Origin of the sequence: Streptomyces sp. PA03-1a (assembly GCF_033792805.1) — a bacterium.
GTDB lineage: Bacteria > Actinomycetota > Actinomycetes > Streptomycetales > Streptomycetaceae > Actinacidiphila.
This window is the reverse complement of record NZ_JARAVO010000025.1, coordinates 1-55,964: the sequence shown is the minus strand read 5'-3', so window position 1 is coordinate 55,964 and position 55,964 is coordinate 1. Positions and strand designations below refer to the sequence as shown.

Here is a 55,964-nt window from a genome sequence, read left to right as displayed (position 1 = left end):
TACGACCACCCCGCCCCCGGCAGCGGACTGGGCCTGAGCATCGTGGCCGCGATCGCCGCGGCGCACGCGGGGTCGGTGCGGGTGGAGGCCTCGGAGTCGGGTGCGTGGTTCCGGGTGCGGTTGCCGACGCTCACTGGCGCATGATCGCGGCGACCGCGACGGCCGTCCTGAGGACCTGGAGGTCGCGCGGGCCGTCGAGGCGCCGGCCGGTCAGCTCCTCGACCCGGTGCAGTCGGCGGTCGAAGAACTTGCGGCGCAGCGTGAGCAGCTCGCACGCCAGGTCCGGGTCGCCGTCGGCGGAGATCACCGCGCTCAGCGTCTCCCGCAGCACCTGGTCGTCCAGCACCGGCTGCACCATGCCGACCAGCCGCTGGGCGATGTCGGGCGTCTGCGCTGCCGCGTACTCCACCAGGACGTCGTCCAGCTCGTAGACGCCGGGTCCAAAGCCCAGCGCGTCCACCACCGCGCAGATGTCGTCCACCAGCAGCTGACCCGCCGTCACCTCGTTGTAGGGCTTCCAGTGCACCGCGAGCCGGGCCGTCCCGGCGAGGTCGCGGTGGATGCGGTCCGCCAGGTCGACGGACTCCTGGTGGCGTGGCGCGGGGGTGAGCACGTACAGCCCGCGCGCCGAGGGCAGCACGGCCGTCTCGGGGCCGCCGTGGCCGCGGGCCACCGCCTCGACGTCGCCGAGGGGGAGGCCGGGCGCGCGCAGCGCCATCACGGCGTAGGCGGGCGGGGCGTAGGACGGCCCGGGCCGCGGTGGCTCCGGGACCGAGGCGGGGGCCTCCCGCCCGGACTGGGCGAAGTAGCCCCGGTTCAGCTCCCGGGCCACACGGCGCCCCGCGTCCGTCAGGCGCCGGGCGAACTCGCCGCGCGAGCCGTCGGCCCCGGCCGCAGCGTGCCCGCCGGAGACCAGGATGTACTCCGTCGTCTCCTGGACGGCGACCCGCAGCGCGCTCACCGGCTCGCCCCGAGCGGCCCAGGCGACCCCCTCGCCGCGGATCCGCGCGGCGGTCTGCTCGCTCCACTCTCCCGAGCCGGAGACGACTTCTATCAGGGCGGCGAACAGCTCCCGCCGCAGCGAGGGCTCGCCTCCGCCGGAGTCGGTGAATCCCAGGTCAAGACAGGAATCCAGGCCCGTGGACACCGGTGCGTGGGTGGTCATGCGCGCAAGCCAAGCACCGGAGCATCAAAGTCACATCAAAGCGGGATCAGAGTCCGCGCTGGGGATCGCCCGCTCTCACGACGGTCAGGGGATCGCCTGCTCGGTCCAGATGCACTTGCCGCCGGGGACGTAGCGGGTGCCCCAGCGCTGACACAGCGCGGCGACCAGCTGCAGCCCGCGGCCGCCCTCGTCGGTGTCGCCGGCGTGCCGGATCCGGGGGGTGCTGAGACTGCCGTCCGAGACCTCGCAGACGAGGGTGCGGCTGCGGATCAGCCGCAGGCCGATGGGGCCCCGGGCGTGCCGGACCACGTTGCCGACCAGTTCGCTGGCGATCAGCTCGGTCGTCATGACCAGTTCGCCCAGTCCCCAGGCGTCCAGCCGGCGGCGGATGTGCTCGCGTGCCTGGCCCGCGGCGAGCGGGTCCTCGGGCAGGGACCAGGAGGCGACGTCGCCGGGCGACAGGGCGTGCGTGCGGGCGATGAGGAGGGCCGCGTCGTCCCCGGCGTGCTCCTGGTGGGGGTCGAGGGCGGCGGCGACCTCGTCGCAGAGCCTTCCCAGGCGTTCCACCTCGCCCCGGCGGCCGTCCGCCGGCCGCACGGGCGCCGCGGCCGGTGCGCCGGTGAGGGCCTTCGCCAGCCCGGCCATGCCCGTGTCGATGTCCCGGCGGGAGGATTCGACGAGGCCGTCGCTGTAGAGCACCAGCAGACTGCCCTCGGGGATCTCGAGCTCCACGGTCGCGAACGGCGGCGTGGCGGCGCCCAGTGGTGGGTCCGGCGAGTGCCCGGCGAAGTGGACGGTGCCGTCGGGCAGCACCAGCGCGGGCGGCGGGTGCCCGGCCCGGGAGAACGCGCAGGTGCGGTTCGTGGGGTCGTACACGGCGTACAGGCAGGTCGCGTAGAAGTCGTCCCCGAGGTCGCTGACCAGCTCGTTGAGGTGCGCGAGCAGCTCGTCGGGGGGCAGTTCGAGACCGGCGAGGGTGTGCACCGCGGTTCGCAGCCGCCCCATGGTCACGGCCTCGGAGATGCCGTGCCCCATCACGTCCCCGATGACCAGTGCGACCCGGTCGGCGGAGAGCGGGATGACGTCGTACCAGTCCCCGCCGACCGTCGTCCCCTCGACGGCGGGCAGGTAGCGTGCCGCGGCGCTGACCGCCGGCAGTTCGGGCAGGACGCGCGGCAGCAGGCCGCGCTGCAGCTCCTGGGCCCGTCCGTGCTCGGCGTCGTACAGCCGGGCCCGCTCCAGGGCCTGGGCGACCAGCCCGCTGAGCGCGGTCAGCAGGGTGCGCTCCTCCTCGCTGAACGGGCGCGGCTCGGAGAAGGAGACGACGCAGGAGCCGACGGCCTTCCCGGAGACGATCAGCGGCAGGAAGGCCCAGGCGTGCTTCTGGGACCACTCCTGGAGGTGGACCCGGGCCGGGTACGCCTCGTGGAACTCCTTGGCGGAGGTGATGTAGCGGGGCACGCGCTCGCGGATGGCGTCGGTGCTGGGGCTGCCCTCGGCGAGCCGGGTCCGGCTGAGCCGCTCCATCAGGCCCGGGGGGTAGCCGACGAAGCCGGCCACGCGCAGCAGGTCGCCCTCCAGCGTCTTGATGATCAGCCCGGTGGCGTCGAACAGCGGCAGCACGCGGTCGGCGACCGCGGCGACGACGTCCTTGACGGTGACGGCCTCGGCGAGCGCGGTGGTCAGCCGGCCGATGTGCGCCGCGCGGTCGGCGGCGGTGCGGGCGGCGTCGGCGCGGGCCTCCTCCGCGAGCCGGTGCTCGGTGACGTCGGTGAGGTAGAGGGTCAGGCCGTCGGGTACGGGCATGACGCGCAGGTGGTAGCGGCGCGTGCCGCCGCCCCACTCGATGTCCGCGCTGACGGTCGCGTCGCCCTCGGCCGCCCGGCGGCAGTGGGCCTCGAGCTCCGAGTCGTGGACGCCGGGCAGGTGCCACAGCACCGCGCCGACCAGGGGCCGCCGCGCCCCCAGCAGCCGCTCGGCCTGGGGGTTGGCGAAGGCGATGCGGCCGTCGTCGTCGACCGCCAGGAAGCCGTCGCTCATGTGACGCAGGGCCCGGCCGGCGGCGTCCATCGCGATCCGGGTCTCCGTGCTGTCCCACAGCACACCGGCGAGCCGGACGGCCTTGCCGTCCGCACCGAGCACGCTGCGGCCGCGGGCCTGCACCCAGCGGAAGGTCCCGTCGGGCCGGCGGACCCGGTACTCCCAGGCGAAGCCGCCGCGGGCCCGGGCGGCCTCCTCGGCGTCGGCGATCACCCAGGGCAGGTCCTCGGGGTGGACCAGCTCCACCCAGGTCTCCAGGCGACCGTCGTACATCTGCGGGGACATCCCGAAGACGGAGCGCGCGGTCTCGTCGAGGTAGGCCTCGCCGGTGCGGACGTTCCACTCCCAGGTGCCGATGCCCACGTCGGACGGGGTCTCCCGGGGCCGGGAACCCGAGCCGCCCTCCGCCAGGCGCCAGCGTTCGCGCGACCCGACGGCCGCCGTACGGCCCAGCCGCTCCGACACCCACGCGGCGATCCCCCGCAGCAGCTCCCACGCGCCGGGAGCCGGCGGTACGGCGTCCGCGGTCACCACCGAGAGCGCGCCGAGCGGGCCCTCGGGGCCGGGGAGCGGTACGGCGGCGAGCCCGGACCCGCCGGGCAGCGGGCCGGGGGTCGTCTCCGTCGTGGGCAGCCACACCGGTTCGCCCCCGGTCGTCGCGCGGCCCGGCGCGGTGGCGTCCTGCGGGGGGAGGAAGAGCCAGGCACGGGTCAGGTTCCTGGGCAGACCGGTGCTGGCGGCCAGGCGCAGGGGCACTCCGCCCCGGGCCGCCTGCCCGCGCAGGTGGACCAGTCCGCCCAAGCCGTTCAGCGCCGCCACGGCCTGCTGCAGTCCCAGTCGCAGCGCCTCGCGCTCGCCCTGGTCGTCGCCCGAGGACCGGAGCAGGCGCAGCCGCTCCGCTCCCGGCTGGTCGAGCGGCGCTTCAGGCTCCTGGGCGGCGGCTTCGTTCGGGATCGTGCCCTCTTCTCGTCGGCTTTCCTCCGAAGGCCAACATAGCGCCGCGCGCGGGCACCGTCAGCGCGAAGCCGTATCGCCGGCCGGCGCCGCCCTCACCAGGTAGCCCGCCCCCCGCACGGTGCGGATGAGCGACTGGTCGGTGTCGCCGAGCTTCCGGCGCAGGTAGTAGATGTAGGTCTCCACGATCCCGGACTCGCCCTGGAAGTCGCAGCTCCACACGGCGTCGAGGATCTGCCCCTTGGACACCACCCGGTCCGGGTTCTCCAGCAGGAAGCGGAGCAGCGCGAACTCGGTCGCCGAGACCTGGACCGGCCGGCCGTGCCGCCACACCTCGTGGGTGTCCGCGTCCAGTTCGACCCAGCCCGCGCGCAGCCGGCGCCCGGCAGGCTCGGGGGCCCGGCCCCGGCGCAGCAGGGCGTTCACGCGGGCCGCGACCTCGTTGATGTCGAAGGGCTTGGTGACGTAGTCGTCGCCGCCCAGGGCCAGGCCCCTGATCTTGTCCTCCACGGCGTCCCGGGCCGTGAGGAAGAGGACGGGCGCGTCGACCCGGGCGGCGCGGAGCCTGCGGCACACCTCGAAGCCGTCGAGGTCGGGCAGTCCGACGTCGAGCAGGATCACGTCGGCGGCGCGATCGGCGGCCGTGCTCACCGCCTCCTCGCCGGTCCCGGCCGTGACCACGTCGAAGCCCAGGAACTGCAGCGCCATCGCGAGCATCGAGGCGATGCTCGCCTCGTCCTCCACGACCAGCACGCGGGGCTGCTGGGCCGAGACGGTCACGTTCATGCCGCGGGTCACTTCCTCCGGGCCGTATTCCGGCCGTTGTCACACAGAAGAGGAACGGATTATGTCATTCAGCTGAACCCGGACAACCCCCGTGACCGAATCGCGACGATCCGCCGCCGGCCTCCCCCGCGGAGCTGCGGATGAGCCCCCGTCAGATGCGGATTCCGGGTGTCCGGACGATGCCTTGACAGGGGTGGGGGGCACCCCCACACTGATGTTGCGTCAACCGCAATCAGTTCCGCCATACGCACCGAGGTGTCATGATGATTCCCGTGTGCCGGCTCGCGGACCTCCCGCGTGGCGAGGCTTTCCGGCTCGAGACCGACCCGCCCGTCGCGGTGTTCCACACCGAGGAGGGCGAGCTCTACGCCGTCGACGACACCTGCACCCACCAGGACGCGTCGCTCGCGGACGGCTGGCTGGAGGGGTGCGAGGTCGAGTGCCCGCTGCACGCCTCGAAGTTCGACCTGCGCACGGGTGCGGTGGACGCGCCCCCGGCCCGGCGGCCCGTGCGGACGCACGAGGTCGTGGTCGAGGACGGCGTGATCCACGTACGGCTGTCGGCGGCCGCCCCCGGCCCGCCCTCGTGCGCGGCCGGCCGGCTCGCCGGGGGAGCCGGATGAGAGCGGTCCTCGTGGTCGGCGCCTCGCTGGCGGGGCTGTCGGCGGCGCGGGCACTGCGCGCCCAGGGGTACGACGGCCGGCTGGTGGTCGTGGGCGACGAACCGCACCGGCCGTACGACCGGCCGCCGCTGTCCAAGGAGTTCCTCGTCGGACAGGCCGACGAGGCGGCCCTGGTCCTGGAGGCGGACGGCGAGGACCTCGGGGCCGAATGGCTGCTGGGCGCCCGGGCCGTGACGCTCGACCCGGGCACGCGGGTCGTCGGGCTCGCGGACGGCAGCGCCGTCACCGCCGACGGAGTCGTCATCGCCACCGGGGCCGCTGCCCGTACCCTGCCCGGCGCGGCGGGCCGGTCCGGTGTGCACACCCTGCGCACCCTGGACGACGCCCGCGCACTGCGGGCCGATCTGGCGCGCGGCGGGCGGCTCGTCGTCATCGGCGGCGGCTTCATCGGGGCCGAGGTCGCCTCGACCGCGTACGCCCTCGGCCTGGACGTCACCGTCGTCGAGGCGGCGCCCACCCCGCTGTCGGGTCCGCTCGGCGAGACGATGGGCGGCGTCGTGTCGGGCCTCCACGCCGACCACGGTGTACGGCTGTTGTGCGGCACGGGGGTGCGCGGGACCGAGGCGGACGGCGAGGGGCGGGTGGTGGCCGTGGTCCTGGCCGACGGCCGCAGGCTGCCCGCGGACACCGTGGTCGTCGGCATCGGGGCGCGCCCGTGCACGGACTGGCTCGCCGGGTGCGGGATCGAGCTCGGCGACGGTGTCCTGTGTGGCGCCGACGGCCGCACGGGCCTGCCGGGCGTCGTCGCCGTCGGCGACTGCGCCGCCTGGTACGACCCGGCCGCCGGCGCGCACCACCGCGTGGAGCACTGGACGGGTGCCCTGGAGCGTCCGGCCACCGCCGTCGCCGCGCTGCTGTCCGGCGGCGCGGGCGGGCAACGGGCCCCCCGCCCGCCGTACTTCTGGTCCGACCAGTACGGCGTGCGCATCCAGTTCGCGGGCCGCGCCGCGGGGGCCGACACCGTCACGGTCGAGGAGGGCGTCGCGGAGGAACGGGACGTCCTCGCGGTCTACCGCAGGGGCGGGGTTCCGGTCGCCGTACTGGGCATGAACCGGCCCCGGTCGTTCACCCGTTGGCGCAAGCAGCTGGCCGTCGTCGCGTCTTGACAGCGCCGGAGCGGCACCACATGCTGCAGTTGCGCAGTGCACACTCCGTTGCTCATTACACAACGTCCCGCAAGGAGTGCCCGTGACCCCGACCGGTCTGCCGGACAGCCTGATCGCCACCCTCCCCGGCTCCTACTACACGGACCCCGGGATCTTCGCCCAGGAGCAGGAGCGCATCTTCGAGACGATGTGGTTCTGCGTGGCTCGCTCCTCCGAGCTCGGCAGGCCGGGCGCCTTCAGGACCGTGGACGTCGGCCGCGAGAGCATCCTGGTCACCCGGTCCCGGGACCACGCGGTGCGCGCCTTCTACAACGTGTGCCGGCACCGCGGCGCCCGGCTGCTCACCGAGGAGGGCGGCGAGGTCAGGCGGGCGTTCCAATGCCCGTACCACGCCTGGACGTACGACCTGGACGGCAGGCTCGTGGCGGCCCCCAACCTCACCAAGATGCCCGACGTCGGCCGTACCGAGTACGGGCTCGTCCCCGTCCACGTCCGCGAATGGCTGGGGTACGTCTGGGTCTGCCTGGCCGAGGACCCGCCCTCCTTCGAGGAGCAGGTGGTCGGCGAGGTGGTCACCCGGCTCGGGGACGTGGAGTCCCTGGAGCGCTACGGCATCGAGGACCTGAGGGTCGGCCGGCGGATCGTGTACGACGTCAGGGCCAACTGGAAGCTCATCGTCGAGAACTTCATGGAGTGCTACCACTGCGCCACGATCCACCCCGAACTGACCGAGGTGCTGCCGGAGTTCGCCGGCGGTTACGCCGCGCAGTACTACGTCGGCCACGGCGCCGAGTTCGGCGCGGACATCGAGGGCTTCACGGTGGACGGCTCGCCGGGACTGGACCGTATACCGGGGGTCTCCGCGGCCCAGGACCGGCGCTACTACGCGATCACCATCAAGCCGCAGGTCTTCGTCAACCTGGTGCCGGACCACGTGATCTTCCACCGCATGTACCCGGTCGCGGCCGACCGCACGGTCGTCGAGTGCGACTGGCTCTACCTGGAGGAGGTCGTCACCGCGGGCAGGGACGTCGGCCGCTCGGTGGAGCTCTTCGACCGGGTCAACCGCCAGGACTTCGAGGCCTGCGAGCGCTGCCAGCCCGCGATGGGATCCCGGCTCTACGCCAAGGGCGGGGTGCTGGTCCCCAGCGAGCACCACATCGCCGGCTTCCACGACTGGGTCCACGAGCGCCTCGGCACGGCTCAGCCCAGGTAGCCCATGCGGTGGCTGATCTCGGCCGCCCCGGCGACCAGCAGCGGCGCGAGCTCGTGCATGCGCTCCTGGGTGAAGCGGTACGAGGGGCCGGAGGCGCTGACGGCGGCGATGACCTCGCCGTCGCGCGAGCGGACGGGGGCGGCCATCGCGTGCAGGCCGATCTCCAGTTCCTCCAGCGTCCAGGCGTACCCGCGCTCCCTGGCCTCGGCGAGGTTCTTCTCCAGCTTCGTCCGCGAGGTGAGGGTGTGCGGGGTCAGTTTCTCCAGGCCCGCGTCCGTGAGGAGTTCCGCGCGCTGCGCGGCGGAGAGGTGGGCGAGCAGGATCTTGCCGCTGGAGGTCGCGTGCAACGGCGTGAGCTGGCCGACCCAGTTGTGCGCGGTCACGGCCGCCGGTCCGCGCACCTGGTACAGGTTGATCGCGAAGTGCTTCTCCATCACGGCGATGTTGACGGTCTCGCCGATCTCCTCGGCGAGCCGTTCGCAGACCGGCCGGCCCTGCTGGGTGATGTCGATGCGGCCGGTCACCGCGCCGGCCAGCCGCACGATGCCGAAGCCGAGCCGGTACTTGCCGCGCTCGCCCGCCTGCTCCACCAGCCCGCGTGCCTCCAGCGCGCCGAGCAGCCGGAACGCCGTCGACTTGTGGACCTCGATCTCGGCGGCGACCTCGCTCACGCCGGCCTCGCCGCGCTGCGCCAGGATCTCCAGCACGCTGATGGCCCGGTCCACGGACTGGACGCCGCCCGGCTGCGCAGCGGTCGTTTCGGTATCTGCACTGAAGTTGCCCACAGCGAAACTATACGCGCGGTAAACAACAGCGTCGGGGTTCCCCGGCGGAGTCCGGACGGGAAACGCGACCGAAACTCCGGTGTCAAGTTGCGCGGCTCGCAACCTGGTGCGCATAGCGGCACCGTACTAGCATGCTGCGCCAGTCGACCTGTCGACCGCGCGATCGAGACGAGCGATTCAAGCGAGACGAGTGAGACGAGGCTGACATGGCTCCCGTGCAGTACGACTTCGTCATCGTCGGTGGGGGCTCCGCCGGTTGCGCCCTCGCGAACCGGCTGTCCGCCGATCCGGCCAACCGTGTCCTGGTGCTGGAGGCCGGCCGCCCCGACTACCCGTGGGACGTCTTCATCCACATGCCGGCGGCGCTCACCTTCCCCATCGGCAGCCGCTTCTACGACTGGGGCTACGAGTCCGAGCCCGAGCCCCACATGGGCGGACGGCGGATCTACCACGCCCGGGGCAAGGTGCTCGGCGGCTCCAGCAGCATCAACGGCATGATCTTCCAGCGCGGCAACCCCATGGACTACGAACGCTGGGCCGAGGGCCCCGGCATGGAGCACTGGGACTACGCCCACTGCCTGCCGTACTTCCAGCGCATGGAGAACTGCCTCGCGGCCGGCCCCGACGACGAGTTCCGCGGCCACGACGGTCCGCTCGTCCTGGAGCGCGGGCCCGCCTCCAGCCCGCTGTTCCCCGCCTTCCTCGAGGCGGTCCAGGAGGCGGGGCATCCGCTCACCGACGACGTCAACGGCTACCGCCAGGAGGGCTTCGCGCCCTTCGACCGCAACGTCCACCGCGGCCGCCGGCTCTCCGCCGCCCGGGCCTACCTCGACCCGGTGCGCAGGCGCCCCAACCTGACGGTGCGGACCCGGACCCTGGTCACCCGGGTGCTCTTCGAGGGCAAGCGCGCCGTGGGCGTGGAGTACGAACGCCGCAGGGGCAGCCGCGAACAGGTGCGCGCCCGCGAGGTCGTCCTCTGCGGCGGGGCCGTCAACTCGCCCCAGCTGCTGCAGCTGTCGGGCGTCGGCAACGCCGGGGAACTGGCCGCGCTCGGCATCGACGTCGTGCACGACCTGCCCGGCGTCGGCGAGAACCTCCAGGACCACCTGGAGGTCTACGTCCAGTACGCCTGCACGCAGCCGGTCTCCATGCAGCCTTACCTGGCCAAGTGGCGCTACCCCTTCATCGGTCTGCAGTGGCTCTTCCGCAAGGGTCCCGCCGCCACCAACCACTTCGAGGCCGGCGGCTTCGCGCGCAGCAACGAGGACGTGGACTACCCCAACCTGATGTTCCACTTCCTGCCCATCGCGGTGCGCTACGACGGCTCGGCCCCGGCCGGCGGCCACGGCTACCAGGTGCACGTGGGGCCGATGTACTCCGACGCCCGCGGCTCGGTGAAGATCAGGAGCAGGGACCCGCGCGAGAAGCCCGCGCTGCGCTTCAACTACCTGTCCACCGAACAGGACCGTCGCGAGTGGGTCGAGGCGGTGCGCGTCGCCCGCGACATCCTCGGCCGGCCCGCGCTCGCCCCCTTCAACGGCGGCGAGGTCTCGCCCGGCCCCGGGGTCGAGACCGACGAGGAGATCCTGGCGTGGGTCGCCAAGGAGGGCGAGACCGCCCTCCACCCGTCCTGCACGTGCCGGCTGGGCACCGACGCGATGGCCGTGGTCGACCCGGCGAGCATGCGGGTGCACGGCGTGGAGGGACTCCGCGTGGTCGACGCCTCCGTGATGCCCTACGTGACCAACGGCAACATCTACGCCCCCGTGATGATGATCGCCGAGAAGGCCGCGGATCTGATCCTCGGCCGTGAACCGCTGCCGCCCTCGAAGGCGCAGTTCTACCGGCACCGCGAGGCCACCGCCAACTGATCGTGTCCGGTGCCGCGTTCACCGGATCAAGATGTGCCGTACACCCCGTGCCACCCCTTGACGGCCGGTGGCCGTTCGGACAGGGTGTTCCACCACAAGCAATTCGATGCGCTATGTGCAACGAAGCGAGGACTCCGCGCGTGGCAGACCTGTACCTGGACGGAGAGTGGCGCGAGGCGGTGGCCGGAGGCCGCCGGGAGATCCGCTGCCCCGCCGACGGAGTGCTCGTCGCGACGGTCTCCGAGGCGACCGGCGCCGACGCGGAGGCCGCGGTCGCCGCCGCCCGCGCCGCCTTCGACCACGGCCCCTGGCCGCGCACCCCGGAGCGCGAACGCGGCGCCCTCCTGCTCCGCACCGCGGGCATCGTCGAACGGGACGCCAAGGAATTCGCCCGCGCCGAATCCCTCGACACCGGCAAGCGGCTCGTGGAGAGCGAGTACGACGTCGCCGACGTCGTCGCCTGCCTGCGCCACTACGGCGGCATCGCGGGGACCTCCGCCGGACGGGTCGTCGACACCGGCCGCGACGACGCCGTCAGCCGTGTCGAGTACGAGCCGGTCGGCGTCTGCGCCCTGATCACCCCCTGGAACTACCCGCTGCTGCAGGCCTCCTGGAAGGTCGCGCCCGCGCTCGTCGCGGGCAACACGTTCGTCCTCAAGCCCAGCGAACTGACCCCCTCCACCTCCGTGCTCCTCATGCGGGCCCTGGAGGAGGCCGGACTCCCGCCCGGAGCCGGAAACCTGGTCCTCGGCGCCGGGCCCGGGGCCGGCGCCCCGCTCGCCGAGCACCCCGGCGTCGACATGGTCTCCTTCACCGGCGGTCTCGAGACCGGCAAGCGGGTCATGGCCGCGGCCGCCGCCACGGTGAAGAGGGTCGCCCTCGAGCTCGGCGGCAAGAACCCCAATGTGGTCTTCGCCGACGCCGACTTCGAGACGGCCGTGGACTTCGCGCTCACGGCCGTCTTCCTGCACTCCGGCCAGGTCTGCTCCGCCGGGGCCCGGCTGATCGTGCAGGACACGGTCCACGACGCCTTCGTCGACGAGGTCGTACGGCGCGCCGGCGCGATCCGCCTGGGCGGCCCCTTCGACCCCGCGGCCGAGACCGGCCCGCTGATCTCCGCCGCCCACCGCGACAAGGTCGAGGCGTACGTCGCCGCCGGGATCGCCGAGGGCGCCGTGCTGCGCCTCGGCGGCGCCCGCCCCACGGACCCGGCGCTCCAGGACGGCTTCTACTACCCGCCGACCGTCCTCGACGACTGCGACCAGGGCATGCGCGTCGTCCACGAGGAGTCCTTCGGACCCGTGCTGACCGTCGAGCGCTTCACCGACGAGGACGACGCCGTCCGCATCGCCAACGACACCGAGTACGGCCTCGCCGGCGCCGTCTGGACGGGGGACGCCGGCCGCGCCCAGCGGGTCGCCCGCCGGCTGCGCCACGGCACCGTGTGGATCAACGACTACCACCCCTACGTACCGCAGGCGGAATGGGGCGGCTTCGGCCACTCGGGCGTGGGCCGGGAGCTGGGACCGACCGGCCTGGACGAGTACCGCGAGCCCAAGCACATCTGGCAGAACATCCGACCCAGGCCGCAGCACTGGTTCCGCGGCTGAACGCCCAGGAGAGGCCGACCGTGACCCCAGCACCGACCGATGTGCCGCAGCGGCGCGGCGCGTCCCACGACGAGGACCAGGACCAGGACCGGAACGCGGTCATCTCCGTGCGGGGGCTGTGGAAGGTGTTCGGGCCGAAGGCCGACAGGGTGCCGGAATCGCAGGAGCTGCGCGGGCTCGGCCGCCGTGAGCTGATGGAGCGCACGGGTTGCACCGCGGCCGTGCGCGACGTCCACTTCGACGTCGCGCCCGGCGAGGTCTTCGTCGTGATGGGCCTGTCCGGCTCCGGCAAGTCGACCCTGGTGCGCTGTCTGACCCGGCTCGTCGAACCCACCGCCGGCCAGGTCGTCCTGGAGGGCGAGGACATCCGCGCCGCCGACGCCAAACGGCTGCGCGAACTGCGCCGCAACAGGTTCTCCATGGTCTTCCAGCACTTCGGCCTGCTGCCGCACCGCAGGGTCGTCGACAACGTCGCGTACGGCCTGGAGATCCGCGGCATGGGCCGGACCGAGCGCGTCAAGCGGGCCCTGGAGGTCGTCGAACTGGTGGGCCTGGCGGGCTACGAGAACTCCTACCCCGACCAGCTCTCCGGCGGCATGCAGCAGCGCGTCGGCCTGGCCCGGGCACTGGCGGGGGACCCCGGCATCCTCTTCTTCGACGAGCCCTTCTCCGCGCTCGACCCGCTGATCCGCCGCGACATGCAGAACGAGGTCATCCGCCTCCACCACGAGGTCGGCAAGACGATGGTGTTCATCACCCACGACCTGTCCGAGGCCCTCAAGCTCGGCGACCGCATCCTGATCATGCGCGACGGCCGGACGGTGCAGTGCGGCACGGGCGACGAACTGGTCGGCGCCCCCGCCGACGACTACGTGCGCGAGTTCGTCAAGGACGTGCCGCGGGCCGACGTGCTGACGCTCCGCTGGATCATGCGCGACCCGCGGCCCGACGACGCCCTCGACGGCCCCGAACTCGGCCCCGGCACGGTCGTCCGCGAGGCGACACGGGCCGTGCTCGCCGCCGAGAAGCCGGTCAGGGTCGTCGAGGACGGACGGCTGCTCGGCGTCGTCGGCGACGAGGAGATCCTCGCCGTCGTCGCGGGCCGGGAAGGCGGGGCGTGATGGCGGTCGCCGCCTCCGGGGCACGCGAACGGCTCGCGCCCGTCCGGCTGCGCCGCCGGGCCGTCGTGGCGGGCATCGTCGTGCTGTGGCTGGTGCTCTTCGCGCTCCTGCGCGGCCGGCAGACGCTCGCCCTCGCGGCGGCCGACCTGACCTCGCTGCACCGCTGGTTCAACGACGTCAACGACACCATCGGCGCGGACCGCAACAGCAACCCGCTCTTCCTCTACTTCTTCAACGAGATCCGGCTGGTCATCGACACCCTGGTGACCTTCGTCCAGACGCTGATCTCGCAGCCGCCCGACGGCCGCCCGGTGCCGCAGATCGGCTGGCTCGGCGTGGTCACGATCGCCGGCTACGTCTCCTGGGCGCTGGGCAACTGGCGCGTGGCGCTGCTGGCCGTCGCGGGCTTCACCTTCTTCGGGCTGCAGGGCCTGTGGCAGGAGAGCATGGACACCCTGGCGCTCACCGTGTCGGCGGTGCTGGTGGCGCTGCTGTTCGGCATCCCGCTGGGCGTGTGGGCCGGGCTGTCGCCGCGGGTGAACCGCGTCCTGACCCCCGTGCTGGACTTCATGCAGACGATGCCGACCTTCGTCTACCTGGCGCCGCTCACCCTCTTCTTCCTCATCGGGCCGGCCTCCGCCACCATCGCCACCCTGATCTACGCGGCGCCGCCCGCCGTCCGCATCACCGCGCACGCCATCCGCTCGGTGCCCGCGACCACGGTGGAGGCGGCGGAGTCGCTCGGTTCGACCAGGGTGCAGACCCTCACCAAGGTGCTGCTGCCGATGTCGCGCCGCACCGTGGTGATGGGCGTCAACCAGAGCATCATGGCGGCCCTGTCCATGGTGACCATCGCGGCCCTCATCGACGCCCCCGGCCTCGGCAAGACCGTCGTCCAGGCCCTGCAGTCGCTCGACGTCGGCACCGCCTTCAACGCCGGCCTCGCCATCGTCGTCATGGCCATCGTCCTGGACCGGGTCACCACCGCGGCCGCCGTCAGGACGGAGCGCGGGCAGGGCTCCGGCGGCCGCCTGCGGCGCTGGCGCGGGCCGCTGCTCGCCGCGGGCGCCGTCGCCGCGGCGGTCGCCGCCTGGCTGTCCCACACCTACGTCTGGGCCGCGGAGTTCCCCGGCGAGGGCGGAGCGGGGCGCTCCCTGGCGAGTGCCGCCGACACCGTGACCACCTGGGCGCAGGAGCACCTGTCCGGGGTCACGGGCGCCGTCCGCGACGTGCTCACCAACGCGCTCCTCAACCCCTTCCAGACCTTGCTCACCGACTCGCCGTGGTGGCTCACCGGCCTCGTGCTGGTGGCCCTGGGAACGGTCCTCGGCGGCCTCGGCGCCGGCGGCACCGCCGCGGTGTGCGTGGGGCTGCTGGTGGGCACCGGGGTGTGGCAGGACGCGATGACCACGCTCGCCTCGACCGTCGTGGCGACGCTGCTGGTGATGCTGCTCGGGGTCACGGTGGGCGTGTGGATGGGCCGCAGCGCGCTCGCCGACCGGATCGTCCGGCCCGGCCTGGACGCGGCGCAGACCATGCCGCCCTTCGTCTACCTCGTTCCGTTCCTCGCGCTGTTCGGCGCGAGCCGCTTCACCGCGATCGTCGCCGCCGTCGTGTACGCCGCGCCCGTGACGGTGAAGATCGTCGCCGACGGCGTCCGGGGCGTACCGGGGACGACCGTGGAGGCCGCGGCGGCGGCCGGGTCCAGTACCTGGCAGCTCGTCACCAAGGTCCAGCTGCCGATGTCGCGCGGCGCCCTGGTGCTCGCGACCAACCAGGGCCTGATCTACGTGCTGTCGATGGTCGTGGTGGGCGGCCTGGTCGGTGCGGGCGCCCTCGGCTACGACGTCGTGGCCGGCTTCTCGCAGGGCGAGCTGTACGGCAAGGGGCTGGCGGCGGGACTCGCCATCGTCTTGCTCGGCGTGATGTTCGACCGGATCACTCAGGCCGCGGCCGGGCGCACCACGAGGGTGCCCGGCGGGCGCTAGGGCAGGAGGCGGTAGACACATGGCAACACACCTGACGGCGGCCGGCCGGTCGGCGCGATGGCGTGCCGGGGCGGCCGGGGCCGCGGCACTGGGGCTCGTCCTCACCGGCTGCGGCGGCGCCAAGGTCGGCGGGTCGGAGGCCGGTTCCGGGGGATCCTCCGGCAAGTGCGGCACCTTCAACCTGGCGGTCAACCCGTGGGTCGGCTACGAGGCGGACGCGGCGGTCGTGGCGTACGTCGCCGAGGAGAAGCTGGGCTGCACGGTCAAGAAGAAGGACCTCAAGGAGGAGATCGCCTGGCAGGGCTTCGGCACCGGCGAGGTCGACGCGATCCTGGAGAACTGGGGCCACGACGACCTGAAGAAGAAGTACGTCGAGCAGCAGAAGACCGCCGTCGAGGCGGGCCCGACCGGGAACAAGGGCGTGATCGGCTGGTACGTGCCGCCGTGGCTGGCGAAGGAGCACCCGGACATCACGGACTGGAAGAACCTCGACAAGTACGCCGACAAGTTCCGCACCTCCGAGTCCGGCGGCAAGGGCCAGCTCCTGGACGGCGACCCGTCGTACGTCACCAACGACGCCGCCCTGGTGAAGAACCTCAAGCTGGACTTCAAGGTGGTGTACGCGGGCAGCGAGACCGCGCTGATCCAGGCCTTCCGGCAGGCCGAGGCCAAGCAGCAGTGGCTGCTGGGCTACTTCTACGAGCCGCAGTGGTTCCTGTCGGAGGTCCCGCTCGCCAAGGTCGAGCTGCCGCCGTACGAGGCCGGCTGCGACGCCGACGCGGAGAAGGTCGCCTGCGACTACCCCGTCTACGACCTGGACAAGATCGTCAGCAAGAAGTTCGCCGGCTCCGGCAGCCCGGCCTACGACCTGGTGAAGAACTTCAGCTGGACGAACGAGGACCAGAACCTCGTCGCCAAGTACATCGCCGTCGACAAGATGAGCCCCGAAGCCGCCGCCGAGAAGTGGGTGAAGGCGAACCCCGGCAAGGTGGACGCCTGGGTCAAGTAACCCTGCGCCGCGCCACCGGGGCGCACCGCGCCGCAACGCGCCGTTCCCGTGCCCGGCGGGCTGTTCCGACAGCCCGCCGGGCACCGTCGTTCCCCGGGCCGTCACCAGGCCCTCCCGGGGCCGCTCCAGGCGCCTGCGGGCGGCCTTCTCCCGCCCCTGGCGGGCCTCTTGACACCCTCTCCGGCGCCCGGCACATTGAGTTGCGCAACCTGAATCATGTTGCGCTGACAGCAACTGGGAGGTTTGGCGATGACGGGACCCAGCGTGGTCATCATCGGAGCGGGTGTCGTGGGGGCGGCGCTGGCCGACGAACTGTCCTCCGCCGGCTGGACCGACGTCACGGTCGTCGACCAGGGGCCGCTCCCCGCCACCGGGGGCTCCTCGTCCCACGCCCCGGGCCTGGTCTTCCAGACCAACCCCTCCAAGACCATGACCGAACTCGCCCGCTACACCGTCGACAAGCTCCGCTCCCTCGACGTCGACGGACAGCCCTGCTTCCTCCAGGTCGGCGGTCTGGAGGTGGCCACCACCCCCGAGCGCCTGGCCGAACTGCACCGGCGGCACGGCTGGGTGACCTCGTGGGGCGTCGAGGCCCGGGTCGTCGGACCCGACGAATGCGCCGCGCTGCACCCGCTGCTGGACCGCTCACGCGTCCTGGGCGGACTGTTCGTCCCCACCGACGGCCTCGCCAAGGCCGTCCTCGCGGTCGAGGCGCAGACCCGGCGTGCCGCCGCGCGCGGCGTCCGCTTCCTCGAACGTCACGAAGTCCTCGCCGTCACCCAGGACGACGGCCGCGTCACCGGGGTCGTCACCGACCGCGGCGGCGAGCTCGCGGCCGACGTCGTCGTCTGCTGCGCCGGCATCTGGGGCCCCCAGGTGGCCCGGATGGCGGGCATGGAGCTTCCGCTCACCCCGCTCGCCCACCAGCTCGCCTGGACCGGCCCGGTCCCCGCCCTGGCGGGCCAGGCCGCCGAGGCCGTCCGCCCGATCCTGCGCCACCAGGACGCCGACCTCTACTACCGCGACCACCACGACCGCATCGGCATCGGCTCCTACGGCCACCGCCCCATGCCGGTCCCCGTCGACGACATCGCCTCGTTCGACGCCGCGGACGGGATGCCGTCCGTCCTGGAGTTCACCGAGGACGACTTCGCCGACGCCTGGACCGAGACCCGGTCCCTGCTGCCCGCCACCCGTGACGCCAAGGTCGAGGAGGGCATCAACGGCCTGTTCTCCTTCACCACCGACGGCATGCCGCTGCTCGGCGAGTCGCCGCAGGTGAAGGGGTTCTGGGTCGCCGAGGCCGTCTGGGTCACGCACTCGGCCGGCGTCGGCCGGGCGATGGCCGAATGGCTGGTGGACGGCCACTGCTCGTCCTTCGACCTCCACGAATGCGACGTCAACCGCTTCGAGCCGCACCAGCTCGCCCCCGACTACGTGCTCGCCCGCGACTGCCGCAACTTCGTCGAGGTCTACGACATCATCCACCCGCTCCAGCCCACGGGCGCCCCGCGCCCGATCCGCACCAGCCCCTTCCACCCCCGCCAGGAGGAGCTCGGGGCCTTCTTCCTGGAGGCGAACGGCTGGGAGCGGCCGCAGTGGTACGAGAGCAACGCCGGCCTGGTGGCGGGCCGTTCCCTCCCCGTCCCGGGCGACTGGGCGGCCCGCTACTGGTCGCCGGTCGTCGGTGCCGAGGCCCAGGTCACCCGGGAGACCGTCGCCCTGTACGACATGACCGCGCTCAAGCGCCTGGAGGTCACCGGACGCGGCGCCGCCGCCTTCCTGCAGCGGCTCACCACCGGCAACGTCGACAAGTCGGTCGGGTCGGTGACCTACACCCTGCTCCTGGACCACGACGGAGGCATCCGCAGCGACATCACGGTGGCCCGGCTCGGCCGCGACCTCTTCCAGGTCGGCGTCAACGGCAACCTGGACCTGGACTGGCTCACCCGGCACCTCCCCGCCGACGGCACCGTGGCGGTCCGCGACATCACCGCGGGCACCTGCTGCATCGGCCTGTGGGGGCCGCTCGCCCGGGAGGTCCTGCAGCCGCTCGCCGACGCCGACTTCTCCGACGCCGGACTGAAGTACTTCCGCGCCAAACGGGCGCACGTGGGGGCCGTGCCCGTCACGGCGATGCGGCTGTCCTACGTCGGCGAACTGGGCTGGGAGCTGTACACCACGGCGGACCTGGGCCTGAAGCTCTGGGACACCCTGCTGGCCGCCGCCCGGCCGCTGGGCGGCATCCCCGCCGGGCGCGGGGCCTTCAACAGCCTGCGTCTGGAGAAGGGCTACCGCTCCTTCGGCACCGACATGACCTTCGAGCACGACCCGTACGAGGCCGGCCTCGCCTTCGCCGTCAGGGAGGACAAGGACGACTTCACCGGCAAGGCCGCGCTCGCCCGGCGCCGGGACCAGGTGCGGCGCAGGCTCACCTGCCTGACCGTCGACGACCCGGGCGCCGTGGTGATGGGCAAGGAGCCGGTGTACGACGGCGACCGGCCCGTCGGGTACGTCACCAGCGCCGCCTACGGCTACACGGTCGGCAAGGGCATCGCCTACGCCTGGCTGCCGGCGGAGCTCGCCGTGCCGGGACGCGCCCTCGACATCGCCTACTTCGACCGGCGCGTGGCGGCGCGGGTCGCCGCGGAGCCGCTGTTCGACCCGGCCATGTCCCGCCTCCGCGGCTGACACCCCACGGACGGCACCACCGCGAGACCTCCGACGCCGCCGCTGAGAGGAAGCCCCGCGCATGAACCCGCTGACCGCCCGCCTGTCCGAACTCGACCCCGAGGTGCACGCCGCGCTGCGCGCCGAACTGGCCCGTCAGCGGTCCACCCTGGAGATGATCGCCTCGGAGAACATTGCGCCCGCCGCCGTCATGGAGGCCCAGGGCTCGGTGCTGACCAACAAGTACGCCGAGGGCTACCCCGGCCGCCGCTACTACGGCGGCTGCGAGCACGTCGACGTCACCGAGCGGCTCGCCGTCGAGCGCGTCAAGGCCCTCTTCGGCGCCGCGTACGCCAACGTCCAGCCGCACTCCGGGGCGCAGGCCAACACCGCCGTGCTCTTCGCCCTGCTGCGGCCCGGCGACACCGTGCTCGGGCTGGACCTCGCGCACGGCGGCCACCTCACGCACGGGATGCGGCTCAACTACTCCGGGAAGATGCTCGACGTCGTCCCGTACCACGTCTCCGCGACCGACCACCGGGTCGACATGGACGAGGTCGAGCGGCTCGCCAAGGAACACCGCCCGAAGATGATCATCGCGGGCTGGTCGGCGTACCCCCGGCAGCTGGACTTCGCCGCCTTCCGCCGCATCGCCGACGAGGTCGGGGCGCTGCTCCTGGTCGACATGGCGCACTTCGCGGGCCTGGTCGCCGCAGGGCTCCACCCGAACCCCGTCCCGTACGCCCACGTCACCACCACGACCACCCACAAGACGCTCGGCGGCCCGCGCGGGGGAGTGATCCTGACCGACGACGCGGACCTCGCCAAGAAGCTGAACTCGGCGGTCTTCCCCGGTATGCAGGGCGGCCCCCTGGAGCACGTGATCGCCGCGAAGGCGGTCTCCTTCAAGGTCGCCGCGGGGGAGGAGTTCAGGGAACGCCAGGCCCGCACCCTGGCCGGTGCCCGCATCCTGGCCGAGCGCCTGACACGGGACGACGCCGCGCGGGCGGGCGTGTCGGTGCTCACCGGAGGCACCGACGTGCACCTCGTCCTCGTCGACCTGCGTGCCTGCGCCCTCGACGGCCGTCAGGCCGAGGACCTGCTGCACTCGATCGGCGTCACCGTCAACCGCAACGCCGTCCCTTTCGACCCGCGCCCGCCCATGGTCACCTCGGGGCTGCGCATCGGCACGCCCGCCCTGGCCACCCGCGGTTTCACCGAGGACGACTTCGCCGAGGTCGCCGACGTCGTCGCGCTCGCAATGGGCCCCGCGCCCGACCTGCCCGCGCTGCGGGCCCGCACCGAGGCGCTCGCCGCCGCGCACCCGCTCTACCCGCACCTGCCGCAGGACGGAGACGACGCCCGATGACCCCGCGCACCCCGGGTGCCGACCTCCCCGAGCACCCGGAGTTCCTCTGGCGCACGCCCGAACCCAAGCGCTCCTACGACGTGGTCGTCGTCGGCGGCGGCGGGCACGGCCTGGCCACCGCGCACTACCTGGCGCGCAACCACGGCATCACCGACGTGGCCGTGCTGGAGAAGGGCTGGCTCGCGGGCGGCAACATGGCCCGCAACACCACGATCATCCGCTCCAACTACCTCTGGGACGAGAGCGCGGGCATCTACGAGCACGCCCTGAAGCTGTGGGAGGGCCTGGAGGAGGAACTGGACTACCCGATCCTATTCTCCCAGCGCGGGGTCCTCAACCTCGCCCACAGCCTCCAGGACGTACGCGACGGCGTCCGCCGGGTCGAGGCCAACCGGCTGAACGGAGTCGACGCCCAGTGGCTCGACCCCGCGCAGGTGGAGGAGGTCTGCCCGATCGTCAACACCTCGCCGGACGTGCGGTATCCGGTGATGGGCGGGACCTACCAGCCCCGCGCGGGGATCGCCAAGCACGACCACGTGGCCTGGGGCCTGGCCCGCTCGGCCGACGCGGCCGGCATCGATCTCGTGCAGAACTGCGAGGTGACCGGCATCGACGTCCACGACGGACGGGTCACCGGCGTACGGACGAACCTCGGGCCCATCGCCGCGGGCAAGGTGGCGCTCTGCGCGGCCGGCCACACCTCGGTGCTGGCGCGGATGGCCGGTTTCGACCTGCCGCTGCAGAGCCACCCGCTGCAGGCGCTGGTGAGCGAACTCCTGGAGCCCGTGCACCCCACGGTCGTCATGTCCAACGCGGTGCACGTGTACGTCAGCCAGGCCCACAAGGGCGAACTGGTCATGGGCGCGGGCATCGACGCCTACAACTCCTACACCCAGCGCGGCGCGTTCCACGTCATCGAGCGGCAGATGGCCGCCGCGCTGGAACTCTTCCCGGTCTTCGCCCGCGCCCACCTGCTGCGCACCTGGGGCGGCATCGTCGACGTCAGCCCGGACGCCTCGCCGATCGTCGGCCTCACCCCGGTCCACGGCCTCTACCTCAACTGCGGCTGGGGCACCGGCGGTTTCAAGGCCACCCCCGGCGTGGGCTGGGTCTACGCGGACACCATCGCCCACGACAACCCGCACGCCCTGGCCGCGCCCTTCTCGCTCGAACGATTCACCACCGGCGCGCTCGTCGACGAGCACGGCGCGGCCGCGGTCGCCCACTGAGGAGCCCGATCGATGCTGCTCATCCCCTGCCCCTGGTGCGGGCCCCGCGACGAGGCCGAGTTCCACTACGGCGGTCAGGCGCACCTCGCCTACCCGCGCGACCCGGCGGCCCTGACGGACGAGGAGTGGGCCCGCCACCTCTTCTTCCGCGACAACCCCAAGGGTCCCTTCGCCGAACGCTGGATGCACACCGCGGGCTGCCGCCGCTGGTTCGACGCGGTGCGCGACACGGCGACGAACCGCTTCGTCACCGGCGCGTCCGCCCCGGACCTCGGCCCGGCACCGGACCTCGGCCCGGCCGCGTCCCCGCCCGCCGGCCCGACGCCGTCCCGCGCGCCGGCCGCCCCGGCCCCCTCCCTGCGGCCCGCGCGTGACCCGGCACAGCCCTTCCGGCTCGCCGAGGGCGGGCGGATCGACCGCGCCACGCCCCTGACGTTCACCTTCGACGGCACCACGTACACCGGCTACCGCGGGGACACCCTCGCCTCCGCGCTGCTCGCCCACGGGGTCGTCGCCACCGGTACCGGCATCAGGCTGGGGCGTCCGCGCGGCATCTTCTCCGCCGGGGTGGAGGAGCCCAACGCCCTGGTGCAGATCGAGTTCCCGTTCCCCGAACCGATGCTGCCCGCGACGACCGTCGAGCTGTACGACGGCCTCGTGGCGACCGGCCTGCCCGGTCGGGGCCGGCTCGCCACCGAGCCCGACCCGGCCCGCTACGACGCCGTCCACGCCCACTGCGACCTGCTGGTCGTCGGCGCGGGCCCCACCGGGCTCGCGGCGGCGGCCGCGGCGGCCGGCAGCGGGGCGCGGGTGATCCTCGCCGACGACCAGCCGGAACCGGGCGGCAGCCTGCTCGGCAGCGGACGGCACCTGGACTGGGCCGCGGAGACCGAGGCCCTCCTCGCCGCCGAACCCGGGATGCGCGTCCTGCGCCGTACGACGGTTTTCGGCCACTACGACGACAACCACGTCCTCGCCGTCGAGCGGCGCACGAACCACCTCGGCGCCGCCGCCCCCGCCCGCGTGTCCCGCGAACGCGTCCACCGCGTCCGCGCCCGCCGGGTCGTCCTCGCCACCGGCGCGCACGAGCGTTCGCTGGCCTTCCCCGACAACGACCGTCCCGGCGTCATGCTGGCCGGCGCGGCCCGCGCCTACGTCCGCCGCTACGGCGTCGTACCCGGGCGCCGGGCCGTCGTGTTCACCACCAACGACAGCACCGGCGACGTCGTGCGCGACCTGGCCGCCGCCGGCGTGGAGATCGCGGCGGTGGTCGACGCGCGCGACGGCGCGTACGTCACCGGCACCGAGGGGTCGGACCGGCTGACGGCCGTCCTGGTGGGCGACCGGCGGATCGAGGCCGACCTGCTGCTGGTCTCGGGCGGCTGGAACCCCGTGGGCCACCTCTACAGCCAGGCGGGCGGTGCCCTGCGGTACGACGGGGCCCTCGGCACCTTCGTCCCGGTGCCCGGATCGACGCACCAGGCAGTGGAGTTCGCCGCCACACCCGCGGAGGGCGTGGCGGCCGCCGCCCGGGCGCTCGCGGCCGAGGGCTTCACGCCGGCGCGGCCCCTCGTCCCGCCGGCGGAGCCGGGACCCGGGCGCCCGCCGACCGCCCTCTTCGACGTCCCCGTCCCGGCCCCCGGCCCGCGCTTCGTCGACCTGCAGCGCGACGTCACCGTGGCCGACCTGGCGCGCGCGGCCGGTACGGGGATGCGCTCGGTGGAGCACACCAAGCGGTACACCACCGCGGGCACCGCGAACGACCAGGGGAAGACCTCCGGCGTCCTGGCCTCGGGCGTCGTCGCGGGCCTGCTCGGCGTGGAGGTGTCCGCGCTCGGCACGACGACGTACCGTCCCCCGTACGCGCCGGTGTCCTTCGCCGCGATCGCGGGCCGCGACCGGGGGGCGCTCCACGACCCGGTCCGGGTGACCGCGCTGCACGACCTCCACCTCGCCGGAGGCGCGGTCTTCGAGGACGTGGGGCAGTGGAAACGCCCCCGGTACTACCCGCGCCCCGGCGAGGACATGGCGGCGGCCGTCCTTCGCGAGTGCCGGGCCGCCCGCGAGGACGTGGCCTTCATGGACGCCTCGACCCTCGGCAAGATCGACGTCCAGGGCCCGGACGCGGCGGAGCTCCTGGACCGGCTCTACACCAACCTGATGTCCACCCTGCGCACGGGCATGATCCGCTACGGCGTCATGTGCCGCCAGGACGGCATGGTCTTCGACGACGGCACGGTCATCCGGCTCGCGGAGGACCGCTTCCTGGTCACGACGACCACGGGCAACGCCGCGGCCGTCCTGGACTGGATGGAGGAGTGGCTGCAGACCGAGTGGCCGGAACTGCGCGCCCATTGCACCTCGGTGACCGAGCAGTGGGCCACCGTCGCCCTCGTGGGCCCGCGCTCGCGCGAGGTGCTGGGCGCGCTCGCCCCCGGACTGGCCGTGGACAACGCCGACTTCCCCTTCATGGCCTGGCGCGACGCGACGGTGGCGGGGCTGCCGGCGAGGGTGTGCAGGATCAGCTTCTCCGGGGAGCTCGCGTACGAGATCAACGTATGGCCCTGGCGGGCGACGGCCCTGTGGGAGGCGGTGCGGGCCGCGGGCGCCACCCCGTACGGCACCGAGACGATGCACGTGCTGCGCGCCGAGAAGGGCTATCCGATCGTCGGCCAGGACACCGACGGCACGGTCACCCCGCAGGACCTCGGCATGGGCTGGGTCGTGTCGAAGAAGAAGCGCGACTTCATCGGCAAGCGGTCGCACGCCCGCACCGACACCGCACGCCCCGACCGCAAGCACCTCGTCGGCCTGCTGCCCGAGGACCCGGGCCTGCTGCTTCCGGAGGGCACCCACCTCGTCGCGGACCCGGTGCCGCCCGGACCGCCCGTCCCGGTGCTCGGCCACGTCAGTTCCAGCTACCGCAGTGCCGCCCTCGGCCGCACCTTCGCGCTCGCCCTGGTCAAGGGCGGCCGGGAGCGGGTGGGGGAGCGGCTGTACGCGCCCGTCGGCGACCGTCTGGTGCCCGTGACCGTCGCCTCCCCCGTCCTCTACGACCCCGAGGGGGCCCGCCGTGATGGCTGACACCGTCGCCCGGCTCAGTCCGCTGTCGGCCGCGGCCGGCCGGCTCGCCGCCGCGACCCGCGCCTCGGGAGGCGCCCTGCGCCTGGCCGAACTGCCCTTCCTCACGCAGATCGACCTGCGCCTGGACCCCGGGGGCCCGGCCGCCGAGGCCGCCGGGCTCGCCCTGGGCGCACCGCTGCCCCTGGAGCCCTGCACGGCCGTCCGCACCGGGGACCTGGCGGTCCTGTGGCTCGGCCCCGACCAGTGGCTGGTCGTCGGGCCGCCCGGCGCCCAGGAGGACTTGGAGGCCCGTCTGCGCAAGGCCGCGGGCGAGGCGCACGTCTCCGTCACCGACGTCTCCGCCCAGCGCACCACCTTGCTGGTCTCCGGCCCCCGCGCCCGCGACCTGCTGGCCCACGGCTGCTCGCTCGACCTGCACCCGCGGGCGTTCACCCCCGGCCGCTGCGCGCAGACCGCGCTGGCCCGCGCCCAGGTGGTGCTGGTGGCCAGGGAGGAGGTGCGGGCGGGCTTCTGGGTGCTGGTCCGCTCCTCCTTCGCCGGGTACCTCGCCGACTGGCTCCTGGACGCCGCCACGGAGTACGTGTGACGTGGGCCGCACGCCCCACTCTTAACTTGAATCCCTGATGCGCATTATCTAGCCTCAAGGTATGCGCCTGACGAAGTCCACCGACCTCGCGCTCCGCGCGGTGATGGCCCTGTCCGTCAAGGACGAGCCGTCCACCGCCCGGGACGTGGCCGAGGCGATGCGGGTCCCGTACTCGCACCTGGCCAAGGTGGTGGCCCGGCTGCAGCACCTTGGGGTCGTCGAGACCCGCCGGGGGCGCGGCGGTGGCCTGGAGCTCACCGCCGCCGGGCGGACGGCCTCGGTCGGCCGCCTGGTGCGGGAGCTGGAGGGTGTCGGCGACGTCGTGGACTGCGAGGGCGAGACGCCCTGTCCGCTCGCCGGTGCCTGCCGGCTGCGTGGCGCGCTGCGCCGGGCGCAGGAGGCCTTCTACGCCTCCCTGGACCCGCTCACCGTCGCGGATCTGTCCGCCGCGCCCACCGGACCCGTCCTGGTGGGGCTGGTCGGCTCCGGCCCGCCCGGTCCGCGGGGCTGACCCGGCCCGTCCGAACCGACCGCCCGCCGAGGGTGGGCCTTCGTACGTCCTTTAATGCGAGTCTCAGATACCAATTAGGGAGCCCGTCCATGCTCAGCGAGAAGTCCGCAGCGACCGTCCGCGCCACCCTGCCCGCCGTCGGCGGCGCGATCTCCGAGATCACCGCGCTCTTCTACGACCGGCTCTTCGCCGCCCACCCCGAGTTGCTGAGGGACCTGTTCAACCGCGGCAACCAGGCGGCCGGCACGCAGCGCGAGGCGCTCGCCGGAGCCATCGCGCACTTCGCCACCGTCCTGGTCGAGCACCCCGGACAGCGCCCCGACGCGATGCTCTCCCGCATCGCCCACAAGCACGCGTCGCTCGGCATCACCCCGGGCCAGTACCACGTCGTGCAGGAGCACCTCTTCGCCGCCATCGCCGAAGTGCTGGGCGACGCCGTCACCGAGGAGGTCGCCGCCGCCTGGGACGAGGTCTACTGGCTGATGGCGAACGCCCTCATCGCCATCGAGCAGCGGCTGTACGCCGAGCACGGCGTCCTCGCCGGGGACACCTGGCGCCCCTGGGAGGTCGCCGGGAAGGTGCAGGAGACCGAGGACGTCGTCTCCCTCCGGCTCCGTCCCGCGGACGGCCTGCCGCTGCCCGACTTCGGCCCCGGCCAGTACGTCTCGGTGCGCGTCGAACTCCCCGACGGCGCCCGGCAGATCCGGCAGTACAGCCTCTCCGGCGCCCCCGGCGACACCACCCGGCAGATCACCGTCAAGCGCGAGCGCGGCGTCGCCGGGGACCCGGCCGGCGAAGTCTCAGGCCACCTCCACGACCACGTGGGTGAGGGCGCCCTGGTCGAGCTGTCGGCCCCCTACGGCGACATCGTCCTCCACGACGACGGCGGGCCCCTGCTGCTCGCCTCGGCCGGCATCGGCTGCACCCCGATGCTCGCCATGCTGCACCGGCTCGCCGGCGACGGCTACGGCGCCCCCGTGACCGTCGTCCACGGCGACCGCACGCCGCGGCACCACGCCCACGCCGCCGACCACCGCGCCCTGACCGAGAAGCTCCCCGGGGGCAGCGCCCACTTCTGGTACGAGGCCCCGGGCACCGACGCCGTCCCCGGCGACCGCACCGGCCGGGTCGACCTGTCAGGCGTCGACCTGCCGGACGGCCTGCGGGCCTACCTGTGCGGCCCGCTGCCCTTCATGCGCGCCGTGCGCAGCCAGCTCATCGAACGCGGCGTGCCCGCCGCGGACGTGCACTACGAGGTCTTCGGCCCCGACCTGTGGCTGGCCCGCGGCTGACCGGCCACACTGGTCGGATGGCGGACAAGGCGGTCAAGCGCAGCGCGGGGATCCTGCTCTTCCGCGGCACCTCGCGCGGCGCGCCCGATGTGCTGCTGGCCCACATGGGCGGCCCGTTCTGGTCCTCCAAGGACGCCGGGGCCTGGACCATCCCCAAGGGCGAGTACGAGCCCGACGAGACCGCCGAGGCGGCCGCCCGGCGCGAGTTCCTGGAGGAACTGGGCCTGCCCGTGCCGCCGGGCGAGCTGCTGCCGCTCGGCGAGAACCTGCAGCCCAACGGGAAGGTCGTGACCGTCTGGGCGCTGGAGGGCGACCTCGACACCGGCCTCGTGGTGCCCGGGACCTTCTCCATGGAGTGGCCCCGGGGCTCGGGCCGGGTCCGGGAGTTCCCCGAGGTCGACCGGGCCGCGTGGTTCCCGCTCGGCCCGGCCGCCCACGGGAAGATCCTCTCCGCCCAGCGGACGTTCCTCGACCGGCTGTGCCGGCTGCTCGACGGGGGCGGCGCCGGCGGAGCCGGTCAGGGGGCCGGAGAGGCGTAGATCGACTCGATCTGCGCCGCGTACTCGCTGACGATCGTGTTCCTGCGGAGCTTCAGCGAGGGCGTCAGCATCCCGTTCTCCACCGAGAACTCGTGCGGCAGGATGCGGAACGCCCGGATCGACTCGGCCCGCGAGACCGCCGCGTTGGCCATCGACACCGCGCGCTGGACCTCGGCGTGCACGTCCGGCTCGGCCATCGCGGTCCGCAGCTGGACGGCCTCCCGGTCCAGGGTGATCAACGCCGCGACGAAGGGCCTGTTGTCGCCGACCACGATGCACTGCGAGACCAGCGGGTGCGCGCGCAGCCGCTCCTCCAGCACCAGCGGCGCCACGCTCTTGCCGCCGCTGGTGATGATGATGTCCTTCTTCCGCCCGGTGATCGTCAGGTACCCGTCCGGGTCGAGCGAGCCCATGTCGCCGGTGGCCATCCAGCCGCCGCGGCGCCACACCTCGTGGTTCGCGACCGGGTCGGCGTGGTAGCCGGCGAAGACCGTCGTCCCCCGCACCAGCACCTCGCCGTCCGGTGCGATCCGCACCGCGCTGCCCGGCAGCGGCCGGCCCACGGTGCCGAAGCGCACCTTCCCCAGCGGCTGCGCGGTCACCGCGGCCGTGGTCTCGGTCAGCCCGTACCCGTCGTAGATGGTGAGCCCGGCACCCGCGAACAGCAGCGCCAGTTCCCGGCTGAGCGGGGACCCGCCCGAGACGGTGTAGTGCACGCGCCCGCCCAGCACGTCCCGGATCCGCCCGTAGACCATCCGGTCGAACGCCGAGTGCGCCGCCCGCAGCAGCGGTCCCGGCCCCGGACCCGAGCCCAGCGCGTGCCGCTCCACGGCCTCGGCGTAGCGCACCGCCACGTCCGCCGCCCGGTCGAAGACATGGGCCTTGTCGCCGCGGGCGGCGGTGTTCCGCGCGCCCTGGATGATCTTCTCGTAGACGTACGGGACGGCGAGCAGGATGGTCGGCCGGAAGGAACGGAACGCCGGGAGGAGTTCGCCCGGCGTCAGGTCGGGCTGGTGACCGAGCAGCACGCCCCCGCGCACCGCGCAGGTGGTCACCATCAGCCCGTAGATGTGCGACATGGGCAGGAACGCCAGCACCGACGGCCGCACCCCCGGCGGGGCGAAGATCGAGCCGTACCCGGCCAGCAGCGTGTCGCACTCGGCGGCGAGGTTGGCGTGGGTGATCAGGCAGCCCCTGGGCGGCCCCGTGGTGCCCGAGGTGTAGGCGATCACCGCCACCGACTGCGGCTCGACCGCCCAGCGCAACTGGTCGAGCATCACCGGGTGGACCTGCCGGCCCAGCGCCGCCAGCCACGGGACGCACCCCGCGTCCAGCTGCCAGATCCGGCGCAGCGCGGGCAGCGTGTCGCAGACGGCGCCCACCGTCATGGCGTGGTCCTCGTGCTCGACGACGACCGCGACCGCCCCGGAGTCGGCGAGGATCCAGCGGACCTGCTCGGCCGAGGAGGTGGGATAGACGGGGACGATCCGGGCGCCCACCGACCACAGCGCGTAGGAGAACAGCGTCCACTCGTACCGGGTGCGGGCCATCACCGCCACCGGCTCGCCGAAGCGGACACCGTCCGCCACCAGACCGCGGGCCAGTTCGGCCACCTCGTCGCGGAAGGCCGCGGCGCCGACCTCCTGCCAGCGATCGCCCTCGTGCCCCTCCCGCCGGGCCAGGACGGCCGAGTCCGGGCGCCTGTCGGCCGCGTCGTACACCGAGTCGGCGAGTCCCCCCGACCGCAGTTGCTCCGCCCGGGGCGGAAGGCTGAACTCGCGCACGGCGCCCCTTCCCCGAGCCTGTGCCACGCCGCGGCGAGGCGGCAGGCAGGGAAGATATCCGGCTATTGGTCCACGTGCCTAGAGGTGGGGCGGAAGCGGCAGTCACTGACGCGAACGGGTACCTCGGGGCCGGTGGTTCGCGCCGACTACCATGGCCTTATCAGGCGCGTACCCCGACCGGGACGCGACCGTCCGCATCAGGAGTGTGAGCCGTGCTGCGCACCATGTTCAAGTCCAAGGTCCACCGTGCCACCGTGACCGAGGCCGACCTGCACTACGTCGGCTCCGTCACCGTAGACGCCGATCTGATGGACGCCGCCGACCTGTTGCCCGGCGAGCTGGTCCACATCGTGGACATCACCAACGGCGCCCGACTGGAGACCTACGTCATCGAGGGCCGCCGCGGCTCCGGGGTGATCGGCATCAACGGTGCCGCCGCGCACCTGGTGCACCCCGGGGACCTGGTCATCCTGATCAGCTACGCGCAGGTCGACGACGCGGAGGCCCGCGCGCTGCGGCCGCGGGTGGTGCACGTCGACGCCGACAACAGGATCGTCGCGCTGGGCGCCGACGCCTCCGAGCCGGTCCCCGGGAGCGGAACCCAGGCGAGCCCGAACGCGGTGCCGGTCGGCTGAACGTCCGTACGAGTGGCTGTGCTATTGTCCGGATCCAACTTCGAGGTATCCGTCCAGGTGGGGTCCGGTGGTCACGGGCCTCGCCGGGACCGGGAGCGTGGCGTGCTGCCGTCGTCCTCCCACAGCATTCCTCGGGCCTGACGCATCAGCAGTTCACCGGGCTCCGGCGGATCGCTGGGCTGCCACGGATCTCCGTGACGGGCCCGGACACTGTCGCTCTCGGGGGTGGGCGATGAGAGCACACTTTTGTTCGGCCCGAAAGGAACTGAGTCCCATGCACGCTGGCAGAACTGCCAGGCTGCGTACCGTGTCCCTGGTGGTCCTCACCTTCTCCCTGACGGCAGCGGCCACCGGCTGCGGCGGCGATTCGGGCGGGCAGGGCGGCGAAGTCACGGTGGGCATCGCCCTTCCCACCAAGAAGCAGACCCGCTGGATCGCCGACGGCGACAACATGTCCAAGCTGTTCAAGGCCCAGGGGTACAAGACCGACCTGCAGTACGCCGACGACAAGGTCAACACGCAGGTCGACCAGGTCGAGGCGATGATCGACCGGGGCGACAAGCTCCTGATCATCGGAGCGGTCGACGGATTCGAGCTCGGCGACGCCCTCCAGAAGGCGTCGAGGGCGGGTGTCAAGGTCATCGCCTACGACCGCCTCCTGCTGGGCTCCAGCAACGTCGACTACTACGCGAGCTTCAACAACACCCAGGTCGGCACGATCCAGGGCAAGTACATCGAGCAGAAGCTCGGGTTGAAGTCCGGCAACGGGCCCTACAACCTCGAGGTCTTCGCCGGCGACCCCGACGACAACAACGCCTCGTTCTTCTTCAAGGGCGCGATGGACGTCCTCCAGGACTACATCGACAAGGGCCAGCTGGTCGTGAAGAGCGACCAGACCCGCCTGAGCCAGGTGGCGACGTTCCACTGGGACGCGGCGATCGCCACCGAGACGATGGCGACCCGGCTGAAGAACCACTACAAGGGCAGCTCCACCGTGGACGCCGTCCTCGCCCCCAACGACGGCATCGCCCGCGGCGTCATCCAGGCGCTGAAGGCCGCCGGCTACGGCACCACGGCCAAGCCGATGCCGGTCATCACCGGCCAGGACGCCGAGGTCGACTCGGTGAAGGAGATCATCAAGGGCGAGCAGTCCATGACGGTCTACAAGGACACCCGCAAGCTCGCGGCCCGCGCGGTCCAGATGGCCCAGGACATCCTCAGCGGCAGGCGGCCTGAGATCAACGACAACTCGACGTACGACAACGGCAACAAGGTCGTGCCGTCGTACCTGATCTCCCCGGTCGGCGTCGACAAGCTCAACTACGAGAAGCTGCTGGTCAAGAGCGGCTACATCAACGCGTCCGACCTCGGCTGACGCAAAGCGCACGTACGCGGGGCCGGGAGGAACACAACGTTCCTCCCGGCCCTCGTCGTACCCGGCGGCAGCCCCGCGTCAGATGAGCACGTTCAGCGAACCCGAGCTGTACAGGCCGCCGTAGCCGCGGCCGGACTTGTCACCGAACCCGTAGTCGAAGTCGTTGTGGCCCTTGCCGAGACCGAGGGCGTGGACGCCGTTGCCGAACCCAACGCCATAGCCATAGCTCACGCTGTACTTGTAGCTGAAGCTGAACCGGTAGCCGTGCTTGTTGCACTGCTTCTTGTGGTGCTTCTTGTACTTCTTGTGGTGGCCCTTGTCGTGGCCCTTTCCGCCCTTGTTGCCCTTCTTGCCCTTGTTGTCCTTTCCGCTCTTGCCCGTGCTGCCCTTGCTGCTGCCCTTCCCGTTGTTGTCGTCCTTGTCCTTGTAGGTCGCGTTGTCTCCGTTGTCGCTGTTGTTCCCGTTGCCGCCCTTACCGCCTCCCTTTCCGCCCTTGCCCCCGCCGTTGTCGTTGCCGTTGTCGTCATCGTCGTCGTCGCCGTTGTCGCCGCCGCGACCGCTGGCGCCGTTGTCGTTCCAGTCGGAACGGCCGCCCCCGCCCCCGCCGCGGCCGTTGTCGCCGTAGCCGCCGTCGTCGTCGCCGTTGCCCCGGCCTCCGCCACCGCTGCCGCCGCGGCCGTTGCCGCCGCCTCCGCCGCGGCCACTGTCGCTGTCGCCGTAGCCGTTGTTCCCGTTGTCCCCGCCGTTGTCGCCGTAGCCGTTGTCGTCGTCGCCGTAGTCGTCGCTGCCCTTGCTGTAGGAGCCGTTCCCGCCGTCGTCGCTGGCCGCCGTGGCGACGGCGCTGCCGGTCGAGGCGGCCAAGAGGCCGGTGGCAAGAAGTCCGGTCGCGACGCCGAGAGCGGTGCGGCGCATCAGACTGGTTCGCATGAGTGTCCTTCCTTCGGACGGGTGGCGGACGGCGGTCGCCGCCGCCCCTGCGATCCAGTCGTACGTCGCGCGGTCAACGGCCGCCCGTCGAGCGGAGCGTCCGGGCGACAGCGTGGCCAAGGAAGTGACGCAGTGCCACGAGGTACGGAACGTCAGTCCCCGCTGAGCAACAGCGTGTCGAGACCGCGTACCAGACCCCGGCGTGTCGCGGCCGCGCGAGCGGCGAGCAGGGTCCCCGCGACGTAGGGGGCGGGGGAGGTGCCCGCCTCGTGACGGATCACCAGGCGCTCGTCGGGCAGCCCGAACTGTGCCTCCACGGCGAGGGTGTAGCCCGGCAACCGCAGTGAGTGGACCTGCGTGCCCGCGATCGACGCGCCGCGGGCCTCGGGGTGCCCCGCCGTGCGTCCCGGGTCCACGGCGTACTCGGGCCGCCGTACGGCGCCCAGTTGTTCGGCGAGTTCGCGCGCGGTGCCGCTGGGGGCGTCGGGCTTGGTCGCGGAGGCGTAGTCGAGGATCTCCCAGTGCGGCAGGTGACGGGCGGCCAGCCGGGCGCAGGCCTGCGCCATGGCCGCGGTCAGTGAGAAGTTCCCCGAGGCCACCACGCCGACACCGTGCTCCTCGGCCAGCGCGGCGATCTCCTCGTAGTCCGCGCCGGACAGGCCCGACGAGCCGACCACGACGTTGACCCCGCGGACCACGGCGGTGCGCACATGACGCCCGACCGCGGTGTGCGAGGTGTAGTCGATCAGCACGTCCACGCCGTCCAGAGCGTCGTCGACCGTGCTGAAGACGGGCACCCCGAGTTCCGGACCGCCCCACACCGCCCCGAGGTCCGCGCCGGCCGCCGACCGAGCCACCGCCGTCCGCAGCCGCAGGTCCCCGGAGTCCAGGACGGCACGCGCGACCGCCTCCCCGGTCCAGCCGGTCGCCCCGGCGACGCACACGTTCAGCAGGTCCATCCCACCAGCATGAGGCATGATCACCGTCCTTCCCGCCCGGAACCGGTCCCACCGGGGGACCTCAGGCGCAGCCGGGCGGCGGCGGAGCGGGCCTGACGGCGCATCCGGCCGGGCAGCGTCGTCGAGTGTGGCGCGGCGGCGACGAGCTGCTCCGACAGCCACAGCGAGCGCTTCTCCAGGTCCAGCTCGTCCAGCAGCCGGTCGATGTTGGCCAGCAGCGCCCCGTACAGGTCCCAGCTCTCCCAGCGCCGTTCCGTCTCCGCCCGCAGCAGCGCCGCGATCCGGTCCCGTTCCTCCCGGCCGCGCCGCAGCGCGTCCTCCAGCCGGGCCTCCGCCTGGTCCGCGCCCTCCGTGACCTGGGCGGCGATCAGCCGGCCGTAGCTGTCGACGGCGTCGGCCATGTCGGCGAACAACTCGTCGATGCCGGAGGCGAGCTCGCCGGTGAACAGCGGCTCCCGCGCCCCGCGCTCGCGGTCCAGCTCCGTCAGCGAGCGGCACAGCGTCCGCAGCAGCACGGTCGACACCTCCAGGGTGTCCAGCCCGCTGCGCAGGAGGAGCCGGGCCATCGCGCCCTCCGCCGGCTTCACCCGCGGGTTGAGCCGTGTCCCCTCCTCCGCCCTGCGCAGCGAGGCGTCGAACCGTGCGATCTCGTTGTCCAGCCGGCGTGCGTCCATCAGCCAGGAGCGGGCCTGCCCGGCGGTGGCGCCGTCGCGCACCTCCCGCCCCATACGGAGCATCAGCGCCCGCATGTGCTCGGCCAGCTCCCGCACCGCGTCACCGGCCGGCTCCACGAAGGCGGGGGGCGGCACGACGACGTTCAGCAGCACCCCGACGACCGCCCCGACCAGGGTCTCCAGGATGCGGTCCAGCGCCTCGCCGGAGGGGGCGGGGACGGCCAGGATGAGCATCGCGCTGATCGCCACCTCGGCCACGAACTCGTCCACGCGGATGAAGTGACCGATCACCAGCGACGCCAGGATGATCAGCCCGAGGCTCCACCAGGTCAGCCCGATCAGCTCCGCGAAGCCGACCGCGATGAGGACGCCCGCCACCACGCTGACCACCCGTCGGACGCCCGTGGTCACCGTCGTGTAGAGCGTCACCTGCACCACGAGCAGGGCCGTCAGCGGAGCCGTCAGCGGCGCGGGGTTGGGCAGCAGCCAGACGGCCACGGCGTACGACAGCACCGCGGCCACGGTGGAGCGCACCGTCTGCACGACGATCGGGTCGTTGTTGCGCCGCAGGAGGTCGGAGAGCGGGGCGGGGAGGACGCCGGGCACCCTGCCAGTCTCCCCACGCGCGGGACGCCGGCACCGGTCGGCGGCACGGGTTGCGCCGACCGCGTGAATACCCGGCCCCGACACGCCCCTGAGGCACCGTCGGCGGCCGCGGCGGGGGCTTCATGGTCCGGGCCGAGTGTGTCCGAGCAGGGGAGCGAGGTGCCTATGGCGTGCGCGGTACGGCGCTCCGGGGCCCTTGCCGCGGTGGTCGTCCTCGCGGCCGCCGCGGTCGCGTGCGGCGGCGCGTCGCGGACGTCCGGACGGGCGACGCTCGACTGGTACAACTTCCCCGACGACTCCGGGGCGCTCCAGCAGGCCGCCGACCGCTGCAGCCGTGCCTCCGGCGGACGCTACGTCATCCGCTACAACAAGCTCCCCCGGACGGCGGACGGCCAGCGGCAGCAACTCGTACGCCGGCTGGCCGCACACGACCCCGCGCTCGACGTCCTCGGCCTGGACGTCACCTGGGCCCCGGAATTCGCCGAGGCCGGCTGGATCCGCCCGTGGACGGGCGACCGGCGCGCCGAGGCCGTCCGGGACACCCTCGCCGCGCCGCTGCGGACGGCCACGTGGAAGGGCCGCCTCTACGCCGTCCCGTACAACACCAACGTCCAGCTGCTGTGGTACCGGTCGGACCTCGTGCCGGAGCCGCCCACGACCTGGGCCGGGATGCTCGATGCGGCCCGCGCCCTGGCGAAGGCCGGCAAGCCCCACCGGATCGAGGTCCAGGGCGCCCAGTACGAGGGGCTCACCGTCTGGTTCAACACGCTCGTAGCCAGCGCCGGCGGGTCGATCCTCAACGCCGACGCGACCGCGCCCTCGCTCGGCGCGCCCGCGGTGCGGGCCGCGGGCATCATGCGCGACCTGGCGGTCTCGCCCGCCGCCGACCCGTCGCTGCCCAACCAGACGGAGGACCAGAACAGGCTGGCCATGGAGTCCGGCACCGCCGCCTTCCAGCTGAACTACCCCTTCGTGTATCCGGCGATGAAGGCCGACAACCCCGAGCTGTTCCGGCACTTCCGGTGGGCCCGCTACCCGCGGGTCGACGCCGGCCGTCCCGCGCGGGTCACCATCGGCGGGATCGACCTCGCCGTCGGCGCCTACAGCCGCCGGCCCGCCCTCGCCTTCGAGGCGGCGCTGTGCCTGCGCGACCGCGACAACCAGCGGACCGCCGCGCTGCGGGGCGGCCTGCCGCCGACCCTGCGCGGCCTCTACGACGATCCCCGGATCAAACGCAGCTACCCCTTCGCGCAGGACATCCTCGCCGAGCTGGAGAACGCCGCCCTGCGGCCGCAGACCCCCGCCTACCAGAACGTGTCCATCGCGGTGGCCCACACCCTGTCACCACCCGCCGCCATCCGGCCGGCCGCGTCCGTCCGGGACCTGCGGGGGCAGATCGAGGACGCCCTGCAGTCCAAGGGGCTGGTCCCGTGACGCGGCTCTCGGAGGGCGCCCGCCAGGAGCGGCGGCTGGGCTGGCTGCTCTGCGCCCCCGCCGTGGTCGTCATGCTCGTCGTGACGGCCTACCCCGTGTTCTACGCCGTCTACCTGTCCCTGCACCGCTACGACCTGCGCTTCCCCCAGCTGGCCCGTTTCGTGGGCCTGGACAACTACGCCGCGGTCCTGAGCTCCGGGTTCTGGTGGGAGGCCTTCTGGGTGACCTGCCTGATCACGGTGGTGTCCGTCGCGGTGGAACTGGCCCTCGGCATGGGCCTGGCCGTCGTCATGCACCGGGCGGTCCTCGGCCGCTCCGCGGTGCGCACCGCGATCCTGCTGCCGTACGGCATCGTGACCGTCGTCGCCGCCTTCTCCTGGCAGTACGCCTGGACCCCCGGCATCGGCTACCTCGTCGACGCGGCGGGACAGGCCCCGCTGACCGACCACTGGAAGGCCATCGGACTGATCATCCTGGCCGAGGTCTGGAAGACCACGCCCTTCATGGCGCTGCTGCTGCTCGCCGGGCTGGCCCTGGTGCCCGAGGAGACCCTGCGCGCGGCCATGGTCGACGGCGCCGGCCGCTGGCAGCGCTTCCGGCTGGTCACGCTGCCGCTGATGAAGCCCGCCATCCTGGTGGCGCTGCTGTTCCGCACCCTCGACGCGTTCCGGATCTTCGACAACATCTACGTGCTCACGCAGGGCTCCAACGGCACGGGCTCGGTGTCGATCCTCGGCTACGACAACCTCTTCACGGCGCTGAACCTCGGCATCGGCTCGGCGATCTCGGTGCTGATCTTCGTGTGCGTGGCGGTCATCGCCTTCGCCTTCATCCGGCTGTTCGGCACGGCCGCCCCCGGATCGGAGGACAGCGGACGATGAGCACGAGCCCGGCGCAGCGGCGGCGGATCGCCCGCTGGAGCGTCGTCAACACCGTCGTGGTGCTGTACGCGCTGTTCCCGGTGTGGTGGATCGTCGCCCTGTCCTTCAAGGCCCCCGCCACCCTCTCCGACGGCAGCTTCGTCCCCCGTACGTGGACGCTGGAGAACTACCGGGGCATCTTCGCGACCTCCGAGTTCACCCGCGCGCTGGTCAACTCCATCGGGATCGCCCTGATCTCCACCGTCGTCGCCGTCACGCTGGGCACCATGGCCGCCTACGCTGTGGCCCGGCTGCGCTTCCCCGGCAAAGGGCTGCTGATCGGGACCTCGCTGCTGATCGCGATGTTCCCGCCGATCTCCCTGGTGTCGCCGCTGTTCAACATCGAGCGCTTCCTCGGACTGTTCGACACGTGGGCCGGGCTGATCATCCCGTACATGACCTTCTCGCTGCCGCTGGCGATCTACACGCTGTCGGCGTTCTTCCGCGAGATCCCCTGGGACCTGGAGAAGGCGGCCAAGGTCGACGGGGCGACCCCGGCCCAGGCCTTCCGGCTGGTCATCGCACCGCTCGCGGCGCCTGGGGTGTTCACCACGGCGATCCTGGTCTTCATCTTCTGCTGGAACGACTTCCTGTTCGCGATCTCCCTCACCTCCACCACCACCGCCCGCACCGTGCCGGCGGCGATCGCGTTCTTCACCGGCAGCTCCCAGTTCCAGCAGCCCACCGGCTCGATCGCCGCGGCCGCCGTGGTCATCACCGTCCCGATCGTCGTCTTCGTGCTGCTGTTCCAGCGGCGCATCGTGGCCGGACTCACCTCCGGCGCAGTGAAGGGCTGAAGGACCGCACATGGCCGAGATCACCCTCGACGGCGTCACCAAGCGCTACCCCGACGGCGCGGTCGCCGTCCGCGACGTCAGCCTCGCCATCGGGGACGGCGAGTTCGTGATCCTCGTGGGGCCGTCAGGCTGCGGCAAGTCCACCACCCTCAACATGATCGCCGGGCTGGAGGACATCACCGAGGGCACCCTGCGCATCGGCGGGCAGGTCGTCAACGACAAGGCCCCCAAGGACCGCGACATCGCCATGGTCTTCCAGAGCTACGCCCTCTACCCCCACATGACCGTCCGCCAGAACATGGGCTTCGCCTTGCGGCTGGCCGGCGTGGACAAGGCCGTCATCAAGGAGAAGGTCGAGGAGGCCGCCCGGGTCCTGGACCTCACCGGCCACCTCGACCGCAAGCCCGCCAACCTCTCCGGCGGGCAGCGCCAGCGCGTCGCCATGGGCCGGGCCATCGTCCGCGAGCCCAAGGCCTTCCTGATGGACGAGCCGCTCTCCAACCTCGACGCCAAGCTGCGGGTCCAGATGCGCACCCAGATCGCCCGGCTGCAGCGGCGCCTGGGCACCACCACGGTGTACGTCACGCACGACCAGACCGAGGCCATGACCCTCGGCGACCGTGTCGTCGTGATGCGCGGCGGCGTCGTCCAGCAGACCGGCTCGCCGCAGGAACTGTACGACCGGCCGCGCAACCTCTTCGTCGCCGGGTTCATCGGCTCGCCCGCGATGAACTTCCTGCCCGCCGCCGTGGAGGAGGACCGGTTGCGCACCCCCCTCGGCGACCTGCCGCTCGACGACCGCCTCCGCACCGCCCTGGCACGCCACGACGCACCGCGCGAGGTCATCGCGGGCTTCCGGCCCGAGCACTTCGAGGACGCCGCGCTCGTCGACCCCGGCCGTGGCGGCGCCACGGTCACCGTCACCGTCGACGTCCGCGAGTCCCTCGGCTCCGACGTCTACGTCCACGTCGCCCAGGAGGGCGGCGCGGCCGCCGCGGCCGCCGCGGAGCAACTGGCGGAGCTCGCCGCCGACTCCGGGCTCGCCGACACCGGCGCCGGCGGCCCCGAGGTCGTCGCCCGGCTCTCCGCCAGGACCCGGGCCCGCGAGGGCGAACGCCTGCGGCTGTGGCTGGACACCGCACAGGCCCAGGTCTTCGACCCGGCCACCGGCGACAACCTCACGCTCCCCGAACGCCCCGGCGACACGACCGCGGGGTGAGCGCATGGCCCCGGCCACCGTCCCGCCGCCGCTGCCCGGCCCCCTCGCGCACCTCGCCCCGCTCCTCGACGACTGGGGCTACCTGGCGGTCGGCGTCCTCGTCCTGCTCGACAACTGCGGCATCCCCGTACCCGGGCAGACCGTCCTCGTCGTCGCGGCCGCCTACGCGGGCACCGGCCGGATGGACATCGCCGGCGTCGTCGTGGTCGCCGTCGCCGCGGCCGTCGCGGGCGACTGCCTCGGCTACCTCATCGGCCGCATCGGCGGCCGCGCCTTCGTCCACCGCTGGGGCCGCTACGTCCTGCTCACCCCGGAACGCTTCGTGCGCGGCGAGGAGTTCTTCGCCCGCCGCGGCGACCTCGTCGTCCTCCTCGCCCGGTTCGTCGACGTCCTGCGCCAGACCAACGGCATCATCGCCGGCACCGCCGGCATGCCCTGGTGGCGCTTCCTGCTCTGCAACACCCTCGGTGCGATCCTCTGGGTCGGCGTGTGGGCCTCCCTCGCCTACGCCGCCGGCGCCCGCCTCGGCCCCCTCTACGCCTGGCTCACCCGCTTCCAGCTCTACGCCCTGATCGCCGTGGCCCTCCTCGCCGCCGCCCTGACCGCCCGCCACATCCGCCGCCGCCGCATCCGCCGCCGCGACGCCGGTCCCTGAGGGGTCCTCACGCCCCGTCGCGGGCCATCAGCGTCGCCAGTCCGGCTCCGGTACGCGGACACCCCGTGCGGCTGCCCGTTGCTCAAGGAGGCCGGCGGAGCGGGACGGTCATGCAGGGCGCGTCTCGCCGGTTCGCCGTTGCGTACTCCCACCTTCGGGCAACGTCCGGCCCAGGACCAGGGCTTCGGCCGCGGGCGGCGGGGTCGGCGCGGTGCGAGGCCGCGCGTGGGGGCTCGGCCCCGCCACCTGCCGCCCGTCGGCGTGGTGCCCGGGGCCCGGCGGGGGCTAGAGCAGGTCCTCGATGGTGATCGGCATCTTGCGGACGCGGCGGCCCGTGGCGTGGTGGACGGCGTTGGCGATGGCGGCGCCGGCGCCGACCTGGCCGATCTCGCCGACGCCTTTGACGCCGAGGGGGTTGACGACGGTGTCCTCGACCTCGACGAACTCGACGTCGACGTCCGGCACGTCCGCGTTGACGGCGACCAGGTAGTCGCCGAGGCTCGACGCCGCCCAGCGGCCGGTGCGGGCCTCCATGTGGTTGGCCTCGAGGAGGGCCTGGCCCAGTCCCCAGATCATGCCGCCGGTGAGCTGGCTGCGGGCGGTCTTGGGGTTGAGGACCCGCCCGGGGGCGAAGGCGCCGACCATGCGGCGGACCCGGACGAGGCCCAGGTCGGCGTCGACGGCGACCTCGGCGAACTGGGCGCCGAAGGTCATCAGGGCGTGCCCGTTCGCGCCGGCGTCGGGGGTCCAGGAGCCCAGGGCCTCCATGTCGGGGAGGAACTGCCGGTGCATCATATCGGCGTAGGTCTCACCGGTGCCGGGGTCGTCCCGGAGCACCATGCGGCCGTCCTGGACCTCGACGGCCTCGGGGGCCGCGCCGTGCAGCGGCGACTCCGCGTCCGCGACCGCCCGCGCGACGAGCGCGTCGCGCAGGGTGGTGGCCGCGGTGTGGACGGCCGCGCTGATCATGCCCGCCCCGGCCGAGCCGACGGCCGCGGCGATCTGGGGGAAGGCGGTGTCGCCGTTCTCGAAGCGGCACCGCCCGGCCGGCAGGCCGAGGGCGTCGGCGGCGACCTGCGTCATGGCCGTGGCCACGCCGGTGCCGAAGTCGGGGGTGGCCGCCTGCACCAGGGCGGTCCCGTCGGCGTAGAGGCGGGCGCGGGCGCGCTGCGGGGTGACGGGCTGGGCGACGGGGTAGCCGGCGCTGGCCATGCCCGTGCCGATCAGCCAGTGCCCTTCACTCCGGGAGCGCGGTCGCGGATCGCGGTCCGCCCAGCCGAAACGCTCCGCGCCGCGGCGGTAGCACTCCTCCAGCCCCCAGCTCGACCACGGGTCGCCCGTGCCGGGGTCGGTCGCCGTGATGTTGCGCAGCCGCAGTTCCAGCGGGTCCATCCCGAGGCGCTCGGCGAGCTCGTCCATCGCGCACTCCATGGCGAACATGCCCGAGGCCTCGCCCGGCGCGCGCATGAAGGTCGGCGTCATGGTGTTCGCGCGGAACAGCCGGTACTCGCCCTCGTAGTGGGGGCACCCGTAGATCTGCGAGGCGACGCCCAGGGAGGGCTCGGCCCACTCGTCGAAGTGCGAGGTGGGGGAGAGCTTGTGGTGGCGCAGCGCGGTGAGCCGCCCGTCCCCGGCCGCCGCGAGCGTGATCGTCTGCTCCTGCTCCTCGCGGTGTCCCATCGAGGTGAACATCTGCTCGCGGGTCAGTGCCAGTTTCACCGGGCGGCCCACCTGCCGGGCGGCGATCGCGGCGAGGGCCGGATGGTGCCAGATCATGGCCTTGCCGCCGAAGCTGCCGCCCGTGTAGTGCCCGATGACCCGCACCCGGGAGACCGGCAGGCCGAGCAGCGCGGCGACCGTCTGCTGGGTGGAGGTGATGCCCTGCGTCGCGTCCCAGAGGGTGAGTTCGTCGCCCTCCCAGGACGCGGTGGTCGCCGGCGGCTCGAGGGGGTTGTGGTTGTTGGCGGCGTAGGTGAAGGTGACGTCGAGCCGTACGTCGGCCTCGTCGATCCCCTTCCGCAGGTCGCCCCGGCTCATGCGGCCCGGTATGAAGCCGCCGAAGATCGCCTCGGGCACGTGGGCCCGGTCCCGGCCCTGGTCGAGGGTGGTGAGGAAGGGCTCCTCCGCGTACCGCACGTGCAGCAGGCTCGCCGCGTGCTGGGCCCGTTCGTGCGTGTCGGCGACGACGACGGCGATGTGCTGGCCCGCGTAGTGGACGACGTCGTCCTGCAGGGGGAAGAAGGTCTGGCCGGGCGCCGCCGTCCCCGCCAGGGAGGGGATCAGCGGCGGCTGCGCCGCGATGGGCGGGGTGTTCTCGTGGGTGAGGACGGCGAGGACGCCCTCTGCGGCCTCGGCCTCGCCCGCGTCGATCGAGGTGATCCGCCCGCAGGCGATGTGGGCCCCGACGAGCGCGGCGTACGCCATGCCGGGGAGCGGGACCTCCGCCGAGTACCGTGCAGAGCCGGTGACCTTGGGGCGGCCGTCGACACGGTCCATGGGCTGCCCGACGGCCGGGCTCATGACGGGCTCCCGGTGAGGGTCCCGAGCGCGCGGACCACGGCCCGGCAGGCGAGTTCGACCTTGAACGCGTTCATCGCCGTGGGCCGTGCCGCGGCCAGTTCGACCCGCGCGGCCTCGTGGAAGTTCTCCGGGATCGCCGGGGCCCCGAGCAGGAACTCCTCGGCGCGTCCGGCCCGCCAGGGCCGGGTGCCCACCCCGCCGAGCGCGAGGCGGACGTCCAGCACCAGCCCGTCCGCCAGCGCCAGCGCGGCCGCCACCGAGACCAGGGCGAACTCGTACGACTCGCGGTCCCTGACCTTCAGGTAGGTGGAACGACGGGCGATCGGCACCGAGGGCACCTCGATCACGGTGATCAGCTCGCCGTGCTCCAGCGGGTGCTCCCGGTCCGGGGTGTCGCCGGGCAGCAGGAAGAACTCGTCGAAGGAGTAGGAGCGTTCGCCGCCGGGCCCCTGGGTCCGGATCCTCGCGCCCAGCGCCGCCAGGGCCACGGCCACGTCCGAGGGGTGGGCTGCGATGCAGTGCGCGCTCGTGCCGAGGACGGCGTGCCCGCGGCTCGTCCCCTCGATCGCCGAGCAACCGCTGCCGGGTACGCGCTTGTTGCAGGGTGACGCGGAGTCACGGAAGTAGCCGCACCGCACGCGCTGCATCATGTTGCCGCCCATGGAGGCCATGTTGCGCAACTGCGCCGAGGCGCCGAGCTCCAGCGCCTGGGCGACGAGCGGGAAGCGCTCCCGTACGACGGGCGCCTGCGCGACCTGGCTCATCCGGGCCAGCGCGCCGATCCGCAGCGAGCCGTCGGGCATGCCCTCCACGCCGGTCAGGGGGAGGTCGTTGATGTCGACGAGCCGTCGCGGCGTGAGCACGTTCTGCCGCAGCAGGTCGACCTCCGTGGTGCCGCCGGCCAGGAAGTGGCTCTGCGGGTCGGCGGTGACGGCCGCGATGGCGTCCGCCGTGCCGGTGGCGCGGGTGTAGCTGATGGGCCGCACGGTGTCACGCTCCGCTGCCGGTTCCGGGATCGGTGTCCGGTCCCGCATCGCGCACCGCGCGGACCGCCGCACGGATGTTGGGGTACGCGGCGCAGCGGCAGATGTTGCCGCTCATCCACTCCTTGATCTCGGCGTCGTCCGAGGCGTGCCCCTCCCGCAGCAGCGCCACCGCCGACATGATCTGCCCCGGGGTGCAGTAGCCGCACTGGAAGGCGTCCTGCGCGATGAACGCCTCCTGCATCGGGTCGAGCCGGCCCTCCCGCGCGAGGCCCTCGATCGTGGTGACCTCGTGGCCCTCGCACGCGATGGCGAGCGTCAGGCAGCCCAGTACGCGCCGCCCGTCCACGAACACCGTGCAGGCCCCACAGGTGCCCTGGTCACAGCCCTTCTTGGCGCCGGTCAGCCGGAGGTGCTCGCGGAGCGCGTCGAGCAGGCTCACCCGGGGCTCGATGTCCGCCGCCCGCCGTTCCCCGTTGACGTGCAAGGTGACCGGGACGGGGTCCGGGCCGCGCTCCGGCAGTACGCCGGATTCCGCCGCGGTGTTCGCCGAAACATATGAGGACACCGGTCCACCTCCAGATCGGTCTCCCTTTCATGCTGTTTCGCCCGTCAACGACCCGCAACCGGGATCATGCCCCCGCGCGGCGGCACAGGGGGCGGACCGGATCGCCGGGCCGTGCCCGGGCGCCCCCGGCTCCGGGTCCTCGCGGGGCGGCTACCGCTGCCGGGCCGCGTACGCCCGTGCCTTGTTGCGGTTGCCGCACACGCGCATCGAGCACCAGCGGCGGCTGCGGTTCTTGGAGACGTCCCAGAAGACCCAGCCGCAGGTGTGCTCGGCGCAGCGCTTGAGGCGCGCCGCGTCGCCGGTGGTCACCAGCGCGCTCCAGGCCAGGGCGATGCGGGCGAGCGCCCCTTCCACGGGCGGCAGCCCCGGCGCGGGGGACAGTACGGGCCGGTCCCCGCCGACCGCGACGTGGACGGGCAGCCCCCGCAGCACCTCGTCGGCGGCCGCGACGGCCCCGGGGTCGGGGGTGTCGCCGACGTTGGCGCCCAGCACCTCGCGGATGCCGGCCCGCAGGCGCAGGGCGCGGTCGTGCTCGCCGGGCGTGACCGGCGTGCCGTCGTCGAGCAGGCCGCGGGAGGCGAGGAAGGCGGACAACCGGTCCGGCGCGGCCAGGTCGTCCGTGCCGATGTCGAGGTCGACGGTGTTGGCGAAGGCCTCCACCAGGACGGCGGCGGGCGGGGGTTCGAGCACGGGGCACCTCCTGTCGCCGAAGTCTACCGGCTATCGTGAACGGCGGTTAGAATCACCGGCGGAGCCGATAGCCGGTTAGTGTAGGGGGAGTTCACATGGGGGACCGCGCCCGCGTCACGCCGGTGAAGGAAGGCACCGCCCCGGCGGCCGACTCCGCGACCGCGCCGCCGACGGTCCTCCGGGGCACCCGCAACACGGCCGTGCTGGTCGGCTTCACCGCGGTCACCAATCTCGCCGACGGGGTGACCAAGATGGCGCTGCCCCTGCTCGCGGCGCGGGCCTCCGGCTCGCCGCTGCAGGTCACGGCGGTATCCCTGATGCTCACCCTGCCCTGGCTGCTGGTCGCCCTCCCCGTGGGCGTCCTGGTGGACCGCCGGGACCGCCGGGGGCTGCTGTGGGCCGCGGGCGGCGTGCGGATGGCGGCCGTGGCCTGCCTCCTCGCGGCGGCGGCCGGCGGCGGGCTCGGCATCGGGGTGCTCTGCGCGGCCGGTGCCGTCCTCGGCGTCGCGGAGGTGGTGGCGCTGACGGCGGAGGCGGCGCTCGTACCGTCCGTGGTGCCCCCGGCCGGGCGTGAACGCGCCAACGCGTGGATCACCGGCGCCGAGACCGTGTGCAACGAGTTCTGCGGCCCCCTGGTCGGCGGGGTGCTGATCGCCGTGGGCACCGGGTTCGCGCTCGGCGCGACCTGGGTCGCGTACGCGCTCGCCTCCCTCGCCCTGTTCCTGCTCGCCGGGCGGGTGGCCGGGGCACGCGGCACGGGCGCGGTGGCGGACCGCGCCCCCGCCGCCGTCCGCACGCAGATCGCCGAGGGCCTGTGCCACGTGTGGCGGCACGACCTGCTGCGCACCCTCTCGCTGGTCCTCACCGTCCTGTGCTCCTGCTGGGGCGCGTGGCTGGCGCTGATGCCCCTGCACGCGACCCACACGATGGGCCTGGACGCCGGGCGGTACGGGCTGCTGCTGAGCGCCCTCGGCGTGGGCGGGCTGACCGGCGCGCTCACCGTCGGCCGGGTCAACCGGCTGCTGGGCCGCCGCGGCGCGATGTCCGCCGACATCGCCGGCACCGCCGCGATGATGGCGCTGCCCGCGCTGACCACCGCCTTCTGGCCGGTGGCCGCCGGCGCCTTCCTCGGCGGCATGGGCGGCACCCTGTGGGCGGTCAACGCCCGCACGATCGCCCAGGACATCGTGCCGGAGCACATGATGGGCCGCTACAGCGCCGTCAGCAGACTGTTCAGCTGGGGCGCCATGCCGCTCGGCGCCACCCTGGCCGGCGTACTGGCCGAACTCGGCGGCCCCCGGCTGGTGTTCGCGGTCCTCGCCGTCGTCGCGGCCGCGGCGCTCGTCCCCTTCCTACGGATCGCCGCCCCGGCGCGTGCCTAACGCTGAGCGTCTTCCAGCTGTCGGACGACCGCCTCCGCGACCGCGCGGGCGCTGCCGGGGTTCTGACCGGTGATCAGCCGCCCGTCCTCGACGACGTAGGCGTCGAACGGCCGCCTGGCCGTGGAGTAGTCGGCGCCGAGCTTCGTCAGCTCCTCCTGGAGGCTGTAGGGCACCGCCTCGGCCCGGTGGGCGAGTTCCTCCTCGGGCCACGAGAACCCGGTCACCCGCCTGCCCCGGACCAGCGGTTCTCCGCTGCTCAGCGTCACGTTGAGCAGCCCCGTCGCGCCGTGGCAGACTGTGGACACGATCCGGCCCGACTCGTAGAACCTGGCCATCAGGGCCTCCAGTTCCCGGCTCTGCGGGAAGTCGAACATCACGCCGTGGCCGCCGGTGAGGTAAATGGCGTCGTAGTCCTCGAGGTTCACGTCGGTGATCGGCAACGTGTCCTCGAGGAGGTCCATGTACGCGCGGTCGGCGTAGTGCCTGCCGGTGCCGAGCTCCCCCAGCACCTCGTGGGAGAGGCTCTCCGGGTCGAGGGGGACCTTGCCGCCGGCCGGACTGGCGATGTCCATGGAGTAGCCGTCCTGCTCGACCACGTCCCAGAAGTGTGTCAGTTCCCCGAGCCACAGCCCGGTGCGCATGCCGACCTTCTCGTACTCGTCGACGTTGGTCACGATGACCAGGATCTTCTTGGTCGCAGGCATGCCACTGCCCTCTTCCCTGCGGGATTCGGTGCTCGTCGCGGCGGTCGACACCGCTGTGGCACCCCGTCGGTTCGAGCCTAAATGCGCCATTTGGGGCAGGCAAGGCGGTCCGGCGGGCCGGGCACCGGCTACGCCACGCAGAACTCGTTCCCCTCCGGGTCCTGCATCACCACCCCGTAGTGGTCCACGCCCGGTTGGGCGAGCACGCGCAGTCGGGAGGCCCCCGCCGCCACCAGCCGGCCGACCTCGGCCTCGACCCGCTCCCTGCGGGTCTCCAGGGGCACCTCGGCCCGCCGGCCGCCCACCTTGACGTCGAGGTGCAGCCGGTTCTTGACCACCTTGCCCTCGGGCACCTGCTGGAACCAGATCCGGGGCCCGTCACCCTCCGGGTCCACGATGGAGTCGCAGCACTCCCCGTCGCCGAGCTCCTCCTCCGGCACGCCGACGGAGAGCCAGTACTCCCGCCAGGTGGGGAAGCCGTCCGGGGCGTCCTCCATCCGGTAGCGCAGCGCGTCCGCCCAGAAGCGCGCCTGCGCCCCGGGATCCGCGCAGTCGATCGTCAGCTGGAACGCGACCATGGTGTGCCTCCGTCGAATGGGCCCGCCCGGTGCTTTGCACCGGTGGGGCCCATGCTGCCCGACGGGTACGACAGTCGCTCAGTCGCTCCCCTCGAGCCTGAAGCCGACCTTCAACCCGACCTGGAAGTGCCCGACCTGCCCGTCCGCGAAATGACCGCGGATCTGCGTCACCTCGAACCAGTCGAGGTTGCGCAGGGTCTCCGAGGCACGGCTCAGCCCGTTGCGGATGGCGGCGTCCAGGCCCTCGCCGGACGAGCCGACGATCTCGGTCACCCGGTACGTGTGGTCGGTCATGGGTCCTCCCTGATCAGTGGGAACGGGCGGTTCCGCCGCCCCTCCACGGTGCCTCATCGCCCCGCGGGCCGCGAGGGGAAGGACGGTCCCGGGCGTTAGCCGGCGGCGTGCCACGGGAAGGGGCTCCACATGGCCAGGGCCAACGCCGAGGTCGAAGCCCTGCTCCGCGAGTACGCCGACCTCATCCGGATCACCGGCGGCGACGCGTACAAGGCGCGCGCCTACGAGAAGGCCGCCCGCGCCATCGGCGGCCACCACGAGGACGTCTCCCGGCTCGACGACAAGGGACTGCGGAAGATACCCGACGTGGGGAAGTCCGTGGCCGAGAAGGTCACCGCGTACCTGCGCACCGGCACCGTCCCCGCCGTCGAGGAGCTGCGCGCCCGCATCCCCGCCGGCGTACGGGAGATGACCGCGATCCCGATGCTCGGCCCCAAGCGGGCCATGATGCTCTACCAGGAGCTGCACATCGCCTCGGTGCAGGAACTCGCCGACGCCATCCACGCCGAACGCCTGCGCGATCTGCCCGGCTTCGGCGCCCGCACCGAGGAGGCCATCCTGCACGGCATCGGCCTGATGCGGTCCTCGGCCGGCCGGGTCCCGCTGGACGTCGCCACCGCGGTCGCCGAGGAGGTCGTCGCCGAGCTCTCCGCGCTCCCCGATTGCGAGCGCTGCACGTACGCCGGCTCGCTGCGCCGCATGCGGGAAACCGTCGGCGACGTCGACGTGCTCGTCGCCGCCGAGCGGTCCGGGCCCTTCATGGAGGCGTTCACCCGGATGGCGGGCACCGCCGAGGTCATCGTGCGGGGCGCGAAGAAGACCTCGATCCGGACTACCAAGGGCCTCCAGGTCGACCTGCGGGTCGTGCCGCCCGACTCCTGGGGCGCGGCGCTGCAGTACTTCACCGGCTCCAAGGCCCACAACATCCGCACCCGCGAGATGGCCGTCCACCACGGCCTCAAGCTCTCCGAGTACGGGCTCTTCGACACCGCGACCGGCGAGCGCGTCGTCTCCCGCACCGAGGAGGAGGTCTACGCCCGGCTCGGGCTGCCCTGGATACCGCCCACCCTGCGCGAGGACCGGGGCGAGATCCAGGCCGGGCTCGCCGGGGAGCTCCCCGAGCCGCTCGCGCTGCGCGCCGTCCGCGGTGACCTGCACACCCACACCGACCTCACCGACGGCCTCGCCGGCCTGGAGGAGATGGTGGCAGCGGCGGCCGCGCGCGGCTACGCCTACTACGCGGTCACCGACCACGCACCCGACCTGTCCATGCAGCGCATGACGGACGAGAAGATCCTCGCCCAGCGCGAGGAGGCCCGCCGCCTGGACCGCGCCCACAAGGGCATGCGCGTCCTGCACGGCACCGAACTCAACATCGGCCCCGACGGGGGCGTGGACTGGCCGGAGGAGTTCCTGGCCGGCTTCGACCTGTGCGTGGCCTCGATCCACTCCCACTTCCACCAGGACCGCGAAACCCTCACCCGGCGCCTGGTGCGCGCGGCCGAGAACCCGTACGTCAACATCATCGGCCACCCCACCACCCGGCTGCTGGGCAGGCGCCCGGGCGTTGACGCCGACCTCGACGAGGTCTTCGCGGCCTGCGCCCGCACCGGCACGGCGCTGGAGGTCAACGCCCAGCCCGACCGGCTCGACCTCGGCGACGAACTGATCCTGCGGGCCCGCCGGCACGGCGTGAAGTTCGCCGTCGACAGCGACGCGCACGCCATCGTCCACCTGGACTTCATGCGCTACGGCGTCGGTACGGCGCAGCGGGGCTGGCTCACCGAGGACGACGTCGTCAACGCCTGGCCGCTCACCCGGCTGCGGCGCTTCCTGCGCAAGGGCGGCCGTACGCATCCGTGACCGTACCCGGGGTAGGCGCAGCGCGAGGGCCCCTACCACGCCCGACTTCGAGGAGGACACGATGCTGCTGCTGGGATTCGTGCTCATGGGCGCCACCGCCGCCTTCACCGGACTCCTGATCGCGGAGAACCTCGGCGGAGGACCCGACTACACCGTGACGTTGTTCGGCTCGGACATCGCCACCGTCAACACCCTCGGCGCGTTCCTCGCCGGTCTCGCGCTCGCCCTGGTGTTCTGCCTGGCCTCGGTCATCGCCCTGGCCGGCGCCGGACGCGAGCGCAGCCGCCGCGCGGAGCTGCGCCGGCTGCGCCGCCGGGCCCGCGCCGCGGAGACGGCGCCCGACGCCACCGCCCCGACCGCCCCGACCGTCGCCACCGGGACCGCCGGGACCGCCGACGACACGGACACGACCACGAAGACCCCCACGGCGTCCGCCCGCCGCCGGGGCATGCACCTGTTCGGCCACTGAGCCGGAGCAGGAGCGCACCATCCGGCGCATGTGGCGCCCGCCCACCGGTACGTACGACGGACCGCCGAAGATGCCTCCCGGACCCGCTGCCGCCATTCTGGGAACGGGGCAGGACAAGGAGGCCGGTACGTGTCCACCGCGAAGATCTGCTGTGTGGCGGGCGCCCCGTGCTGGGTCAGCCTGATGGCACGCGACCTGGACGTGGCGAAGGCGTTCTACGGACCACTGCTCGGCTGGGAGTTCGAACCCGGTCCGTCCCGCTGGGGCCCGTACGAACGCGCACTGGTGAACGGCACGGAGGTCGCCGGCATCGGGGCCATCGCCCGGGACTGGGAGACCTCGGTGTCCTGGACCACGTACTTCGGGGTGGAGAGCGCCGACGCCACCGCCTCCGACATCCGCGACCGCGGCGGCACGGTGGCCGTGGGCCCGCTCGACTTCGACGCCGGGCGGCTGGCCCTGGTGGCCGACTCCATGGGCGCCTCCTTCGGCATCTGGGAGGGCGAGCACGGCCCCGCCCGCAAGCTGCGGATGCACGGCGCCCCCTCCTGGATCGAGCTGCGCACCCGCGACGCCTTCGCCGCGGCCCTGTTCTACGGCGAGGTCTTCCACTGGGACCGGCGCGGGCCCCGCTACGTCGTGGAGTGGGAGAACGACCGCGTCGTCCTCTACGTCGACGGGCACAGCGTCGCGGGCATCCGCGGCGGCGGCGTCGAGGCCGCGGCCGACCCCAAGGTCCGGCCGCGGTGGCACGTCTTCTTCACCGTCGCCGACGTCGACGAGGCCGTCCGGCGCGCCAAGGACCTCGGCGGCGAGGTGACCGGCGAACCCCTCGACAGCGCCTACGGCAGGGTCGCGGGCATCCGCGACCCGGAGGGCGGACTGCTCTCCCTCGTCGCCGACCACGAGTAGCACGCCGCCCGCCCGCCGGGAGAAGCGGCCATGGAGTGGTTCACGGCACCCGACTACTGGCTGAGCCGCGTCGTCGTCCAGCGCGGCCTCGGCGTGCTCTACCTGGTCGCCTTCCTCACCGCCGCGAACCAGTTCCGCGCCCTCATCGGCGAGCACGGTCTGCTGCCCGTGCCGGACTTCCTGCGGCACGTGCCGTTCCGCCACGCGCCGAGCCTGTTCCACCTCCACTACTCCGACCGCCTCTTCGCCGCCGTCGCGTGGGGCGGCGTCGCGCTGTCCGCGGCCGTCGTCGCGGGCGTGACGGACCTCGTGCCGCTGTGGGCCGCCCTGCTGGTCTGGGCGGCGCTGTGGCTGCTCTACCTGTCGATCGTCAACGTCGGCCAGACGTGGTACGCGTTCGGCTGGGAGTCCCTGCTGCTGGAGGCCGGCTTCCTGGCGGTGTTCCTCGGCAACGACGAGACCGGGCCGCCCGTGCTGATCCTGTGGCTGATGCGCTGGCTGCTCTTCCGCGTCGAGTTCGGCGCTGGACTGATCAAGATGCGGGGCGACGCCTGCTGGCGCGACCTGACCTGCCTGTACTACCACCACGAGACGCAGCCCATGCCCGGCCCGCTCAGCTGGTTCTTCCACCACCTGCCGCGCGGGGTTCACCGGGCCGAGACCGCCGCCAACCACTTCGCCCAGCTGGTCGTGCCCGTCGCCCTGTTCACCCCGCAACCGGTGGCGGGCATCGCCGCCTGCGTCGTCATCGCCACCCAGCTGTGGCTCGTGCTCTCGGGCAACTTCGCGTGGCTGAACTGGCTGACCATCGTCCTCGCCGTCGCCGCGCTCGACGGCTCGTACGTGGCCGCGCCGCCACCCGCGGCGTCCGTCCCCCCGCCCGCCTGGTACGCGGCCCTGGTGATCGCCGCCACCGTCCTCGTCGCCGTCCTCAGCTACTGGCCCGCCCGCAACCTGCTCTCCCGCGGCCAGATGATGAACGTCTCCTTCAACCGGCTGCACCTGGTCAACTCCTACGGCGCCTTCGGCAGCATCAACCGGATGCGCCTGGAGGTCGTCGTCGAGGGCACCGACGCGGCCGAACCCGGTCCCGGCACGGTGTGGAAGGAGTACGGCTTCAAGGGCAAGCCCACCGACCGGCACCGGCTGCCCCGCCAGTTCGCCCCGTACCACCTGCGGCTGGACTGGCTGATGTGGTTCGCCGGGATCTCCCCGGCCTACGCGTGGAGCTGGTTCATCCCGTTCGTCGGCAAGCTCCTGGAGAACGACCCCCGCACGCTGCGCCTGCTGCGCAGCAACCCCTTCCCGCACGCCCCGCCCACGTACGTCCGGGCCCGCCTGTACCACTACCGCTTCACCGACCGGCGCACCCTGCGGGCCACCGGGGCCTGGTGGGAGCGGAGCCTGGTGCGCGAGTACCTGCCGCCGGTCGACCGCGAAGGCCTGCGACGCGAGGGCCGGTGACGACCGCCCCGCACATCGGCCGCGCCGCCCTCGCGCGGGCCCTCAGCCGCGCCAGGGGGTGGGACGGATCTCGAAGCCGGTGAGCCCCTCCGGCTCCTCCTCGACGACCTCCACACGGTCCACGATGGACAGCGGTGAGCCCTCGTGCGACCAGGCCACCATCCGTTCCACCGCCTCCGGCGGACCCTCGAAGACCGCCTCGACCGTGCCGTCCGGCCGGTTGCGGACCCAGCCGGCGACCCCGCTCTCGTCCGCCGTCATTCGGCAGGTGTCCCGGAAGTACACCCCCTGGACGTCGCCCGTCACGACGACCCGCCGCCGGATCACGACGGCCGCACCTGGCGGACCGCCTCACGGAAGGCGTCGGCGTCCAGGACGGCCGCCCCGCCGGGGTCGTTGTTGAAGTACACAAACACGTCGGAGCCCTCCGGCCAGGTGTCCGCGATGCGGTGTGCCCAGGTGGTCAGCGCCCGGGAGCCGTAGCGGGGCCACGGCCGGGCGATGCCCTCATGGAAGCGCACGTACCCCCAGTCCGCGGTGCGCCACAACGGCGTCGCAGGGCGTGCCCGCCGGTCGGCCCAGCACAGCGCGGCGCCGCGGCGCTTCAGCAGGGCCCGGATCTCGGGGGTCCACCAGGAGGCGTGCCGCGGCTCGACGGCCACCCGTACGCCCTCGGGGAAGCAGTGCAGGCACGCCTCCAGGACCCGGGCGTCGGCCCTCAGGTTCGGCGGGAGCTGCAGCAGCACCGGCCCCAGCCGGTCGCCGAGCCCCTCGGCGTGCGTCAGCAGCCGCCGCACCGGCTCCTCCGGGTCGCGCAGCCGCTTCATGTGGGTCAGGTAGCGGCTGGCCTTGACCGCCATCACGAAGCCCTCGGGCGTGTGCTCGCGCCAGCTCGCGAAGAGCTCCCGGGACGGCAGGCGGTAGAACGCGTTGTTGCTCTCGACCGTGCCGAAACGGCGCGCGTACTCCTCCAGCCACAGCCGCTGCGGCACCTGGGGCGGGTACAGCACGCCGCGCCAGTCCCGGTACTGCCATCCCGAGGTTCCCACGAGCACGGACATCGCGCGGTCCCTGCCGGTTGCTTGCTGCTCCCCATTCAGGGTAGGTCGTAAGAAGCCCCGCATCTCCCCGCTCGCGGGGGTGGAACCATGCACTTCACAGACCGCGCGGATGCCGGACGGCAGCTCGCCGAGCGGCTGCGGCATCTGGAATTCGACAACCCCATCGTGCTCGGGCTGCCCCGCGGCGGCGTGGTCGTCGCCTACGAGGTGGCCCGCGCCCTGCACGCACCCCTGGACGTGATCGTCGTCCGCAAGCTCGGCGTCCCGTACCACCGGGAGCTGGGCTTCGGCGCCATCGGCGAGGGCGGCGCCAAGGTGCTCAGCGACGACATCGTCCGCATGAGCCACGTCTCCCGCGCCGACATCGACACCGTCGAGCACCGCGAGGAGGCCGAGCTGGCCCGGCAGGCGCACCGCTTCCGCGAGGGGCGCCCGCGCACGCCACTGGCCGGCCGTACGGTGCTCCTCGTCGACGACGGCGTCGCCACCGGCGCCACCGCCCTCGCCGCCTGCGAGGTGGCCCGCTCCCAGGGCGCCGCCCGGGTCGTCCTCGCCGTGCCCGTGGCCTCGCCCCAGTCGCTGCCCGCCCTGCGGCACGCCGCCGACGACGTGGTGTGCCTGTCGGCGCCGAGCGCCTTCTTCGCGGTGGGGGAGTGGTACCACGACTTCTCCCAGACCGCCGACGACGAGGTGTCCGGGCTGCTCAAACAGGCCGCCGCCCGGGGACCGCGGACCACCGAGGTGGACCTGGCCGTGGGTGGCGAGGCCGGGGTGCGGCTCGCCGGGACGCTGACCATGCCCGCCGACGCACGGGCCCTGGTGGTCTTCGCCCACGGCACCGGCAGCAGCCGGCACAGCCCGCGCAACCGGGCCGTGGCCGCCGCCCTCAACCAGGCCGGCCTCGGCACCCTGCTGTTCGACCTCCTCACCTCCGCCGAGGAGGCGGACCGGGCCAACGTCTTCGACGTCGAACTGCTCGCCGGCCGTCTGGTCGAGGTCACCGCGTGGGCCCGCGGGGAGAACCTGCCGCTCGCCTACTTCGGGGCCAGTACCGGCGCGGCCGCCGCGCTGTGGGCCGCGGCCGACCCCCGGGCCGCCCCGTACGTCTCCTCGGTGGTGTCCCGGGGCGGCCGTCCCGATCTGGCCATGCCCCGGCTCGGCGAGGTCAGGGCGCCCACCCTGCTCATCGTCGGCGGCCGGGACACCACGGTCCTGGAGCTGAACCAGCGCGCACAGGAGGCGCTCGAGTGCCCCAGCCTGCTCCACGTGGTGCCCGGCGCGACCCACCTGTTCGAGGAGCCGGGAGCGCTCGACGAGGTGGCTCACCTGGCGCGTGACTGGTTGGCCGGTCACCTCCCTGCGACGGCAGGTGAGTGACCGTACCCTGAGGTCAGGGGGTGTGGAAGGGAGCAGGAGGATGCGCCGATGAGCAGCACGGTGACCATGCTGGACTCACTCCCGCCGGCCCATCGCCGAGCCTTCCTGGAGCACGCCAGGAAGGTCAGCTTCCCGCAGAGCTGGCGCATCTGCGACGAGGGCAGATTCGCCGACCGGTTCTGGGTGGTCGAGTCGGGTGCCGTCTCCATCGACATGGACGTGCCCGGCCGAGGTGCCGTCTCCGTCGAGACCCTGGGGCCCGGCGAACTCGTCGGCTGGTCCTGGCTGTTCCCTCCCTACCGCTGGCAGGTCGGCGCCCACGCGCTGGGCTCGGTGGGGGCGTACGAGTTCGGGGCGGCCGAGATCCGCGACCTGTGCCGGGACAACCCGGTGCTGGGCCAGGCCATCGTGCTGGCCGCCGCGCAGACCATCGCCCAGCGGCTGGGTTCGGCCCGGGCCAGGATGCTGGACATGTACGGCCCGCGCCTGCAGGAGCACTCCTGACCGACGGAAACCGGCCACGTGCACGGCTCGCGGGGCACCTGCCGGTAGCGCTCCCCGTCCGAGAAGTCCCCGACGTGTCACCGCCGTTCACGGCGGTGTTCAAGGCGAGGTTCACGGTGGCGTAGGCCACGGGCCCGGTGGCCCGGGTCAGCGCACCCAGGTGTCGTCGGCGCCCCTCGTGCCCACCGGGCGGCGGAACAGCTCGTCGCGTCCCGCGTCGTACAGGACGAACGACCGGTGCGCCTGCGGGGCGGGGCGCACCGCGACCACCTCCGACTCCCGGAAGCCGGGCCACGCTTTCCCGGAGTGGCCGGCACCCTCGACCGCTTTCGGCGCCGACAGCGGATTGCCGCCCGCGCAGCGCACCCGGGGCACGCCGCGGTCGTCGACGAGCACCGCCGTGCCCGCCTCCAGCACCGCCGGGAAGGAGGTCGCGGAGCCGTCCGCGAAGCCGTGGTCGGTGACCCTGGTGTCGGCGCGCAGCAGCGCGGGGGTGAGCGACTTCAGGTGCCGCCCGATCCCGTCGGCGTCGATGCCCGCCACCCGGGCGAAGGCGGCCGCCTTGCCGGGGTCCGCGGTCAGGGATGCGGTCTGCTCGGCGACGTCGCAGGCGGCCTCGCCCTTGGTGCCGCCGTACAGGGCGCTCGTACCACCGGAGACGCTCGGCGCCCCGTACGCGGCGGAGGGCTTCGGGGTCAGGGTGGGCGCCGGGGCGTCCGGGGGCGGGGACTCCTCGGCCGTGCTCGCGGTGAAGGAGTCGAGGCCCGCCACCCGCGCCGGCTGGAGCACGACCTGCGGCCGGGTCGGTGACGGGCTGCGCCCGGGCGCCGCCGTGCCTCCGTCGCCGCCCCGTGTGACCAGGAAGACCGCCAGGACGAGCGCCGCGGCCCCCAGCGCCGCCAGGGCCGACAGCCCGGCGCTCGACGTCCACCACGGACGGCGGGCGTGCGCGGGCGGGTCGTGGCCGGGGCCGGGGGTGCCGGGTGGCTCCTGGGG

The 55,964-nt window shown here is 73.1% G+C and carries 49 protein-coding genes; 31 read left to right on the top strand and 18 right to left on the bottom strand.

Translation table 11 applies throughout. The features are described from left to right. On the top strand, positions 1 to 144 hold a 144-nt coding region (locus PV341_RS08155), incomplete at its 5' end, for an ATP-binding protein (protein WP_500357210.1). Here the strand turns inward: PV341_RS08155 and PV341_RS08150 are convergent. The 3 genes from PV341_RS08150 to PV341_RS08140 all read right to left on the bottom strand — a co-directional run bounded on the left by PV341_RS08150 (position 131) and on the right by PV341_RS08140 (position 4,945). Further along, positions 131 to 1,165, bottom strand: a complete 1,035-nt coding sequence (locus tag PV341_RS08150) for a helix-turn-helix domain-containing protein (protein ID WP_500357208.1) — start codon at positions 1,163 to 1,165, stop codon at positions 131 to 133. The two genes, PV341_RS08155 and PV341_RS08150, sit on opposite strands and share 14 nt — an antisense overlap. An 84-nt stretch (positions 1,166 to 1,249) precedes the next feature. Continuing rightward, entirely contained in the window at positions 1,250 to 4,024 is a 2,775-nt protein-coding gene (locus PV341_RS08145) for a SpoIIE family protein phosphatase (protein WP_500357206.1), read from the bottom strand. A gap of 195 nt (positions 4,025 to 4,219) precedes the next feature. Beyond that, positions 4,220 to 4,945: a response regulator transcription factor gene (locus tag PV341_RS08140; protein WP_499515328.1), complete on the bottom strand. Its 726-nt coding sequence runs from the start codon at positions 4,943 to 4,945 to the stop codon at positions 4,220 to 4,222. A 260-nt stretch (positions 4,946 to 5,205) separates the two neighbouring features. On the opposite strand from PV341_RS08140, the gene PV341_RS08135 reads away from it, so the two are divergent. The 3 genes from PV341_RS08135 (at position 5,206) to PV341_RS08125 (ending at position 7,950) form a co-directional block, all read left to right on the top strand. After that, positions 5,206 to 5,568: a bifunctional 3-phenylpropionate/cinnamic acid dioxygenase ferredoxin subunit gene (locus tag PV341_RS08135; RefSeq protein WP_499515329.1), complete on the top strand. Its 363-nt coding sequence runs from the start codon at positions 5,206 to 5,208 to the stop codon at positions 5,566 to 5,568. Then, on the top strand, positions 5,565 to 6,734 hold the full coding sequence (locus PV341_RS08130) for an NAD(P)/FAD-dependent oxidoreductase (protein WP_500357204.1): 1,170 nt from the start codon (positions 5,565 to 5,567) through the stop codon (positions 6,732 to 6,734). The genes PV341_RS08135 and PV341_RS08130 overlap by 4 nt, the downstream gene beginning before the upstream one ends. An 82-nt stretch (positions 6,735 to 6,816) precedes the next feature. Beyond that, positions 6,817 to 7,950 (top strand): aromatic ring-hydroxylating oxygenase subunit alpha, encoded by a 1,134-nt coding sequence (locus PV341_RS08125; RefSeq protein WP_500323094.1) that lies wholly within the window; start codon positions 6,817 to 6,819, stop codon positions 7,948 to 7,950. Here the strand turns inward: PV341_RS08125 and PV341_RS08120 are convergent. Continuing rightward, positions 7,938 to 8,735: an IclR family transcriptional regulator gene (locus PV341_RS08120; RefSeq protein ID WP_500323095.1), complete on the bottom strand. Its 798-nt coding sequence runs from the start codon at positions 8,733 to 8,735 to the stop codon at positions 7,938 to 7,940. The genes PV341_RS08125 and PV341_RS08120 overlap by 13 nt on opposite strands. A 206-nt stretch (positions 8,736 to 8,941) precedes the next feature. Here PV341_RS08120 and betA point away from each other — a divergent pair, with 206 nt between their 5' ends. The 13 genes from betA (at position 8,942) to PV341_RS08055 (ending at position 27,614) form a co-directional block, all read left to right on the top strand. Further along, the gene (gene betA, locus PV341_RS08115) at positions 8,942 to 10,606 is read left to right on the top strand and encodes a choline dehydrogenase (RefSeq protein ID WP_500323096.1); all 1,665 of its coding nucleotides are present in this window, start codon (positions 8,942 to 8,944) and stop codon (positions 10,604 to 10,606) included. Between the two features lie 140 nt (positions 10,607 to 10,746). Continuing rightward, a complete protein-coding gene (locus PV341_RS08110; protein ID WP_500323097.1) occupies positions 10,747 to 12,216 on the top strand; it encodes an aldehyde dehydrogenase family protein in 1,470 nt (489 codons plus the stop codon). Positions 12,217 to 12,236: 20 nt separating this feature from the next. Beyond that, positions 12,237 to 13,337: a quaternary amine ABC transporter ATP-binding protein gene (locus tag PV341_RS08105; RefSeq protein WP_500357202.1), complete on the top strand. Its 1,101-nt coding sequence runs from the start codon at positions 12,237 to 12,239 to the stop codon at positions 13,335 to 13,337. Continuing rightward, positions 13,337 to 15,325, top strand: a complete 1,989-nt coding sequence (locus PV341_RS08100; RefSeq protein ID WP_500357200.1) for an ABC transporter permease — start codon at positions 13,337 to 13,339, stop codon at positions 15,323 to 15,325. The genes PV341_RS08105 and PV341_RS08100 overlap by 1 nt, the downstream gene beginning before the upstream one ends. 19 nt (positions 15,326 to 15,344) lie before the next feature. Further along, a complete protein-coding gene (locus PV341_RS08095) occupies positions 15,345 to 16,334 on the top strand; it encodes an ABC transporter substrate-binding protein (RefSeq protein ID WP_500357198.1) in 990 nt (329 codons plus the stop codon). A 249-nt stretch (positions 16,335 to 16,583) separates the two neighbouring features. Continuing rightward, entirely contained in the window at positions 16,584 to 19,025 is a 2,442-nt protein-coding gene (locus PV341_RS08090; protein WP_500357196.1) for a GcvT family protein, read from the top strand. 61 nt (positions 19,026 to 19,086) lie between these two features. Next, positions 19,087 to 20,373 carry a serine hydroxymethyltransferase gene (gene glyA / locus PV341_RS08085; RefSeq protein ID WP_500357194.1) on the top strand — a complete coding sequence of 429 codons (1,287 nt, stop codon included), beginning with the start codon at positions 19,087 to 19,089 and terminating at the stop codon, positions 20,371 to 20,373. Beyond that, the gene (locus tag PV341_RS08080) at positions 20,370 to 21,602 is read left to right on the top strand and encodes a sarcosine oxidase subunit beta family protein (RefSeq protein ID WP_500357192.1); all 1,233 of its coding nucleotides are present in this window, start codon (positions 20,370 to 20,372) and stop codon (positions 21,600 to 21,602) included. Before glyA ends, PV341_RS08080 begins: the two co-directional genes overlap by 4 nt. A gap of 12 nt (positions 21,603 to 21,614) precedes the next feature. Further along, positions 21,615 to 24,686, top strand: coding sequence for a sarcosine oxidase subunit delta (locus PV341_RS08075; protein WP_500357190.1), 3,072 nt, complete (start codon positions 21,615 to 21,617; stop codon positions 24,684 to 24,686). Continuing rightward, positions 24,679 to 25,272, top strand: a complete 594-nt coding sequence (locus PV341_RS08070; protein WP_500323108.1) for a sarcosine oxidase subunit gamma — start codon at positions 24,679 to 24,681, stop codon at positions 25,270 to 25,272. Before PV341_RS08075 ends, PV341_RS08070 begins: the two co-directional genes overlap by 8 nt. Positions 25,273 to 25,333: 61 nt before the next feature. Continuing rightward, positions 25,334 to 25,783 (top strand): RrF2 family transcriptional regulator, encoded by a 450-nt coding sequence (locus PV341_RS08065; protein WP_500357188.1) that lies wholly within the window; start codon positions 25,334 to 25,336, stop codon positions 25,781 to 25,783. An 89-nt stretch (positions 25,784 to 25,872) separates the two neighbouring features. Beyond that, positions 25,873 to 27,075 (top strand): globin domain-containing protein, encoded by a 1,203-nt coding sequence (locus PV341_RS08060; protein WP_500323111.1) that lies wholly within the window; start codon positions 25,873 to 25,875, stop codon positions 27,073 to 27,075. Between the two features lie 17 nt (positions 27,076 to 27,092). Continuing rightward, positions 27,093 to 27,614 (top strand): NUDIX hydrolase, encoded by a 522-nt coding sequence (locus PV341_RS08055; RefSeq protein ID WP_500323112.1) that lies wholly within the window; start codon positions 27,093 to 27,095, stop codon positions 27,612 to 27,614. Here PV341_RS08055 and PV341_RS08050 read toward each other — a convergent pair. After that, positions 27,593 to 29,398, bottom strand: coding sequence for an AMP-dependent synthetase/ligase (locus PV341_RS08050; RefSeq protein ID WP_500357186.1), 1,806 nt, complete (start codon positions 29,396 to 29,398; stop codon positions 27,593 to 27,595). The two genes, PV341_RS08055 and PV341_RS08050, sit on opposite strands and share 22 nt — an antisense overlap. Positions 29,399 to 29,610: 212 nt before the next feature. Between PV341_RS08050 and panD the strand changes: the two genes are divergently transcribed. Further along, positions 29,611 to 30,033, top strand: a complete 423-nt coding sequence (panD, locus tag PV341_RS08045; RefSeq protein ID WP_499515347.1) for an aspartate 1-decarboxylase — start codon at positions 29,611 to 29,613, stop codon at positions 30,031 to 30,033. Positions 30,034 to 30,307: 274 nt separating this feature from the next. Further along, on the top strand, positions 30,308 to 31,408 hold the full coding sequence (chvE, locus tag PV341_RS08040; protein ID WP_500323116.1) for a multiple monosaccharide ABC transporter substrate-binding protein: 1,101 nt from the start codon (positions 30,308 to 30,310) through the stop codon (positions 31,406 to 31,408). 78 nt (positions 31,409 to 31,486) lie between these two features. On the opposite strand, the gene PV341_RS08035 is transcribed toward chvE, so the two are convergent. The 3 genes from PV341_RS08035 to PV341_RS08025 all read right to left on the bottom strand — a co-directional run bounded on the left by PV341_RS08035 (position 31,487) and on the right by PV341_RS08025 (position 34,574). Beyond that, entirely contained in the window at positions 31,487 to 32,335 is an 849-nt protein-coding gene (locus tag PV341_RS08035) for a hypothetical protein (protein WP_500357184.1), read from the bottom strand. A gap of 152 nt (positions 32,336 to 32,487) precedes the next feature. After that, complete coding sequence (gene dapB / locus PV341_RS08030) at positions 32,488 to 33,294, bottom strand: 4-hydroxy-tetrahydrodipicolinate reductase (RefSeq protein ID WP_500323118.1); 807 nt, start codon at positions 33,292 to 33,294, stop codon at positions 32,488 to 32,490. 20 nt (positions 33,295 to 33,314) lie between these two features. Next, positions 33,315 to 34,574: an FUSC family protein gene (locus tag PV341_RS08025; protein WP_500323120.1), complete on the bottom strand. Its 1,260-nt coding sequence runs from the start codon at positions 34,572 to 34,574 to the stop codon at positions 33,315 to 33,317. A gap of 165 nt (positions 34,575 to 34,739) precedes the next feature. On the opposite strand from PV341_RS08025, the gene PV341_RS08020 reads away from it, so the two are divergent. The 5 genes from PV341_RS08020 to PV341_RS08000 are packed head-to-tail and all read left to right on the top strand — an operon-like array spanning position 34,740 to position 39,599. Continuing rightward, positions 34,740 to 36,008 carry an ABC transporter substrate-binding protein gene (locus PV341_RS08020; RefSeq protein ID WP_500323121.1) on the top strand — a complete coding sequence of 423 codons (1,269 nt, stop codon included), beginning with the start codon at positions 34,740 to 34,742 and terminating at the stop codon, positions 36,006 to 36,008. Then, positions 36,005 to 36,889 (top strand): carbohydrate ABC transporter permease, encoded by an 885-nt coding sequence (locus PV341_RS08015; RefSeq protein WP_500323122.1) that lies wholly within the window; start codon positions 36,005 to 36,007, stop codon positions 36,887 to 36,889. Before PV341_RS08020 ends, PV341_RS08015 begins: the two co-directional genes overlap by 4 nt. Beyond that, a complete protein-coding gene (locus PV341_RS08010; protein WP_500323123.1) occupies positions 36,886 to 37,725 on the top strand; it encodes a carbohydrate ABC transporter permease in 840 nt (279 codons plus the stop codon). Before PV341_RS08015 ends, PV341_RS08010 begins: the two co-directional genes overlap by 4 nt. Positions 37,726 to 37,735: 10 nt before the next feature. Further along, positions 37,736 to 38,944, top strand: a complete 1,209-nt coding sequence (locus PV341_RS08005) for an ABC transporter ATP-binding protein (RefSeq protein WP_500323125.1) — start codon at positions 37,736 to 37,738, stop codon at positions 38,942 to 38,944. Between the two features lie 4 nt (positions 38,945 to 38,948). After that, entirely contained in the window at positions 38,949 to 39,599 is a 651-nt protein-coding gene (locus tag PV341_RS08000) for a DedA family protein (RefSeq protein WP_500323126.1), read from the top strand. Between the two features lie 285 nt (positions 39,600 to 39,884). On the opposite strand, the gene PV341_RS07995 is transcribed toward PV341_RS08000, so the two are convergent. The 4 genes from PV341_RS07995 to PV341_RS07980 form a co-directional block, all read right to left on the bottom strand. Further along, positions 39,885 to 42,119, bottom strand: coding sequence for a xanthine dehydrogenase family protein molybdopterin-binding subunit (locus PV341_RS07995; protein WP_500357182.1), 2,235 nt, complete (start codon positions 42,117 to 42,119; stop codon positions 39,885 to 39,887). Continuing rightward, complete coding sequence (locus PV341_RS07990) at positions 42,116 to 43,105, bottom strand: FAD binding domain-containing protein (protein ID WP_500323129.1); 990 nt, start codon at positions 43,103 to 43,105, stop codon at positions 42,116 to 42,118. Before PV341_RS07990 ends, PV341_RS07995 begins: the two co-directional genes overlap by 4 nt. A gap of 4 nt (positions 43,106 to 43,109) precedes the next feature. Continuing rightward, positions 43,110 to 43,670, bottom strand: coding sequence for a (2Fe-2S)-binding protein (locus PV341_RS07985; protein ID WP_500323130.1), 561 nt, complete (start codon positions 43,668 to 43,670; stop codon positions 43,110 to 43,112). 150 nt (positions 43,671 to 43,820) lie between these two features. Beyond that, positions 43,821 to 44,360, bottom strand: a complete 540-nt coding sequence (locus PV341_RS07980; protein WP_500323132.1) for a CGNR zinc finger domain-containing protein — start codon at positions 44,358 to 44,360, stop codon at positions 43,821 to 43,823. Between the two features lie 95 nt (positions 44,361 to 44,455). Between PV341_RS07980 and PV341_RS07975 the strand changes: the two genes are divergently transcribed. Beyond that, the gene (locus PV341_RS07975) at positions 44,456 to 45,742 is read left to right on the top strand and encodes an MFS transporter (RefSeq protein WP_500323133.1); all 1,287 of its coding nucleotides are present in this window, start codon (positions 44,456 to 44,458) and stop codon (positions 45,740 to 45,742) included. On the opposite strand, the gene PV341_RS07970 is transcribed toward PV341_RS07975, so the two are convergent. From PV341_RS07970 to PV341_RS07960, 3 genes are all read right to left on the bottom strand, one after another. Then, a complete protein-coding gene (locus tag PV341_RS07970) occupies positions 45,739 to 46,446 on the bottom strand; it encodes a type 1 glutamine amidotransferase domain-containing protein (protein WP_500323134.1) in 708 nt (235 codons plus the stop codon). The two genes, PV341_RS07975 and PV341_RS07970, sit on opposite strands and share 4 nt — an antisense overlap. 128 nt (positions 46,447 to 46,574) lie before the next feature. After that, the gene (locus PV341_RS07965; protein WP_500323135.1) at positions 46,575 to 47,024 is read right to left on the bottom strand and encodes a VOC family protein; all 450 of its coding nucleotides are present in this window, start codon (positions 47,022 to 47,024) and stop codon (positions 46,575 to 46,577) included. A gap of 78 nt (positions 47,025 to 47,102) precedes the next feature. Further along, positions 47,103 to 47,318, bottom strand: a complete 216-nt coding sequence (locus tag PV341_RS07960) for a dodecin (RefSeq protein ID WP_500323137.1) — start codon at positions 47,316 to 47,318, stop codon at positions 47,103 to 47,105. 129 nt (positions 47,319 to 47,447) lie between these two features. On the opposite strand from PV341_RS07960, the gene polX reads away from it, so the two are divergent. The 4 genes from polX to PV341_RS07940 all read left to right on the top strand — a co-directional run bounded on the left by polX (position 47,448) and on the right by PV341_RS07940 (position 52,026). Beyond that, positions 47,448 to 49,181: a DNA polymerase/3'-5' exonuclease PolX gene (gene polX, locus PV341_RS07955; RefSeq protein WP_500323138.1), complete on the top strand. Its 1,734-nt coding sequence runs from the start codon at positions 47,448 to 47,450 to the stop codon at positions 49,179 to 49,181. A 61-nt stretch (positions 49,182 to 49,242) separates the two neighbouring features. Further along, positions 49,243 to 49,650 (top strand): hypothetical protein, encoded by a 408-nt coding sequence (locus PV341_RS07950; protein ID WP_500323140.1) that lies wholly within the window; start codon positions 49,243 to 49,245, stop codon positions 49,648 to 49,650. A gap of 129 nt (positions 49,651 to 49,779) precedes the next feature. Then, complete coding sequence (locus PV341_RS07945; protein WP_499515369.1) at positions 49,780 to 50,562, top strand: VOC family protein; 783 nt, start codon at positions 49,780 to 49,782, stop codon at positions 50,560 to 50,562. A gap of 30 nt (positions 50,563 to 50,592) precedes the next feature. Continuing rightward, positions 50,593 to 52,026, top strand: a complete 1,434-nt coding sequence (locus tag PV341_RS07940) for a lipase maturation factor family protein (protein ID WP_500323142.1) — start codon at positions 50,593 to 50,595, stop codon at positions 52,024 to 52,026. A gap of 42 nt (positions 52,027 to 52,068) precedes the next feature. On the opposite strand, the gene PV341_RS07935 is transcribed toward PV341_RS07940, so the two are convergent. Both PV341_RS07935 and PV341_RS07930 read right to left on the bottom strand, forming a co-directional pair. Continuing rightward, entirely contained in the window at positions 52,069 to 52,353 is a 285-nt protein-coding gene (locus PV341_RS07935; RefSeq protein WP_500323143.1) for an acylphosphatase, read from the bottom strand. Beyond that, the gene (locus tag PV341_RS07930) at positions 52,350 to 53,087 is read right to left on the bottom strand and encodes a DUF72 domain-containing protein (RefSeq protein WP_500323144.1); all 738 of its coding nucleotides are present in this window, start codon (positions 53,085 to 53,087) and stop codon (positions 52,350 to 52,352) included. Before PV341_RS07930 ends, PV341_RS07935 begins: the two co-directional genes overlap by 4 nt. Before the next feature lie 87 nt (positions 53,088 to 53,174). On the opposite strand from PV341_RS07930, the gene PV341_RS07925 reads away from it, so the two are divergent. Beyond that, complete coding sequence (locus PV341_RS07925) at positions 53,175 to 54,464, top strand: alpha/beta family hydrolase (RefSeq protein ID WP_500323145.1); 1,290 nt, start codon at positions 53,175 to 53,177, stop codon at positions 54,462 to 54,464. A gap of 48 nt (positions 54,465 to 54,512) precedes the next feature. Beyond that, positions 54,513 to 54,968 (top strand): Crp/Fnr family transcriptional regulator, encoded by a 456-nt coding sequence (locus tag PV341_RS07920; protein ID WP_499515374.1) that lies wholly within the window; start codon positions 54,513 to 54,515, stop codon positions 54,966 to 54,968. Positions 54,969 to 55,115: 147 nt separating this feature from the next. Here PV341_RS07920 and PV341_RS07915 read toward each other — a convergent pair. Then, a partial coding sequence (locus PV341_RS07915) for a DUF6777 domain-containing protein (protein WP_500357180.1) occupies positions 55,116 to 55,964 on the bottom strand: 849 nt, incomplete at its 5' end.

What these genes read in the sequence shown, in the direction of transcription:
- PV341_RS07965 (WP_500323135.1), bottom strand. Translation starts at nt 47,024, where the DNA reads ATGGTCGCGTTCCAGCTGACGATCGACTGCGCGGATCCCGGGGCGCAG.
- PV341_RS07975 (WP_500323133.1), top strand. Translation starts at nt 44,456, where the DNA reads ATGGGGGACCGCGCCCGCGTCACGCCGGTGAAGGAAGGCACCGCCCCG.
- PV341_RS08150 (WP_500357208.1), bottom strand. Translation starts at nt 1,165, where the DNA reads ATGACCACCCACGCACCGGTGTCCACGGGCCTGGATTCCTGTCTTGAC.
- PV341_RS08035 (WP_500357184.1), bottom strand. Translation starts at nt 32,335, where the DNA reads ATGCGAACCAGTCTGATGCGCCGCACCGCTCTCGGCGTCGCGACCGGA.
- PV341_RS07950 (WP_500323140.1), top strand. Translation starts at nt 49,243, where the DNA reads ATGCTGCTGCTGGGATTCGTGCTCATGGGCGCCACCGCCGCCTTCACC.
- PV341_RS08010 (WP_500323123.1), top strand. Translation starts at nt 36,886, where the DNA reads ATGAGCACGAGCCCGGCGCAGCGGCGGCGGATCGCCCGCTGGAGCGTC.
- PV341_RS07995 (WP_500357182.1), bottom strand. Translation starts at nt 42,119, where the DNA reads ATGAGCCCGGCCGTCGGGCAGCCCATGGACCGTGTCGACGGCCGCCCC.
- PV341_RS08095 (WP_500357198.1), top strand. Translation starts at nt 15,345, where the DNA reads ATGGCAACACACCTGACGGCGGCCGGCCGGTCGGCGCGATGGCGTGCC.
- PV341_RS08000 (WP_500323126.1), top strand. Translation starts at nt 38,949, where the DNA reads ATGGCCCCGGCCACCGTCCCGCCGCCGCTGCCCGGCCCCCTCGCGCAC.
- chvE (WP_500323116.1), top strand. Translation starts at nt 30,308, where the DNA reads ATGCACGCTGGCAGAACTGCCAGGCTGCGTACCGTGTCCCTGGTGGTC.
- betA (WP_500323096.1), top strand. Translation starts at nt 8,942, where the DNA reads ATGGCTCCCGTGCAGTACGACTTCGTCATCGTCGGTGGGGGCTCCGCC.
- PV341_RS07940 (WP_500323142.1), top strand. Translation starts at nt 50,593, where the DNA reads ATGGAGTGGTTCACGGCACCCGACTACTGGCTGAGCCGCGTCGTCGTC.
- PV341_RS07960 (WP_500323137.1), bottom strand. Translation starts at nt 47,318, where the DNA reads ATGACCGACCACACGTACCGGGTGACCGAGATCGTCGGCTCGTCCGGC.
- PV341_RS08075 (WP_500357190.1), top strand. Translation starts at nt 21,615, where the DNA reads ATGCTGCTCATCCCCTGCCCCTGGTGCGGGCCCCGCGACGAGGCCGAG.
- PV341_RS07930 (WP_500323144.1), bottom strand. Translation starts at nt 53,087, where the DNA reads ATGTCCGTGCTCGTGGGAACCTCGGGATGGCAGTACCGGGACTGGCGC.
- PV341_RS08090 (WP_500357196.1), top strand. Translation starts at nt 16,584, where the DNA reads ATGACGGGACCCAGCGTGGTCATCATCGGAGCGGGTGTCGTGGGGGCG.
- PV341_RS07925 (WP_500323145.1), top strand. Translation starts at nt 53,175, where the DNA reads ATGCACTTCACAGACCGCGCGGATGCCGGACGGCAGCTCGCCGAGCGG.
- PV341_RS08080 (WP_500357192.1), top strand. Translation starts at nt 20,370, where the DNA reads ATGACCCCGCGCACCCCGGGTGCCGACCTCCCCGAGCACCCGGAGTTC.
- PV341_RS08005 (WP_500323125.1), top strand. Translation starts at nt 37,736, where the DNA reads ATGGCCGAGATCACCCTCGACGGCGTCACCAAGCGCTACCCCGACGGC.
- PV341_RS08055 (WP_500323112.1), top strand. Translation starts at nt 27,093, where the DNA reads ATGGCGGACAAGGCGGTCAAGCGCAGCGCGGGGATCCTGCTCTTCCGC.
- PV341_RS08130 (WP_500357204.1), top strand. Translation starts at nt 5,565, where the DNA reads ATGAGAGCGGTCCTCGTGGTCGGCGCCTCGCTGGCGGGGCTGTCGGCG.
- PV341_RS08060 (WP_500323111.1), top strand. Translation starts at nt 25,873, where the DNA reads ATGCTCAGCGAGAAGTCCGCAGCGACCGTCCGCGCCACCCTGCCCGCC.
- glyA (WP_500357194.1), top strand. Translation starts at nt 19,087, where the DNA reads ATGAACCCGCTGACCGCCCGCCTGTCCGAACTCGACCCCGAGGTGCAC.
- PV341_RS08065 (WP_500357188.1), top strand. Translation starts at nt 25,334, where the DNA reads ATGCGCCTGACGAAGTCCACCGACCTCGCGCTCCGCGCGGTGATGGCC.
- PV341_RS08070 (WP_500323108.1), top strand. Translation starts at nt 24,679, where the DNA reads ATGGCTGACACCGTCGCCCGGCTCAGTCCGCTGTCGGCCGCGGCCGGC.
- dapB (WP_500323118.1), bottom strand. Translation starts at nt 33,294, where the DNA reads ATGGACCTGCTGAACGTGTGCGTCGCCGGGGCGACCGGCTGGACCGGG.
- PV341_RS08100 (WP_500357200.1), top strand. Translation starts at nt 13,337, where the DNA reads ATGGCGGTCGCCGCCTCCGGGGCACGCGAACGGCTCGCGCCCGTCCGG.
- PV341_RS08140 (WP_499515328.1), bottom strand. Translation starts at nt 4,945, where the DNA reads ATGAACGTGACCGTCTCGGCCCAGCAGCCCCGCGTGCTGGTCGTGGAG.
- PV341_RS07920 (WP_499515374.1), top strand. Translation starts at nt 54,513, where the DNA reads ATGAGCAGCACGGTGACCATGCTGGACTCACTCCCGCCGGCCCATCGC.
- polX (WP_500323138.1), top strand. Translation starts at nt 47,448, where the DNA reads ATGGCCAGGGCCAACGCCGAGGTCGAAGCCCTGCTCCGCGAGTACGCC.
- PV341_RS07970 (WP_500323134.1), bottom strand. Translation starts at nt 46,446, where the DNA reads ATGCCTGCGACCAAGAAGATCCTGGTCATCGTGACCAACGTCGACGAG.
- PV341_RS08135 (WP_499515329.1), top strand. Translation starts at nt 5,206, where the DNA reads ATGATGATTCCCGTGTGCCGGCTCGCGGACCTCCCGCGTGGCGAGGCT.
- PV341_RS08020 (WP_500323121.1), top strand. Translation starts at nt 34,740, where the DNA reads ATGGCGTGCGCGGTACGGCGCTCCGGGGCCCTTGCCGCGGTGGTCGTC.